Source organism: Streptomyces sp. NPDC003011, from assembly GCF_053591515.1.
This window is the reverse complement of sequence record NZ_JBSFTY010000054.1, coordinates 1-57,413: the sequence shown is the minus strand read 5'-3', so window position 1 is coordinate 57,413 and position 57,413 is coordinate 1. Positions and strand designations below refer to the sequence as shown.

45 protein-coding genes and 5 pseudogenes (1 of these 50 running past the window's edge) are annotated in these 57,413 nt (G+C 69.7%); 26 read left to right on the top strand and 24 right to left on the bottom strand.

The window, feature by feature from the left end; genetic code table 11:
• The 3 genes in view from ACWD0J_RS26305 to ACWD0J_RS26295 are tightly spaced (at most 26 nt apart) and all read left to right on the top strand, a layout consistent with a single transcriptional unit that may run on beyond the window.
• On the top strand, nt 1-516 hold the end of the coding sequence (locus ACWD0J_RS26305; RefSeq protein ID WP_451498301.1) for a hypothetical protein. The gene continues 1,713 nt to the left of window position 1, outside the view; the window shows 516 of its 2,229 coding nt (coding positions 1,714-2,229); its start codon lies beyond the left edge, outside the window; its stop codon occupies nt 514-516.
• Nucleotides 516-4,157, top strand: coding sequence for a hypothetical protein (locus ACWD0J_RS26300; RefSeq protein WP_451498300.1), 3,642 nt, complete (start codon nt 516-518; stop codon nt 4,155-4,157). The genes ACWD0J_RS26305 and ACWD0J_RS26300 overlap by 1 nt, the downstream gene beginning before the upstream one ends.
• A gap of 26 nt (nt 4,158-4,183) precedes the next feature.
• Complete coding sequence (locus tag ACWD0J_RS26295; RefSeq protein WP_451498299.1) at nt 4,184-5,539, top strand: hypothetical protein; 1,356 nt, start codon at nt 4,184-4,186, stop codon at nt 5,537-5,539.
• Nucleotides 5,540-5,687: 148 nt separating this feature from the next.
• Here ACWD0J_RS26295 and ACWD0J_RS26290 read toward each other — a convergent pair.
• The 3 genes and pseudogenes from ACWD0J_RS26290 to ACWD0J_RS26280 all read right to left on the bottom strand — a co-directional run.
• Nucleotides 5,688-6,098 (bottom strand): annotated as a pseudogene (locus ACWD0J_RS26290) (transposase); the annotation flags it as partial.
• A gap of 26 nt (nt 6,099-6,124) precedes the next feature.
• On the bottom strand, nt 6,125-6,781 hold the full coding sequence (locus ACWD0J_RS26285; protein ID WP_451498298.1) for a response regulator: 657 nt from the start codon (nt 6,779-6,781) through the stop codon (nt 6,125-6,127).
• Complete coding sequence (locus tag ACWD0J_RS26280; protein ID WP_451498309.1) at nt 6,778-7,932, bottom strand: sensor histidine kinase; 1,155 nt, start codon at nt 7,930-7,932, stop codon at nt 6,778-6,780. Before ACWD0J_RS26280 ends, ACWD0J_RS26285 begins: the two co-directional genes overlap by 4 nt.
• 562 nt (nt 7,933-8,494) lie before the next feature.
• Between ACWD0J_RS26280 and ACWD0J_RS26275 the strand changes: the two genes are divergently transcribed.
• A complete protein-coding gene (locus ACWD0J_RS26275; RefSeq protein WP_451498297.1) occupies nt 8,495-8,929 on the top strand; it encodes a hypothetical protein in 435 nt (144 codons plus the stop codon).
• Between the two features lie 234 nt (nt 8,930-9,163).
• Here the strand turns inward: ACWD0J_RS26275 and ACWD0J_RS26270 are convergent.
• Both ACWD0J_RS26270 and ACWD0J_RS26265 read right to left on the bottom strand, forming a co-directional pair.
• Nucleotides 9,164-9,464 (bottom strand): annotated as a pseudogene (locus tag ACWD0J_RS26270) (IS481 family transposase); the annotation flags it as partial.
• A 63-nt stretch (nt 9,465-9,527) separates the two neighbouring features.
• Entirely contained in the window at nt 9,528-9,932 is a 405-nt protein-coding gene (locus ACWD0J_RS26265; protein WP_451498296.1) for a type II toxin-antitoxin system PemK/MazF family toxin, read from the bottom strand.
• Nucleotides 9,933-10,100: 168 nt separating this feature from the next.
• Here ACWD0J_RS26265 and ACWD0J_RS26260 point away from each other — a divergent pair.
• Nucleotides 10,101-11,127, top strand: a pseudogene (locus ACWD0J_RS26260) (transposase); the annotation flags it as partial.
• Nucleotides 11,128-11,251: 124 nt separating this feature from the next.
• Here the strand turns inward: ACWD0J_RS26260 and ACWD0J_RS26255 are convergent.
• Nucleotides 11,252-11,908, bottom strand: coding sequence for a TetR/AcrR family transcriptional regulator (locus tag ACWD0J_RS26255; protein WP_451498295.1), 657 nt, complete (start codon nt 11,906-11,908; stop codon nt 11,252-11,254).
• Nucleotides 11,909-12,023: 115 nt separating this feature from the next.
• On the opposite strand from ACWD0J_RS26255, the gene ACWD0J_RS26250 reads away from it, so the two are divergent.
• Nucleotides 12,024-13,034: a hypothetical protein gene (locus ACWD0J_RS26250; protein WP_451498308.1), complete on the top strand. Its 1,011-nt coding sequence runs from the start codon at nt 12,024-12,026 to the stop codon at nt 13,032-13,034.
• 548 nt (nt 13,035-13,582) lie between these two features.
• Here the strand turns inward: ACWD0J_RS26250 and ACWD0J_RS26245 are convergent.
• Nucleotides 13,583-14,206, bottom strand: coding sequence for a hypothetical protein (locus ACWD0J_RS26245; protein WP_451498294.1), 624 nt, complete (start codon nt 14,204-14,206; stop codon nt 13,583-13,585).
• Nucleotides 14,207-14,509: 303 nt separating this feature from the next.
• Between ACWD0J_RS26245 and ACWD0J_RS26240 the strand changes: the two are divergent.
• The 5 genes and pseudogenes from ACWD0J_RS26240 to ACWD0J_RS26220 all read left to right on the top strand — a co-directional run.
• Nucleotides 14,510-14,845: pseudogene (locus ACWD0J_RS26240) on the top strand (SbtR family transcriptional regulator); the annotation flags it as partial.
• A 414-nt stretch (nt 14,846-15,259) separates the two neighbouring features.
• Nucleotides 15,260-16,753, top strand: coding sequence for an ABC transporter substrate-binding protein (locus ACWD0J_RS26235; protein WP_451498293.1), 1,494 nt, complete (start codon nt 15,260-15,262; stop codon nt 16,751-16,753).
• 29 nt (nt 16,754-16,782) lie between these two features.
• Nucleotides 16,783-18,555: an ABC transporter permease subunit gene (locus tag ACWD0J_RS26230; protein WP_451498292.1), complete on the top strand. Its 1,773-nt coding sequence runs from the start codon at nt 16,783-16,785 to the stop codon at nt 18,553-18,555.
• Complete coding sequence (locus tag ACWD0J_RS26225) at nt 18,552-19,622, top strand: ABC transporter ATP-binding protein (protein WP_451498291.1); 1,071 nt, start codon at nt 18,552-18,554, stop codon at nt 19,620-19,622. Before ACWD0J_RS26230 ends, ACWD0J_RS26225 begins: the two co-directional genes overlap by 4 nt.
• Nucleotides 19,622-20,395 carry an ATP-binding cassette domain-containing protein gene (locus tag ACWD0J_RS26220; protein WP_451498290.1) on the top strand — a complete coding sequence of 258 codons (774 nt, stop codon included), beginning with the start codon at nt 19,622-19,624 and terminating at the stop codon, nt 20,393-20,395. Before ACWD0J_RS26225 ends, ACWD0J_RS26220 begins: the two co-directional genes overlap by 1 nt.
• Before the next feature lie 195 nt (nt 20,396-20,590).
• Here the strand turns inward: ACWD0J_RS26220 and ACWD0J_RS26215 are convergent, their stop codons facing one another.
• The 4 genes from ACWD0J_RS26215 to ACWD0J_RS26200 form a co-directional block, all read right to left on the bottom strand.
• Nucleotides 20,591-21,364, bottom strand: coding sequence for a class I SAM-dependent methyltransferase (locus ACWD0J_RS26215; RefSeq protein ID WP_451498289.1), 774 nt, complete (start codon nt 21,362-21,364; stop codon nt 20,591-20,593).
• A gap of 90 nt (nt 21,365-21,454) precedes the next feature.
• Nucleotides 21,455-22,654, bottom strand: a complete 1,200-nt coding sequence (locus tag ACWD0J_RS26210) for an aminotransferase class V-fold PLP-dependent enzyme (protein ID WP_451498288.1) — start codon at nt 22,652-22,654, stop codon at nt 21,455-21,457.
• Nucleotides 22,655-22,660: 6 nt separating this feature from the next.
• On the bottom strand, nt 22,661-23,998 hold the full coding sequence (locus ACWD0J_RS26205; protein WP_451498287.1) for a pyridoxal-phosphate dependent enzyme: 1,338 nt from the start codon (nt 23,996-23,998) through the stop codon (nt 22,661-22,663).
• Nucleotides 23,995-25,485, bottom strand: coding sequence for a Y4yA family PLP-dependent enzyme (locus tag ACWD0J_RS26200; RefSeq protein WP_451498286.1), 1,491 nt, complete (start codon nt 25,483-25,485; stop codon nt 23,995-23,997). The genes ACWD0J_RS26205 and ACWD0J_RS26200 overlap by 4 nt, the downstream gene beginning before the upstream one ends.
• 302 nt (nt 25,486-25,787) lie before the next feature.
• Here ACWD0J_RS26200 and ACWD0J_RS26195 point away from each other — a divergent pair, with 302 nt between their 5' ends.
• The 8 genes from ACWD0J_RS26195 (at nt 25,788) to ACWD0J_RS26160 (ending at nt 34,002) form a co-directional block, all read left to right on the top strand.
• Nucleotides 25,788-26,090 (top strand): hypothetical protein, encoded by a 303-nt coding sequence (locus tag ACWD0J_RS26195; RefSeq protein ID WP_451498285.1) that lies wholly within the window; start codon nt 25,788-25,790, stop codon nt 26,088-26,090.
• Between the two features lie 82 nt (nt 26,091-26,172).
• Nucleotides 26,173-26,484 carry an ArsR/SmtB family transcription factor gene (locus tag ACWD0J_RS26190; RefSeq protein WP_451498284.1) on the top strand — a complete coding sequence of 104 codons (312 nt, stop codon included), beginning with the start codon at nt 26,173-26,175 and terminating at the stop codon, nt 26,482-26,484.
• Nucleotides 26,485-26,702: 218 nt separating this feature from the next.
• Nucleotides 26,703-27,350, top strand: a complete 648-nt coding sequence (locus tag ACWD0J_RS26185) for a choice-of-anchor M domain-containing protein (protein WP_451498283.1) — start codon at nt 26,703-26,705, stop codon at nt 27,348-27,350.
• Between the two features lie 89 nt (nt 27,351-27,439).
• On the top strand, nt 27,440-29,125 hold the full coding sequence (locus ACWD0J_RS26180; RefSeq protein ID WP_451498282.1) for a choice-of-anchor M domain-containing protein: 1,686 nt from the start codon (nt 27,440-27,442) through the stop codon (nt 29,123-29,125).
• 83 nt (nt 29,126-29,208) lie between these two features.
• The gene (locus ACWD0J_RS26175) at nt 29,209-30,741 is read left to right on the top strand and encodes an anchored repeat ABC transporter, substrate-binding protein (protein ID WP_451498281.1); all 1,533 of its coding nucleotides are present in this window, start codon (nt 29,209-29,211) and stop codon (nt 30,739-30,741) included.
• Nucleotides 30,741-32,366: a TIGR03773 family transporter-associated surface protein gene (locus ACWD0J_RS26170; RefSeq protein ID WP_451498280.1), complete on the top strand. Its 1,626-nt coding sequence runs from the start codon at nt 30,741-30,743 to the stop codon at nt 32,364-32,366. The genes ACWD0J_RS26175 and ACWD0J_RS26170 overlap by 1 nt, the downstream gene beginning before the upstream one ends.
• Entirely contained in the window at nt 32,363-33,115 is a 753-nt protein-coding gene (locus tag ACWD0J_RS26165) for an anchored repeat-type ABC transporter ATP-binding subunit (protein WP_451498279.1), read from the top strand. Before ACWD0J_RS26170 ends, ACWD0J_RS26165 begins: the two co-directional genes overlap by 4 nt.
• Nucleotides 33,112-34,002, top strand: a complete 891-nt coding sequence (locus ACWD0J_RS26160; RefSeq protein WP_451498278.1) for an anchored repeat-type ABC transporter permease subunit — start codon at nt 33,112-33,114, stop codon at nt 34,000-34,002. Before ACWD0J_RS26165 ends, ACWD0J_RS26160 begins: the two co-directional genes overlap by 4 nt.
• Before the next feature lie 320 nt (nt 34,003-34,322).
• Here ACWD0J_RS26160 and ACWD0J_RS26155 read toward each other — a convergent pair whose 3' ends face one another.
• The 3 genes from ACWD0J_RS26155 to ACWD0J_RS26145 all read right to left on the bottom strand — a co-directional run bounded on the left by ACWD0J_RS26155 (nt 34,323) and on the right by ACWD0J_RS26145 (nt 36,065).
• Nucleotides 34,323-34,706 carry a hypothetical protein gene (locus ACWD0J_RS26155; protein WP_451498277.1) on the bottom strand — a complete coding sequence of 128 codons (384 nt, stop codon included), beginning with the start codon at nt 34,704-34,706 and terminating at the stop codon, nt 34,323-34,325.
• Complete coding sequence (locus ACWD0J_RS26150) at nt 34,703-34,909, bottom strand: hypothetical protein (RefSeq protein ID WP_451498276.1); 207 nt, start codon at nt 34,907-34,909, stop codon at nt 34,703-34,705. Before ACWD0J_RS26150 ends, ACWD0J_RS26155 begins: the two co-directional genes overlap by 4 nt.
• 175 nt (nt 34,910-35,084) lie before the next feature.
• Entirely contained in the window at nt 35,085-36,065 is a 981-nt protein-coding gene (locus tag ACWD0J_RS26145) for a GNAT family N-acetyltransferase (protein ID WP_451498275.1), read from the bottom strand.
• A 531-nt stretch (nt 36,066-36,596) separates the two neighbouring features.
• Here ACWD0J_RS26145 and ACWD0J_RS26140 point away from each other — a divergent pair.
• Both ACWD0J_RS26140 and ACWD0J_RS26135 read left to right on the top strand, forming a co-directional pair.
• Entirely contained in the window at nt 36,597-38,249 is a 1,653-nt protein-coding gene (locus tag ACWD0J_RS26140; protein ID WP_451498307.1) for an alpha/beta hydrolase, read from the top strand.
• A gap of 394 nt (nt 38,250-38,643) precedes the next feature.
• Nucleotides 38,644-39,216 carry an AMIN-like domain-containing (lipo)protein gene (locus ACWD0J_RS26135; RefSeq protein ID WP_451498274.1) on the top strand — a complete coding sequence of 191 codons (573 nt, stop codon included), beginning with the start codon at nt 38,644-38,646 and terminating at the stop codon, nt 39,214-39,216.
• 251 nt (nt 39,217-39,467) lie between these two features.
• On the opposite strand, the gene ACWD0J_RS26130 is transcribed toward ACWD0J_RS26135, so the two are convergent.
• The 3 genes from ACWD0J_RS26130 to ACWD0J_RS26120 all read right to left on the bottom strand — a co-directional run bounded on the left by ACWD0J_RS26130 (nt 39,468) and on the right by ACWD0J_RS26120 (nt 43,679).
• A complete protein-coding gene (locus ACWD0J_RS26130) occupies nt 39,468-40,532 on the bottom strand; it encodes a hypothetical protein (protein WP_451498273.1) in 1,065 nt (354 codons plus the stop codon).
• Between the two features lie 527 nt (nt 40,533-41,059).
• Nucleotides 41,060-42,892: an FG-GAP-like repeat-containing protein gene (locus tag ACWD0J_RS26125; protein WP_451498272.1), complete on the bottom strand. Its 1,833-nt coding sequence runs from the start codon at nt 42,890-42,892 to the stop codon at nt 41,060-41,062.
• 67 nt (nt 42,893-42,959) lie between these two features.
• Nucleotides 42,960-43,679 carry a hypothetical protein gene (locus ACWD0J_RS26120; RefSeq protein WP_451498271.1) on the bottom strand — a complete coding sequence of 240 codons (720 nt, stop codon included), beginning with the start codon at nt 43,677-43,679 and terminating at the stop codon, nt 42,960-42,962.
• A gap of 409 nt (nt 43,680-44,088) precedes the next feature.
• On the opposite strand from ACWD0J_RS26120, the gene ACWD0J_RS26115 reads away from it, so the two are divergent.
• Together ACWD0J_RS26115 and ACWD0J_RS26110 are read left to right on the top strand one after the other, a co-directional pair.
• The gene (locus tag ACWD0J_RS26115) at nt 44,089-45,189 is read left to right on the top strand and encodes a hypothetical protein (protein ID WP_451498270.1); all 1,101 of its coding nucleotides are present in this window, start codon (nt 44,089-44,091) and stop codon (nt 45,187-45,189) included.
• Nucleotides 45,190-45,232: 43 nt separating this feature from the next.
• Nucleotides 45,233-45,736: a hypothetical protein gene (locus ACWD0J_RS26110; protein WP_451498269.1), complete on the top strand. Its 504-nt coding sequence runs from the start codon at nt 45,233-45,235 to the stop codon at nt 45,734-45,736.
• A gap of 53 nt (nt 45,737-45,789) precedes the next feature.
• On the opposite strand, the gene ACWD0J_RS26105 is transcribed toward ACWD0J_RS26110, so the two are convergent.
• A complete protein-coding gene (locus tag ACWD0J_RS26105; RefSeq protein ID WP_451498268.1) occupies nt 45,790-47,316 on the bottom strand; it encodes an NHL domain-containing protein in 1,527 nt (508 codons plus the stop codon).
• 2 nt (nt 47,317-47,318) lie between these two features.
• Complete coding sequence (locus ACWD0J_RS26100; protein ID WP_451498267.1) at nt 47,319-47,540, bottom strand: hypothetical protein; 222 nt, start codon at nt 47,538-47,540, stop codon at nt 47,319-47,321.
• 243 nt (nt 47,541-47,783) lie between these two features.
• On the opposite strand from ACWD0J_RS26100, the gene ACWD0J_RS26095 reads away from it, so the two are divergent.
• Nucleotides 47,784-47,957 carry an integrase core domain-containing protein gene (locus ACWD0J_RS26095; RefSeq protein ID WP_451498266.1) on the top strand — a complete coding sequence of 58 codons (174 nt, stop codon included), beginning with the start codon at nt 47,784-47,786 and terminating at the stop codon, nt 47,955-47,957.
• A 47-nt stretch (nt 47,958-48,004) separates the two neighbouring features.
• Here ACWD0J_RS26095 and ACWD0J_RS26090 read toward each other — a convergent pair whose 3' ends face one another.
• From ACWD0J_RS26090 to ACWD0J_RS26070, 5 genes and pseudogenes are all read right to left on the bottom strand, one after another.
• Nucleotides 48,005-50,761 (bottom strand): hypothetical protein, encoded by a 2,757-nt coding sequence (locus ACWD0J_RS26090; RefSeq protein ID WP_451498265.1) that lies wholly within the window; start codon nt 50,759-50,761, stop codon nt 48,005-48,007.
• A 1,427-nt stretch (nt 50,762-52,188) separates the two neighbouring features.
• Nucleotides 52,189-52,713, bottom strand: a complete 525-nt coding sequence (locus ACWD0J_RS26085) for a peptidase inhibitor family I36 protein (protein ID WP_451498264.1) — start codon at nt 52,711-52,713, stop codon at nt 52,189-52,191.
• Nucleotides 52,710-53,699, bottom strand: a complete 990-nt coding sequence (locus tag ACWD0J_RS26080) for an ArsR/SmtB family transcription factor (protein ID WP_451498263.1) — start codon at nt 53,697-53,699, stop codon at nt 52,710-52,712. The genes ACWD0J_RS26085 and ACWD0J_RS26080 overlap by 4 nt, the downstream gene beginning before the upstream one ends.
• Before the next feature lie 436 nt (nt 53,700-54,135).
• Nucleotides 54,136-54,273 (bottom strand): annotated as a pseudogene (locus tag ACWD0J_RS26075) (LuxR C-terminal-related transcriptional regulator); the annotation flags it as partial.
• Nucleotides 54,274-54,463: 190 nt separating this feature from the next.
• The gene (locus ACWD0J_RS26070; protein WP_451498262.1) at nt 54,464-55,810 is read right to left on the bottom strand and encodes an aminotransferase-like domain-containing protein; all 1,347 of its coding nucleotides are present in this window, start codon (nt 55,808-55,810) and stop codon (nt 54,464-54,466) included.
• Here ACWD0J_RS26070 and ACWD0J_RS26065 point away from each other — a divergent pair.
• On the top strand, nt 55,809-56,588 hold the full coding sequence (locus ACWD0J_RS26065) for a DinB family protein (protein WP_451498261.1): 780 nt from the start codon (nt 55,809-55,811) through the stop codon (nt 56,586-56,588). The two genes, ACWD0J_RS26070 and ACWD0J_RS26065, sit on opposite strands and share 2 nt — an antisense overlap.
• On the top strand, nt 56,581-57,228 hold the full coding sequence (locus tag ACWD0J_RS26060) for a LysE family translocator (protein WP_451498260.1): 648 nt from the start codon (nt 56,581-56,583) through the stop codon (nt 57,226-57,228). Before ACWD0J_RS26065 ends, ACWD0J_RS26060 begins: the two co-directional genes overlap by 8 nt.
• The last annotated feature ends 185 nt before the right edge of the window (nt 57,229-57,413 follow it).

Here is a 57,413-nt window from a genome sequence, read left to right as displayed (position 1 = left end):
GGCAGCGCGAAGCGGGCCGCCGGCGGGCTGCTCATCCACTCCGAACTCATCCCCGCCTGGCCGGACATCAAGGTCAACGCCTACCTCAAGGACGGCACCGTCCTCACCGAACTGCGCCGCGCCAAACCGGACAGGAGGATCCTGCTCGTCCTCTGGGACGGCGTTCCCGACAAGGTCGTCATCCGCGAACCGGGACAGGGCATCCACTACGGCATCGACGCCGGGAACCGCCTCGGCCTGCGCAGCCTGGCCGCCGACCCGCCGATCGGCACCCCGCTGGAGACCTACTACCCGGCCACCGGCAGCCTCTTCGACCTCCACCTGCGCTCCAACCCGGACGCCGGACCCGCGGTGCTTCAGATGTTCGGCACCGGCGGCCTGGTGCCCGCCCTGGCCCGGGAATTCGGGCTCACCGACCTGGATCCCGGACAACTGGCCCTGGAACTCGTCAACGCCCCGCTGGAACAGGAAATCCTCAGCCCCACCGGCACCCCTGCCCGGACGGAGACCGCCTGATGAGCACCACGGACCTGATCGTCCCCGTCAAAGTGAACGCCCTTGTCGTCAACCGGCTGACCCGCACCGCCGAGACGTTCAACCGGTGGACGCCGAACTTCGACGCCATGATCGAGGAGAGCGCGGGCGCGGAGCCGCCCCCCGGCGTCGGCACCGAGACCATGGGCCCGGACAGCGAAGGCGTCTATGTCCACTGGCAACTGCCCGAGGCGCTGGCCAACGGGCACTACGACCAGACGACGGGGGAGACGACCTTCCCCTTCGTCCCCAACCGCTGGCTGGTCGTGCGCTACAGCACCACAGCGGCGGCGACGGACCGCAAGGCCGTCGGGTGGATCGTGCAGAGCGACTACCTGGAGAGCCGCCCGGTCCAGGACGCCGACGGCAACGACGTCTACGGCACCAACAAGCACCCGAACCCCGATTCGCCGGAGGGCGCTCCGCTGGAGCTGACCTTCCTCGGCCGCCGCCACGACCTCACCCAAGCGCCGTGGACCGAACCACCCGCCCAGAAGCCGCACCTGACCGCGGCCGGGCCCGGACTGCCCGGCTTCGCGGCCTACCAGCCGTACAACAAAGACGTGTTCTCCCTCCACGACACCCTTGAGGACCTCAAAGGCGACCTGGACAACTACCCGCCCGACGCGACACTGAGCTACTTCGTCGTCGGCTGGTACAGCGACGACTCACTCGACTACCTCAACCACGCCGCCTCCGTACCCGGCCTGCTCCCGCCGGACGCGAGCGGGACGGCCGACCTCCTCGAAGCACTCGGCTGGGACACCCCCGAAGGCACCGCCGCCGACGCCCTGGACCGCACCCTCTACAGCGGCTCGGCGCTGGGAGTCGACTGGCAACGCGAAGGCGCCACCTATGAGTCCGACAAACCGAGCAACATCGAACTCAGCAAGATCCTCACGCTGGGCAGCAGCAGCGCCGAAGCCCTCGGCCGGCTGGCCGCCCGCCAGACCCGGTCCGCGCGCACCGGGGACCTCGTACGCTCCCTCTTCCACGGCACCCTCGAAACACTCGACACCGCCGACGGCGAAGAGGACCTCGACACCCTCACCCATCACTCCTGGTTCTCCGGCTCCGACGGCGGCCATGCGTGGAAGGTGACCGCGCGCCCCGTCGAAGGCGACGACGAGCTGCCGCCCCCGCCGCCGGAACCCGGATGGCTGACCGAACTCAACGATGTCCAACGGCAGTACGACGACCTCACGCCCAGGCTCCGCCGCTCTCAGCAGCGCCTGTGGAACATCTGGTGGCTGCGCAACAAGCCGGTTCCCCCGTTCACCCCTGAGCACCCCGCCGGGTTCGACGCCGCAGCTGATGTCCAGCTCAACGAGAGCGATGCGACGAGTCTGGCCGGGCGGACCAAGGCTTTGCTCGACGAACAGTTCGTCCTGTTGAGGCAACTGCCCACCGGAGGCACCCCGGAGGAACTCGCGGCCGACATCCGGAAGTACGCGACCGAACGCGGACTCGACCCGCGCTACCAACTGGAGCGCACCGCCCGCGAGTCCTACTACCGCCCCGCCGACCCGGTCGTGCTCATCAAGGACACCGGCGCCAAGGAACCCCTCACCCGGGACACCCCACTGCCCTGCCGCCTTCCCGAGGCCCTGATCACCCGGATCACCGTCGGCGGCAAAACCTACGACCGGCCCACCACTCCGCCCAGTCCGGGACTGGCCGGACTCCCCGACGCCTGCACCCCGCTGCTCGCCGAGTTCGCCCTCCTGGACCAGGTGGCCCGGGTCCCCGGCGCTCTCGACGCGGCTCTCAAGGACCCCGCCGCCGTCACCGGGCCCGTCCCCGAGCACACCGCGCCATGGCGGCAGCCCTGGCTGCCCATGCACCTCGAATACGAACTGAAGTACTGCCCCACGCCCTTCCAAGCCGACGACACCACCTACTGGACCTTCAACGGCAGCCGCTACGAATGGTCCGGCCAGGGAGCCCAACCTGGCGGCGGCGAAGCCAACCTGCGGTGGCTCACCTTCAAGAACCGGGCGTTCCTCACCCCGAGCGCGCCGTTCGTCCTGCAGAAGCAGATCGACCGCTACCTCGACACCTACTCCGGCGCCCCCACCGAAGGCCTGCTCGCCCTGCGCGAGGAACTCGGCGACCCCGGAATGCTCTCCCAGCGCCTCGACGGCTTCCACGACTGGCTCGTCCAGCAGGACGGCACCGCCAGGACCACCGTGCATGTTCCCGAGGCCACCGCCAGGCTCGTCGGCGACGTCCAGAGCGTCCCGGAAGGCGGCCCGCTCGAACCGCCCGCCGACGACCCCGGAACACCGTTCCAACCGGTCCGTGCCGGCCAGTTCGCCTTTCACGACCTGCGCATCGTCGACCGCTTCGGGCGCACGTACGACATCGTCAACAGCAACAACTACGAACAGGTGTCCCTCACCCTCGCCGAGAGCGTTGCCCCTGACAGCGTCCTGCACGAGGACCTCATCGGCACGGCCCGCTTCGTCCAGCTCGGCCCGCGTCTCCTCCAGGGCGCCCGCGTCCGGCTGGAGACCGTACGCGCCGTGGACGGACAGCGGCTCTCGCCGATGGCCCGCGCGGCCACGACGGAAAACCCCCTGGCCGGCTGGCTGCTGCTCAACCATCTCGACCAGACCCTCGTCGTCCACGGACCCGACGGCGTCTCCCTCGGCGAACTCCGCGTCGTCAAGGACATCGACGGCGCGGACGACAGCGTGTGGCTACCGCTCCCCGGCTCGCCCCATCCCGACGTCGACGCCCAGGAGTTCGAGGACGCCATGCCGCACCTAGCCCGGTTCGTCCGCACACTGAAGGACAAACCCGCCGCCGCACTCACCGGTCTGCTCGACACCATCGACCAGACCCTCGACACCATCCTCGACGACGCGGCCCAGGAGGACGGCTCTCCACTGCGGCTCATCGGCCGCCCGCTCGCACTGGTGCGCGCCGATCTGGGCGTCGAGCTCGAAGGGCCGCTGCTGAGCAACCCGAGCTGGGACCAGGTCCTCGGGGAGTCGGAGGAGGAGTACGACGGCTACCGTTGGCCGGTCCGGCTCGGCAACGAAAGGCGGCTTGGCGACGGCCTCATCGGATACTTCGCCGGGGCGACCGGGCCCGACCAGGAGACCTCGTACGAGCTCTTCCACGCGGTCATGCCCCAGGGCGGCGAAGGCTATCTGGCCCCGATCGACAAAGGCCACGGCCTGGCCGTGCCCGCGCGCACCCCGGACCAGCCGGTGACGCACCACCTGACGCTGCTGATGGATCCGTACGCGGCGGTGCATGCCACCACGGACATCCTCCCGGTGACCAAGGTCCAGCTGCCCGACGACCTGGTGTCCGAGGCGATGCGGCGGATCCGGGCATCGTTCCGGCTCGGCCCACTGCTGGCGGCCGAACGGGTCGACAAGGCCGAGGAAGCTCGGCGGGCGCGGGCAGGGGAGGAGCCGACGGAGGCAGGTGTGGTGCTGCCGCAGCCCGCGTCGTGGCACGGAGCGTGGAGTTGGGCCGAGCCGCGCGGGTCGGAAACCGAGTGGGTGGAGCTGCCGATCGTTCCGGCTGATTCCGCGGCGCACTTTGGCGATCCGCAGTCGGAGGCCCGGTATGGATACCTGCTGCTCGACGCGACCGAGACTTCCTGAACCTCCGCTCACAGAAAGGCTGTTGCATGAGCGTCGTCATGGTGAACGCCACCAACCTGCTGCCGTACGAACCGTCGACCGACCCGAAGCCGTTGCGGGTGAGCTCCGCCGAGGAAACCGAATACGGCTCCGTCAACATCAATGTCGGCGGCGGGATCACCACGTCGGCCTGGTGCAACAAAATCACCGTCCGGGTGCCGGTCGGCGCGGGGGCCGAGCACCTCACCACCGAGGGCGGCGACATCAAGACCGGTGCCAGCACCGGCTGGACGCCGTCCGCCCCTACCGTTTCCGGCGGCTTCGCGGTCATCACCTTCACCCCGGCCCGCGCGGTGCAGTTCACCGGGCAGATCGTCACCCTCACCCTGTCCAACATCGCAGTCAACCGCACGGCGGGTCAGGTCTCCATCGCGATCGTCGAGAGTTCGTCAAGGACAAACGGGAGTTTCACCAACAAGGACGCCGCGGTCGAGGTGGACAAGTTCCCGGCCGGGTTCGTGTTCCGGAATTTCGCGCCCGAGAAGATCATGGTGGAGAACGGTGAGGTCGCCGTGCTCCGCTGGGAGGGCTCGGACGCGAAGTACACGATGCACTGGGGCGACACCCCCGCCGGAGTCTCCCTCGACCAGGAACGTGTCTGGTCCACCCCGCGCGGTCTGACCACCGTCACCGGTTTCATGCTGCGCGCCGAAGTCACAGCGGGCGGCGTGACCCTCACCCACACCCTGACCACGGCGGTCACCGTACGCATTCCTGACCTCGTCGTCAGGAACCTCACCGTCCAGGGCCCGGCCACATTCGCCGACAGCGTCAGCCTCAGCAACACCGCCAAGGACCTGACGGTCGCCGGATCGGTGCGGGGTGCGGGCAGCAACCCGCTGCGGGTCAGCCAGAACGCGGGCCTGAAGGTCGACGCGGTCCTGAACGTCACCGGGGCGAGCACCTTCAACGGCGACGTGACTGCCAACGGCTTTGTCGCCGCTGTCGGGGCCGGGAAGTTCGTCCGGATCGCCGAGCTCCGCGGCCCGTACGGCGAACCGCTCAAAATCAACAGTCACGTCAACGTCTTGCCCGGCAACAGCGTCACCATCACCGACAATCTCACCGCCAACGGCAATATCAAGGCCGGAGGAAATCGGGTGCTCCGGGAGGGCGACACGCTCCGCTTCGTAAGCCACATGGATAGGTACCTGCAGGAGGGTCCCGACTATGGCGGCGAGAAGGAGGTAGCCCAAACCTCTAGGACCCGCTATACAAACGCCCGTTGGAGGGCACAGCATGTCTCCTCTGCCAGCTCGTTTGGGGAGGAGCCGGAGGGAAAACAGGAGCCGGAAGACCGCGCACAGGATGAACGGACTCTCACCGCAGACCCGGAACTCTGACCCGGCCGCTGGGGTGCGCCGGCGCAGCTCACGCCTTGGCCCCGGTCACCGTCAGTTCTGCCGGCGCGGGCACCATTCTGGTCGGTGATGTATTAGAGGGTGTCCCGTAAATGCTTTGGGGCATCCTGGTCGACCTGCTCGTTTGCTGTCATCCGGTGAGGGTGAGGTTGTACAGGCGGGCGATGCCGAGCATGGCGTGGTGGACGCCGTCGCCTTTGAGGCGGCAGTCGCGGAGGATCTTCCAGCTCTTCATGCGGGCGAAGGTGTGCTCGGCGCGGGCGCGGACCTTGCGGTGGGAGGCGTTGTGTCGCTCCTTCCAGGTCGGCAGCTCGTCGTCCTTGTGCCGGCGGTAGTGCGGGATGGTCAGGCCGGTGCCACGGTAGCCGCCGTCGACGATTACTGCCGGGGTGGTGCCGACGGCGGCCTGCGCGCCGGACTCCTCCCAGGCCCGGCAGTCGTTGCGGTTGCCGGGCAGCGCCTTTCCGACGGCGACGACCAGGCGGGTGTCGGCGTCGATGACCACCTGGTGGTTGGTGGAGTAGCGGTAGTTCTTCCCTCTACGGCGCGTGCCACAGCACCCTGCCGCTATCCGCCGGGGGTGACGAGCCCCGATTCGTACGCCACCACTACCGCTTGCGCCCTGCTGCCCAGGTCCAGCTTGGTCATCGTGCGGTTGAGGTGGGTCTTGACGGTCGCCTCGCTGATGTAGAGGCGGTCCGCGATCTCCAGGTTGGACAGGCCACGTGCGATCAGTTTCAGGACCTGGAGCTCGCGGGAGGTCAAAGCACGCAGGTCCGCGGGCTGTTCGCTGGCGGTCTGGCGGGCGTACGCCTCGACCAGGCGGCGGGTGACGCTGGGTGCGAAGAGCGCGTCACCACCGGCGACCGCGGCCACCGCGGCGAGCAGCCGTTCCGGACCGGAGTCCTTGAGCAGGAACCCGCAGGCTCCGGCGCGCAGCGCCCCGTACACGTACTCGTCGAGGTCGAAGGTGGTCAGCACCAGGATCCGGGGCGGGGGCTCGGCGGCCTCGGCGAGGATGCGTTCGGTGGCCTCGATGCCGTTCATACCGGGCATCCGGACGTCCATCAGGATCACCTCGGGGGCGGTCTCGGCGGCCAGCGCCACGGCCTCCGCGCCGTCGCTGCCCTCACCGACCACCTCGATGCCGGGTGCGGCGCGCAGCAGCCCCACCAACCCGGCCCGGATCAGGAACTGGTCGTCCACGACGAGCACTGTGGTCATGTGGTGGCGTCGTCCCCCCGCCCTGCTGCCCGCGCGGAGGTCGGCAGGGTCAGCCGCACGGCGAAGCCACCTTGCTCCTGCGGGCCGATGCTGATCTGCCCGCCGTAAAGCTTGGCCCGCTCCCGCATGCCAAGCAAGCCATGCCCTCCGTCGCTCCGTACTCTGTCCGGAATCACCCCCTCTCCATCGTCCGTGACCGAAACAGCCACCTGATGCGGCTCATACCTCAGCCGTACTTCCGCACGCGCGCCGGCCGCGTGTTTCACGACGTTGGTGAGCGCCTCCTGCACCACCCGGTAGGCGCACAGTTCCACGCCGGGAGCCACGGGGCGCGGGGTGCCCTCGACGGTCACGGTGACCGGGACCCCGCCGGCGCGAACGCGTTCGGCCATCTCCCCGAGGCGGGCCAGACCCGGCATCGGGCCGACCGGGGCACCACCATCGTCGTCGGCGCGCAGCACCATGAGCATGCGGCGCAGCTCGTCGAGAGCCTCCTTGCCGCTGGCGTCGATGGTGTCGAGCGCGGTACGCGCGGTCTGGCGGTCGGTGTCGAAAACGAACCGGGCGAGACCGGTCTGCACGGAGATCACGGACATGTGGTGGGCAACCACATCGTGCAGCTCTCGGGCGATCCGGCCGCGCTCCTCGGCCACCTCGCGCCGGGCCCGCTCGGCCTGTTCCCGGCGCAGCTGCCGGGTCAGCTCGATCAAGCGGCGGGCGACGACGCCGAACCGCCACAGCACCGCCGGATAGACCACGGCCTGCCCGACGACGGACGGCCATGAGTCTGTGTGACTCACCGCGCCCGCGTAGATCCAGACCCCGCCCATCAGCGCGGCGCAGGGGACAGAGACACGCAGCGCTCGCAACGAGGCGACGGTGTAGACGGCGAGCATGGGGCCGAAGCTGCACACCACGGCCCAGTAGCCGGCGGTGACGTACACCAGCCAGGTCGCGTGCACGAGGCAGCAGACCACGACAGGGGCCCGGCCGCGGAGCACGAGCGGCAGATGGACCAGGACAACCAGCGCATAGGCGGTCGCGTCGAGCGGGTTCTGCCCCTGGCGCGCGGCCTCCGGTCCCAGCAGCAGGGCCACACTGGTCAGCGCCGCCGCGATCAGCGCGTCGACGGCGAGGGGGTGGATCCGCATCGCAGCAGCGTAAGGCCGGTTCCGGTGGATGGGCGTCAAACGTCCGCGGTACCACGGAAGTCGCAGGAACCGGACGGCTACCGCGCTGGTCTGCACGGGAGTTCAACCCCGCGTGGGACGCGGGCCGTACAGGGCGGAGCGTACGTTCTGGGATCACAAGGATCCACCAGGGACGGGCTCCACAGCCCTTCACCTTTCCTCACGGGGGAACCATGCCTGCACGAATCCCATTGCGTCTTACGACCGCGTTGACTGCCACCGCGCAGCGGTGGCGATCAGCGGCCTGACGGCCGCGCCCGCATCCGCATCCGCCGGCAACAGCTACACCGGAGCCGCCTACGCAAGCGGCGAAGACGGCTTCTGAAGCGCCCGTGACCTGTCCTGTTCCATGCCCGGGACACGGCTGCTGTGCAACAACCCCGAACCCAGTGAACTCGATCCAGGACGCCCCCAGTGGCCGCCCTGACGGAGAAACAGGTGAGTGAACCGCCACGGTTCACGTAGCCCGTGGGCACACGGCCCCAATCGCAGAACACCGCAACAATCAGAGGGGAAATCAGTCATGCCTTTCCTGCGCACCCGCACACGCTCTGCGGCACTTGGCGTCGCCATTGCCGCGACGGCAACACTGTTCGTCGGCGGCACGGTTCAGGCCGCCCCTGCACAGACCAGCCAGCCGGACGTATCCGTTCAGGGATACATTCCTGGCAAGGACGTAGTGGTCGGGCAGTGCAAGGGGTGGCTGAACAAGAGGACGTCCGACGGATACGTCCAGGCCCTCGGACAGTCGTGGAACAACCATGAATGCCTCTTCGTGTTGCAGCGCAAGCGGGTGGGATCCGGCGGTTACGACTGGAAGGCCGTCTCCAACGCGTACTGGATCCTGAATTCCAAGGACGCGACCGGATACCACTGGAACGGAACGAACGCAGGCTCTCGCGTCTGCCTGTGGAATTACACGACCGGCGGTTCCGCCTGTGGTGACGCCGCCTGGTAGAAACCGGCAGACGTACGACGACCCGGCCCGTGACCGTACGTCAGGCCCTTCAGCGATCGAACGGCTTCTGGAACGCGCCATCAACCACCTGCCCGTCCTGATCGCGGACACCCTCGCTGAGGAGCGCGCCTGACGCAGGGCCAGCACAGCAGCAACACGAAGCCCCGGGTACTGAACTCGGGGCTTCTGTGCTGAGGTTCACCGGTACCAGCGGCCGGTGCCCCAGGCCTCGAGTTCGTCGATGCGGCCGAGTTTCTTGACGTCGACGTGGATGAGTTCGCCGGGCCGGTCGCGTTCGTAGCGGCGGATGAGCTGTCCGGTGGGCCGGTCCATGTGCACAAGCCGGTCCAGGCCGTGGCGGGTCAGGATGCGGTGCATGGTCGAGGCGGGCAGACCCAGGACCGGGCCGACGGGCGGGGCCGACGGGCGGGCCGAGTTTGCGGTCCTGGCAAAGCCGGCACATGCGGGCCTGCACCACTACCGCCGTGCGGTGGGGTGTCGTCAGTGGACGGCTGGATCGGTCGTGCAGCCTCGGTGGCAGCGTCGATCATCTGGACGAGACCGACCACGCCGTCGCGGGCGTCCGTTCCTTCCCCGCCTACCCGAGTCCACCGAGACGGAGGGCGTTCCTCATCTCGCTGAGCTTCGCGGTCGTCGCCGGGGTCCACTCCTTCGCCCGCTCACCAAGACGGAGGGCGTTCTCAATCTCGCTGAGTTTCGCGGAGGACAGAACGCCCGCTCGCTCGATCAGGTCGTCCCGGGACACTGTGGTCAGCCACGTGCAAGGAGTAAAGCCCGGACGCGGGAACGCGAACCGCAGCACCCCTTCAAAGGGCAGTCCTTCCACGGCGCCTACCGCCACTTCGACGCCCAGGCCGGTGATGTCGACACCCGCGGGAGCAACGACCTGCACTACCCGGATCCCGGACGCGTCGTCTCCCGACAGCAGTACGACCGGCCGCCGCTCGTCGAACTCCACCCACCAGACTTCGCCACGTTGCACATGTCCTCCTGACACAAGAACGGCGGCCGGACGCTGCGCGACCCTGACGCGCTGTGGAGACAGGTGCGGCCCCCCGTTGATCATCAGTGTGTGAAGACAAACGATCACACGGTGGCCCCAGGTCACAGCGTAGACCCTGCCCGCTGGCAGGAGGCGTTCGAGGGCCTGATGAGCCGGACAGGTGGACGGTTCACGCGGGTCGAACCCCGGGCGCCGGGCACGGCAGTTGGTGCTCGGGCTGCTGTCGGACCGGCCGCGCAAGAACTGCTGGACCATCGCCGAATGGGCCGGGGAGAGGACCCCGGACGGCATGCAGCATCTGCTGGGGCGGGCCAAGTGGGATGCCGACCGGGTCCACGACGATGTGTGTCACTACGTGGTGGACCACCTGCACGACGACCAGGCGGTACTGGTGGTTGACGAGACCGGGGACGTGAAGAAGGGCACCGACACGGTCGGCGCCCAGCGCCAGTACACCGGCACCGCGGGCAGGATCGAAAATGCCCAGGTCGCCGACGACGAGATCTACGGCGGCAGCCTCACGCTGCGAACCGCCCTGGAGGAACGCGGCACCGGCTACGTCCTCGCGGTGGCCCGCTCGCACGAAGTCACCACCGGTGCGGGGAAGTTCCGTGCGGACATCTCAGCCCAGAAGGTGCCCAAGCGGGCCTGGCAGAAGCTCTCCGCAGGGGCCGGGGCCAAGAGCCACCGCTTCTACAACTGGGCAGTCATCGACCTCGCCGACCCCCGCCCAGGGAGTCGTCAGCTACTGATCCGCCGTAACCGCAGCACCGGCGAACTCGCCTACCACCGCTGCCACTCGCCCGCGTCCGTGCCGCTGACCGTACTGGTCCAAGTCGCTGGATCAAGATGGCGGGTGGAGGAGTTCTTCCAGTCGGGCAAGGGCCTGGCCGCACTCGACGAGCACCAGGTCCGCCGCTATACCTCCTGGTCCCCCTGGGTCACCCTCGCCATGCTCGCGCACGCCTTCCTCGCCGTCGTACGCGCAGACGAGCACACCCGCCCCGCACCCAATGCCCTTACTCCGCTCACCTGCAACGAGATCCAGCGCCTGTTCATCACCCTCGTTGTCCGACCCGTCCACGATGCCGCCCACCGGCTCGGTTGGTCCGACTGGCGGCGCCGCCACCAGGCCCGATCCCAGGCCAGCCACTACCGGCAACAAGCCACTCAGGAACAAAGATCGCGACCTGGCACGGCGTCACCTACGTTGAATGGGCTGACGCGGATGACGGCCGGATGCATGGGCATGTTCAGGATCTACGTTTTTGTTCAGCGATGCCCCAGTTGGGGAGGCTTCACGGCTGGGTGCGTCGCTCGGCGGCATGGAACGCGGGCGCGAGCGGGGTCAGCGCCGCACGGAGCTGGTCGGGCAGCGAACCGGAGGGCACGACCAGCCCTCCGGCGTCGAAGCTCCCGACGGCCTCTGCGTTCCCGGCCGGCCGGAGCCAGCCTTCCAACGCGATGCGAACCGCCGCGGCCACACTTGCCGCGAGAACGCGGGCTGTGTGCGCTCCGGCGTCACCCAGGCGTTCGGCGATCACCGCTGTGAGAGGGGGCTCGATGTCGGCGGTGGTATCGAGGAACGCGTCGCGCAGCGCGGTCCGGGTGGTGATCAGCAGCAGTGCCTCGTGTTCGCGCTCGCCGGTGTTCGTGTACTGCTCGACCACTGCTTCGGTGATGGCGTCGGCCAGGCGCACTCCTGCGGGCCGGGTCGCGACCGCCGCTGCGATCCGCGCCTCCCGGTCCGCGGTGACAGCGGAGACGATCGCCTGCTCGCGGCTGGCGAAGTAGTTGTTGTAGGTGCGCGGTGAGACCCCGGCGGCCTCGGCGATGTCCTCGACCCGCACCTGGTCCGGTCCGCGCTCCACGGCCAGGCGCAGGGCCGCCTCGCGTAGTGCCTCGCGCGTGGCCTGCTTCTTCCGCTCCCGCAGCCCTGGTGGTCGTGTCGTCATGGTGTCAGCGTTCCACACAGGATGCGTGCACGCAAACTTGCGTGCACGCATGTTTCCTGTCAGCCTCGACTCGCCCGAGACCGACAGAGAGGCCGTCAGCATGCGAGCTAGAGGAATGACCTACGACACCGGATTCGTCGTACACGGCCAGATATCCCGCGAGCACTTGGACTCCGCGGTGGTCCGGCGCGAGCTCGCCATCATCCGCGACGACCTGCACTGCAACGCGGTCCAGATCATCGGCGGTGACCCGGACCGACTGGAGCTGGCCGCCGGTGCCGCCGCCGAACTCGGCCTGGAGGTCTGGTTCTCGCCCTATCCGCTGGAGCTGGATCCGGAGCAGATCCTCACGCTCTTCCGCGACTGCGCCGAGCGAGCGGAACGACTCCGGCAGCAGGGGGCCACAGTCGTGTTCGTCGCAGGGGTCGAGCTGAGCGTGATGAACCGCGGGTTCCTGCCCGGAAGGAACCCCGAGGAGCGGGTCGAGCAGCTGATGAGCCAACCCGAGCGGCGCGCCGAAGCGATGAGCGAGCTCGGCGTGCGCTTCAACGCATTCCTCCGCGACGCCGCGACCACGGTCCGCGAGCGCTTCCAGGGCAGACTCACCTACGCATCCATCCAGTTCGAGCAGGTCGACTGGACTCCCTTCGACATTGTGACGTTCGAGCTGATCCGCTCCGCCGAGGTCGCCGACCGGTTCCGGGACGCGGTGCGCACCCTGGCTCAAGGCCCGAAGCCGCTCGCTATCACTGGGTTCGGCACCGCGGCCTACCGCGGCGCGGGAGACCGCGGTGGGCGGGTGCTGGAAGTGGTCGAGCACGACCCAGAGACCAAGGCCCCTGTACGGCTGAACGGCACATACGAGCGTGACGAGGCCGGCCAGGCCGCATATCTGAGCGAACTGCTGGAGATCTTCGAGACCGAGGGCGTGGACAGCGCGTTCGTGTTCCTGTTCGCCTTGCCTGGCTACCCGCACCGCCCGGACGGCGACCCCAGGGACGACTTGGACCGAGCCGGCCTGGGCATCGTCAAACTCCTCGAAGGGCGCCGGGGACAGACCTACCCCGACATGGATTGGGAACCCAAGGCCGCCTTCACGGCAGTGGCGCAGCGGTATCGGAGGTGACAGGCCCCGCACACGGTGACCACGGCTCGGGATCTGCACCGCGCCGCAGTGCAGATCCCGAGCAGCTGGAAGCGGTATGTGCCGAGCTCGCCGCAGACCTTGCGCCGGTCTACCGCCGCCGCGACCTGCGGGCCATCGGCGTGTTGTACCTACGCGGGTCACTGATGCCGGGCGTTGTGGGCAACTGCTGGTCGATCGCGGAGGCAGTGAGCCTGGGGCAACTGCTGGTCGATCGCGGAGGCAGTGAGCCTGGACCGGCCGTATCGCCGGCACCACCTGCTCGAACGCGCCCGCTGAGAGGAGGACACCGCGACAGACCTGGTGCGCGCGTTCCTGACCCGGCGCCTCGGCGACCCCGGCGGGAACCTGCTCACCACGCGCGTCTGCGACCTACCGCCGTCGGCGCGCCCGGCTGAGAGAAGTCTCAGCCGGGCGCTTGACTGGATACCGGCCTCTATTGACTGCCCGTCAGATCTCGGCAGTCAGGTGGTGGGATGTACCGGGCCGGTGCTTCTGCGCTGCCGCGGCGACCCGCTCATCTGAGGTGTTCAGCAGGGGAGGGTGGTCTTGCCGGCAGCGCCGGTGGCGCCGGTGATGCCGTCCGCGGTGAACGTGGCGGCGGTGCCGTTGCCGCCGGGCTTGCCGGGACACACCGGGCTCGCGGCGCCGCCGGCGCCGCCGGTTCCGCCCGTGTGGCCGCCCCCGACCGTGGAGGCGCCGCCGTTGCCGCCCTTACCGCCGGAGATGCCGGCCCCAGCGTCGCCGACGCCGCCCACACCACCCTTGCCGCCGGTGCCGCCGAGCTTGGCCGCTCCGCCGTAACCGCCGTTGCCGCCGTTGCCGTTGGCGCCCCCGGCGCCGCCGGTGCCCCCCTTGCCGCCGACACTCGCGCTGCCGTCAGCGTTGCCGCCGTTACCGCCGATACCGCCGTTGCCGTTGGCGCCGGCAGCGCCGCCGGTTCCGCCCAGTCCGCCGAGGCCGCCATTGATCCCTATTCCGTTGATTCCGTTCAGGCCGGGGAAGCCGAGGATGCCGAAGCTGCTCTGCGTCCCGATGCTGCCCACCTCAGCACGGGAGGCTGCCGAGGCGAGGGTGGGGGCGCTGAGGCTGACGACGGCGATCGCGGCGACCAGGAGGGTCCGGGGAACAGCAGGAGTGCGCGTGAAGCGCATGAGGGCGACCTCTCGATTTGCGCGACCGGAGATGCTCCCCGGCCGACACACCATCAACGTAGGCCGCAACGGCCCCGCCCCGCGTTCCACGGAATGATCCAATGGCTTCAAATGAACTAGTTGCGCAAAAATGGCTTTAATGACATTTGTTTCGTATTCATACATCCTCAAACGGCGGACCGCCGAGCGTGACCCCGGGCCGGCAACAGCAGGACAATGATTCGCGCGACCACGCAACGCTGGTGGGCCGCCTGCCGTCGGTCGGATCCTCGGTGAACCGCAGAACCGCCACCAGCGACAACGGCCGCGTCCCTCGCGGCCTTCCCGGAAAGCGCGTCGGAACACGCGCAGTCCCGGCAACGAGCCGAGCGGGACGTCGCGACCCTGGTACGCAGGGCCCAGGCGTCGGGCGCGCTGCGGGCCGATTTCCACCCTTCCGACCTCGCCGTGGTCCTGTTGGCACACTGCGGTCTGGTGGCCGCCCTACCTGATGATGGTGCAGCGTCTCGGCGCCTAGTGGCCTATCCGCTCCAGTCGTTCCACACCGACTGCGCTGATACTGCGCAGCCTCCCGATCAGCCGGAGGTCCTCCGGCTGGTGCAGACCGGCGACGAGGGTTGCTGTCGTGGTCCGGGGTGAACAAGTCGCCGTCGACCAGGGTCCGGCAGCGGCTCGGTTGGCCGTGACGCGGGCTGTTCCGGTCCCTGGCCCGGCCGGACAGGATGCTGTTGGCCGTACCCGAATCTGCGGGCAACCACGACACTCCTCTCACGCCGTCCCGGACGTCGCGATCGGTGGGTTCAAGGATTCCGAGCGCATCGTCTGCGACGCCCTGGACGCCCACGTCGGGACCGGCACGCTCTTACCGGCTGACCGAGGACTGTGGGCCTGGCCCGCTGGCACCGGCTCCGGGACCAGGACCAGGACCAGGACACGAACCTGCTGTGGCGAGCGAGTGGTGTCGACATCCGGACACCATTACTGAAAACGATTGTCATCATGTTACGGTCGGCGCACCGTCTCCATTGACCACCCCTTTACCCGGAGTGCTCCGTGCGCCTGTCCGCCCGTCCCCTCCCCCTGTCCGCGGTCGCCGCGGCTTCCGCCCTGCTGCTCACCGGCTGCTTCTCGGAATCCGCTGCGGAGGACTCCACGAGCGGCGGCGGCAAGCGCATCCGCGTGGCGATGCTCCAGCCGCCCCGTACCGGCCTCTCGCCGCTCTCCGACGACGCGTTCAAGCTGGCGCGCTGGTCGACCGCCGAGACGCTGGTGAAGCTCGACGACGACGGGGACGCCCAACCCGCCCTCGCCACCAAGTGGCAGCAGAGCGGCAGGACCTGGACCTTCGAGATACGCAGCGGGGTCACCTTCCACGACGGTACGAAGCTCACCGCCGAGTCCGTCGAACGGTCCCTCACCGAGGCCGCCACCGCTTCCCCCAAGCCGCGCATCCTCGACGGCGTGGACCTGACGGTGAAGGCCGACGGAGACTCGGTCGCCGTCACCACCGCCACCGATGACCCACTGCTCCCGCTGCGGCTCAGCTCGCCGCAGCTGTCGATCCTGGCGGCGAAGGCGTACCGGGGGAAGGTCGTCAGCCCGGTCGGCGCCGGCACCGGTGCCTTCGAGCTGACGAAGGTGAACGGCACTTCGTCCGCGACCCTCGACCGCTACGAGGACTACTGGGGCGACAAGGCCAAGGCCCCCGGAATCGACGTGAGGTTCGTGCCGGACGGCACCGCCCGCGCGGCCGCCCTGCGCAGCGGCGAGGCCGACGTCGTCGAGGCGGTGCCGGTGTCACAGGCCTCGCTCCTCGACGACGACCTGATCACCGAGGTTCCGATGCCGCGCACCAACACGCTCTACCTGAACACCGAGAGCGGCCCCTTCACGGACGCCTCACTGCGGGCCGCCGCCCGCGAGGCCATCGACGCCGAGTCGATCGTCAAGGGCGTGTACGAGGGCCGCGCGGACGTCGCCGAGGGCCTGCTGGGACCCGCCCTCCCGTGGGCCGCTGACCTGCGGAAGACGGTCGAGCGAGTCAAGGCCGGTGACCCGGACGGGAAGACCATCACCATCGGCACGTACACCGACCGCACCGAGCTTCCCGAGGTGGCCCAGACGCTCCAACAGCAGCTCCAGAAGGCCGGTTTCAAGGTGAAGCTGGACATCCGCGAGTACGCGAACATCGAATCGGACACGCTGGCCGGCGAGTTCGACGCGTTCATCCTGTCCCGGGCGACCGTCCTCGACTCTGGCGACCCGGCCGCGTACCTCTACAGCGACTTCGCCTCCAAGGGGTCCTTCAACATCTCCCAGCTGTCCGACAAGAAGGTCGACGCGGCGCTGGAGAAGGCCGCCTCGACGAAGATCGGTGACCCGCGCCGCAAAGCCCTCATCGAGGCGGAGGCCGCGGTGCTGGCCACCGACGCCGCGATCCCGATGCTGCACGAGCGCGTGATCCAGGGCGACGCGGCCGGTGTCGTGGACGTCGAGCACGACCCGCGCGAGGTCGCGCTGATCACCGCGGACACGTACGTCAAGTGATGTTCGTGAAACGCTTGTCGGCTACCTCTGTGACTCCTGGCAGCCGGGCCGCTCTCACCCGGCTCGGCTGCCTCGCCGCGCTCCTCGCCACCGTCGGACTGCTCCCCTGGCTCTCCGGCCGCGACCCCGCGCTCACAGTCCTGCGCGCCCGTTCCGCCGAACAGGAGGGCACACCGGAGGCACTGGCCGCGATCCGCGCCGACCTCGGCCTGGACGCGGGACCCCTCGCCCTGCTGGGGAATTGGGCGTCCGGTGTGCCACGCGGCGACTTGGGCACGTCCTGGGTGTCGGGCACCGATGTCCTGCCGTCGGTCGTCTCCGGACTCCAGGTGTCCCTCGCGCTGATGGGCGCGGCACTCGGTGTCGCGCTCCTGGTGACCTGCGTCTTGGTCGCTCCGGTTCTCGTACGAGGCCGGGGGTCGGCCGGCGGGTTCGCCGCGATGCTCGCCGCACTGCCCGAATTCCTGCTCGCCACCGCCGCGTTGCTGGTCTTCGGCGTGTGGCTCGGCTGGCTGCCGACCTCCGGCTGGCAGGGACCGCAGTACATGGTGCTGCCCGCCGTCGCCCTCGGCATACCCGCCGGCGGACTGCTCGGCCGCCTGGTCGCGGACGCGCTGCCCGCCGTCCTGGAGGAGCGGTGGGTGGAGCTGTGGCGCGGGGCGGGCGTCAGCGGCCTCCGGATCTCGGCGGCGGCCATGCGTCGCGCACTGCCGCCACTGGTACCGCAATTCGGGATGGCCGCCGTCGGACTGACCGGCGGCGCGGTCGCCGTGGAACTCGTGTTCGCCGTCCCTGGCATCGGGCGTACGGCGCTGGGGGCAGCCAGATCGCAGGACCTGCCGCTGCTCCAGGGTGCCGTTCTGGCACTGCTCGCGCTGGGCCTGGTCACGGGTGCGGTGGCGGCCCTCGTACGGCGTCGGCTGCTGGGGCCGGCCCTGCGCGACGCGGGACTGACCCTGCCGGCGGCCCGCCCGGTCCGCGCGCACCCGGCCGTTCCCGTGACGCTCGGGGTGGTGCTCCTGACCTGCGTCGGCTGGGGACTGCTGCGCGACCCGTACACGGTGGACACGACCGCCCGCCTGCAAGCCCCGTCCTGGGCGTACCCCCTCGGCACGGACGGGCTCGGCCGTGACGTGCTGGCCCGGCTGGGGCACGGCGCGGCGTCGACGATCGGCACGGCGGCCGCGGTCGGCCTGGTCGGCCTGGTCCTCGCACTCGCCCTCGGTTTCCTGCCGGCCGTGACCTCCGGGGCCTCGGACATCGCCAACGCGCTGCCGCCGGTGATCGCCGGCATCCTGGTCGCGGCCGTGGTCGGCCCCGGCACGGGTGGAGCCGCGCTCGCCGTCGCCCTTCTCTCCTGGCCCGCGTTGGCCGCCCACGCCGCCGCGCTGGTCCAAGAGGTCCGCGCCTCGACGTTCTTGTCTGCTCAACGGGCCATCGGCGCAAGCCCGTGGTGGATCCTCACCCGCCATGTCCTGCCCTCCGTGGCGGCTCCGGTCACCCGTCACGCGCTCCTGCGCCTGCCCGGCATCGCCCTGGCCCTCGCCTCCCTCGGCTTCCTCGGCCTCGGCGCGCAGCCGCCCGCGCCGGAGTGGGGCCTGCTCCTGGACGAGTCCCGCGCATATGTGGAACGCGCCCCGTGGGCGGCCCTGTCGCCGGCGGTCGCGCTGGCGCTGCTGGCGGGGCTCGCCGTGTCGTCGGCGGCGTACGCGGAGGGCGGGGCCAGGGCCGGCTCGCCCTTGCGCAGCCGTTTCACCTTCGCCTTCCCCGCTCTGCGTCCGCGTGAGGAGTCCCCCCGTTGAACCCCGACGTCCTCCTTACGGTCCGGGACTTGCGCGTCTCCTTCGGCGCCGTCGAAGCCGTACGGGGCCTCTCCTTCGACGTCCGCGAGGGTGAAGTCCTCGCAGTTGTCGGCGAGTCGGGCGCGGGCAAGTCCCTGACGGCCCGCGCCCTGCTGGGCATGCCACCGCGGGAGGCCACGGTGACGGGCAGTGTGCGGATGGGTTCGCACGAACTGGTCGGCGCTCCTCGTTCCGTACGCGCCGCGCTCTGGGGACGTCGCGTCGCCCTCGTGCCGCAGGACGCGCTCTCGGCGCTCTCGCCCGTGCATCCGGTCGTCGACCAACTCGCCGCCTCCCTACGCTCCGTGCACCGCGTCTCCCGCAAGGCGGCGCGCGCCAGGGCCGTGACCGCGCTGGAGGAGGTCGGCATTCCGGCCGACCAGACCCGGGCCTACCCGCACGAGTTCTCGGGCGGCATGCGCCAACGGGCCGTCATCGCCATGGCGATGCTCCACTCCCCCGCCCTCGTGATCGCCGACGAACCGACCACGGCTCAGGACCCGCAGACCCAGCGCCAGATCCTGGACCTCCTCGCCCGCAAGAGCGAGGCCACGGGCACGACCCTGGTCCTGGTCACCCACGACCTTCCCACCGTCCGCGAACACGCCGACCGGGTGCTGGTCATGTACGCGGGCCGGCTGGTCGAAGAGGGCCCGGTGGACGAGGTGTTCGCACGTCCCCGGGCTCCGTACACGGCGGGTCTGCTGGCTTCGGTTCCGGTGGACGAGGAAGCAGCCATGAGCGAGGAGGGGTCTACGGCCCCGCCTGGTGTGCCGTCACATGGCGTATCCGGGCCGGACCGCCCCCTCGCCCGGCGACGGCGTCTCCCCTCGATAGCCGGCGCACCTCCCGCTCCCACCGAGATCCCGCCCGGCTGTCCCTTCGCCCCGCGCTGTCCGCTGGCCGACGCGGACCGCTGCCGTACGGAGCGGCCCGAGCCGGAGGTCCACGACGGCCGTACCGTCGCCTGCCACCGCTGGCGTGAACTCCCCGACCACCCAGCCGACTTGTTCTTGGAGTCCGCGTGATGCCCCTTCTGGACGTACGCGATCTGGTCGTCCGCCACGGCCCCCGCACCACCGTGGACCACGTCTCCTTCGACATCGCCCCCGGCGAGACCCTCGGGCTCATCGGCCCCTCGGGCTGCGGCAAGTCATCCACAGCCCTGGCCGTGCTCCAGCTGCGTCGCCCCGACGAGGGTGAAGTGTGGTTCGACGGACAGGAACTGACCTCGCTGAACGAACGGCGGCTGCGGCCGCTCAGGTCGGCGATGCAGCCGGTGTTCCAGGACCCCTACGGATCGCTCAGCCCCCGCCACCGCATCCGCGACGCGATCGCAGAGCCCCTGCGTGTGCAGGGCAGTTGGAACCCGACAAGCGGCCCTGAGCGCGTGGCGGAGCTGCTGGAGCAGGTCGGCCTCGATCCCGCCCACGGCGACCGGCGCCCGCACGAGCTCTCCGGCGGACAGTGCCAGCGTGCCGGAATCGCCCGCGCGTTGGCCGGAGAGCCGAAGCTCCTGGTGCTCGACGAACCAGTCTCCGCGCTCGACCCGTCCCTGCGCGCGGGGATCCTCAACCTGCTGGCCGAACTCCAGGAGCGCCTCGGCCTCGGGTATCTGTTCATCTGCCACGACATGGCGCTCGTACGCCACTTCTGCGACCGCGTCGCGGAGATGCGCGACGGCCGGATCGTCAGGACCGCTTCGGTGCCGTCCCCGCGAGCGTCGCCCGGCAACGCACCCGCTCCCCCTCCAGTGGCGCGGCCCGCAGGCGCGTGGCCGCCGTCTCGCCCGGGCAGGTGAGGGGTGTGGCCGACCAACCGGGCGGAGTCGGCGACGACGGCGATGCTGCTGGTGTTGTGCGGCAGCTCGGCGAGCACCGGGGTAACCGATCCGCCGAACGTCGGCCAGCAGTCCGACGAGGTTGACGACCCATGCACCCACGGCTCCCCGAGCGCCAGGCGTATTGCCGGTCACCGCGCTCACCAGGCTCTTGGGTCAGTCCTTGACGGCGACGAGGACGTGGCTGTCGCCGAACTGCCAGACCGGGGTGATGTGATGAAAGCCCACCTGTCGCAGCAGTTCGGTGTGGCGGGTGAGGGTCAGGGCGTTGTCACTGCCGCCGTGGTTGCCGTGCGCGGCGGCTTGTCGCTGCTCACGTTCGGTGAACAGGTCGGCCAGTTCAGGGTCCTGGGCCGCCGCGGTCCACCAGGAATGCCAGTCCTCGTGGGCGTGTGTGCGGGAGCGCTCGGCCCGGCGGCGTCCGATGTGCGCGGTGAGGTCCGAGCAGGGCGGCCCCTCCTGGGCGAAGTGGTCGCCGTTGACGAGAACTCCGCCGGGGCGCAGCAGGGCCGCGAGCTGCTGGTAGACGCGCAGCAGGACCGGTTCGCGGAGATAGTGCAGGGCGGTGGTCGAGACGGCAGCGTCCAGGGGTCGGTTCAGACCGAGAGCGTCGGTCCATCCGTCGCCCCCGATGGCGATCTCCTCGTAACGGGCGACGGACGCGTGGTGGGTGCGGGCGAGTTCCAGGAGCAGCGGGTCCATGTCCACGGCGACGATCTCGGCGTCCGGCATGCGTGCGGCGAGCCGGGCGGCCAGGGATCCGGGTCCGCAGCCCAGGTCGAGGAGCAGGGGTTGGGGCCGGCCGGCCGTGACGTGCTCGACGACATCCGCGATCACCGTGAAGCGCTCTTCCCGGTCGATGGCGTACCGCTGCTGCTGACGCTCCCAGCGCTCCACCCACAGTTTGGCCGTCGCCATGCTCACGCCCATTTGGTCGTGCCACCTCTGCCGTCTCGACGTTCCTGGATCACGGCCGACTCTACAGGTGAAAACGATTCCCATTCGCTTTGTCGACCCGATTCAGCACAGCGAGGCGAGGACGGACAGCAAACGGTCGATTTCCTCCATCGTGGTGTACGCGTGGACGCTGACCCGTACCGAGGCGGCCGTCTCGTCCGCGCCCGCCTGGCAGAGGCTGTCGGCCCGGACCATGAAGCCCTGGCTGAAGAGGATGAAGCCGAGGTCGTCGGAGGGGATGTCGTGGTGCCGGAAGGAGACGATGCCGTGGCGGCGCTGTACGGCGGAGCCGGCGGCCAGACTGGCCTGGCAGCCGCGGATCTCGTACGGGGCGAGGCGGCGCAGGCCGTCGGTCAGCCGGGCCGCGAGCGCGGTGGTCCAGCGCGCGATCCGGTCCGTGCCGGCCGCGTCCAGCCAGTCGAGTGCGGCTTCGAGGGAGGCGATCCCCACGGTGTTGGGGGTGCCCTGCCAGCCCCCGGGGCGGAACTCCGCTCCGCGGGCGGGTGAGTTGCGGGCCCAGACGGCCCCGGTGCCGGGCAGGGCGAGCGCCTTGTGGCCGGAGAAGACCACGAAGTCCACGTCGAGTTCGGCCACGGACACCGGCAGATGGCCGATGCTCTGGGCGGCGTCGAGACAGATCGGCACGTCCGGGCCGACGGCCTCGCGGAGGCGGTGCACGTTCATGTCGCCGCCGTAGACGTGATGGATGTGCGTGACGGCGACGAAGCGGGTGCGCGGGCCGATGATCCGGGGCAGCGCGCGATGGTCGTAGTCGCCGGACTCCGCCTGGTACGGCAGCCCGCGCACCCGTATGCCGATGCCCCGCTCGGCCAGTAACCGCTGGGCCTCCAGCCAAGGGGTCAGGTTCGCCTCGTGATCGGCATACGGGACGAGGATCTCGTCGCCGTCCGTGAGGCGCGAACTCAGCCAGTCGCGGGCCACGGCCCGAAGCCCTTGCGTGGTGCCGCTGACGAAATGCACGCCGGATCGCTCCGGGGCGGGGTCGCCGAGGAACTCCCTGACGCGTCGCCTCGTCCGTTCCACCAGCTCCGTCGTCCGGTTGGCCCACGGATAGGTGCCCCGGCCGGCATTGGCGTTCGATGTCGTGAGATACGAGTGGACGGCGTCGAGCACGGCCTGCGGCTTTTGCGCGGTGGCGGCACTGTCGAGGTAGGCCAGCTCCGGATGCCCGGTGATGATCGGGAACTGGCTCCGTACCTCCTGCTGCCAGGGCGCCAGATCCTTCAGTTCGTCGTCGAGCATGGCCGGTCAGTCCCGGACCAGGGGCGCGCCCGCGTCCCGCCAGGCGACGATGCCTCCGGACAGGCTGCGCACGTCCGGGTGGCCCATGCGGGTCAGCAGCGCGGCGTAGCGGGCGGACTTCTCGCCGACCGGGCAGGCCAGCAGCACCGGTCGCCGCTTGCTGAAGGGCAGTCGGCCGCGCAGCAGTTCGTCGAAGAGCTCGTCGGCGATGTTGAGCGACCCGTCGATGTGCAGGGCCGCGTACGCGTGCGGCCCGCGCAGGTCGATGACGAGCGGCTCCGGCTCGCCGTCCGTGATCCACCGTCGGGCGGCTTCGGTGTCGATGACCTTGGCCTGCGCCCGCACCTCGGCGTCGGTGAGGGCCGCCGCCGAGTTCCTGAGAGGCGGCCGGCCGAGCAGGTCCGGGCGGCGCTGCCGTACGTAGCTGAGGTAGCTCTCGGCGCGGTCGCAGACGATGAAGACCGCTGTACGACGCTCCGTCAACGTCTCGTCCAGCGTGCGCAGATGACGTATCGCTCCCTGGTATGCGGCACCGCCGGTGGGGCCCGACAGCAGCCCGCAGCGCCGGATCAGCGTGACCATCCCGTCAATGGCCTCGGCAGAGGTCACCGACTCGATGGTGTCGTACGTCACCGGGTCGAAGAGGCCGACCTGCTGCACCTCGTCGATGGTGCGGATGCCGGGGATGAAGTCCGACTTGTGGGCGACCAGGCCGAGGACCCGTACGTCCGGGTCGTGTTCGCGCAGCACTCTGGCCACCCCGGTCGACGAGCCGGCGGTGCCGACACAGGCGATGAACCAGTCGGGTGCCCGTCCGTCCAGGTCCTTGATGATCTCCGGGCCAGTGCCCGCCGCGTGGGCCTCGGTGTTGCGCGGGTTGAAGTACTGGTCGGTGTGCAGACAGGTGCTGCCGGGCTCGGCGAGCGCCTGGTGGAAACGGGTCAGGGGGTCGTCGGTGTCGGTGGGGTCGAGGCACTCGCTCTGACCGGGGAGCTCCTCGATCTCCGCGCCGAGCAGCAGGAGGAGTTCCTTGATCTCCGGTACCCGCATGCGGTTGGTGACGCTCTTGAAGCGCAGTCCGTGCATGCCCGCGAGCAGCGCGAGCGCCTTCGCCGTGTTCCCGCTCGACAGTTCCACGAGCGTCTCGCCGGTCTCGTCGTGTTCGCCCGCGGCGGCGAGGAGCGGACGTGCCATGTTCCAGGCGGGCCGGTCCTTGACCGAGCCGAAGGGGTTGAGCATCTCCAGCTTCGCGTAGAGGTCGATGTGGCGCAGGCCGTGCACGGCCGGGTCGATGCGTACCAGCGGGGTGTTGCCGATGGCGTCGGTGATGCTGTCGTACCTCATGCCTGGTCTCCCGGTCGCGTGATCGGCCAGTACTCGTCGTCCAGGCACCAGCGCCAGGAACCGCCGTCCTGTACGACGGCGACCGTGCGGGCGATGGGCTGCCGTTGGGCGGAGTGGGCGTGGAAGTCCATCGCGTAGCCTGCGGTGTTGGCGAACGTGAGCAGGTCGCCGGCGCGGGGCAGCCGCGGCAGGAACACCATCCGTCGTGTGATCAGGTCGGCCTCCAGGCAGAGATTTCCCGCGAGGTACACACCCACGGGCCCGTCGTCCCGGTCTGTTTCGCCGGGTGTACGAGGGAGGAGGACGGGATCGACGAGGACCCCGTGTTCCTCCAGGCTCACGTCTGCGGCGTTCATGGCGAGGCGCACCAGGTGGTCTCCCGAGCCGGTGGGGCGGACGTCGAGAACACGGGCCAGCGAGAGGCCGCACTGGTCCACGAGCGCTCGCCCCGGCTGGGTGGACAGCTCGTAGAGGTGCTCCAGGAGGAGGGTGGCGAGCGGGCGGCCCAGCGACGGTGCGGGGAGGCGGAGGAGTTCGTCGAGGTAGCCGGGGCCGGCGGTCGGGCGGTGGGCGGGGTACAGCGCCTGCGCGCCGCGCAGGGTGCCGCCCTCGTTGCGCAGGCCGTAACCGTGGTTGCGCCAGGTCAGGGCGGGTCGTGTGCCCAGTACGGCGTTGGCCAGCTCGGTGGTGTAGTGCCCCCACTGGGCGGCGTCGGCGACGTAGCCGACGCCGAAGCCACCGCCGATGTCGACGACCCGCGGGGCCAGCCCCCGGGCCCGGCACTCGTCCATGACCATGACGCAGCGCTCCAGAGCGAGGGCCTTCTCCGCGAGCCCGGTCGTGTCCAGGTGGTACGCGACGCCGACCAGCTCGACGGCGTCCCGATGCCGTTCGACCGCGTCCAGCAGCAGGTCCACCTCCCGCAGCGGCGTGCCGAATCGGCTGCGCCGGGACAGCACCCGCACACCGGACAGCCCGGAGCCGGTGGCCGAGTCGAACTCGGAGAGCCGTGGCAGGACGTCGACGCGGGGAAGCGTGTACTTCCGTACCAGCTCGGCCAGTTGGTGCAGCTCGGCCGTCGAGTCGGTGTGCACGCTCACGCCGGTGCGGGCGGCCAGCCACAGGAACTCCGGGCTTTTGGGGCCGGTGGCCGTGATCCGGTCCGGGGTGAACCCGCAGCCCAGGGCGTGCCGCAGCTCGCCGAGCGAGGCGACGTCGATGCCGACCCGGGCCGGGTCGGCCGCCGCCAGCCGTCGCACCAGCGCGCTGGACTGGTTCGCCTTGTGCGCGAAGGACACCCGACCGGTGAGGTGATGACGGCGGTAGACAGCGTGGAAGCGCTCGGCGTTCTCGGCGATCCGGTCGGGCACCAGCACGTTGAGCGGCGAACCGAGCGCGTCGACGAGCGAGTGCAGAAAGGGGGCGGCATCCAGCAGTGAGCCGAGCGGCGGTTCCAGCCGTGGCTGGAGAAACAACGGCACACCCACGACAGGCCCCTCCCGCGCGCCGGCCGACTGTGGCTCCCGGCGATGGAGAGTCGCCGCCCGTCCAGCATGGGCGGCGACTCAGACGACCGTTCGGGGTCATCATGTCCGGCTACATGCATCTTTAAGCCCAGCCCGCATGACGGCTGGAGCCGGATCTTGGAGCCTTGGCGAAGTCTTGATGCCCCCTTGACCACCGACCACCTCAACACATGCATAGATCGCTATATGTTAATGTCGCAATGAAACGTGCGCCGCGACAGTCGCCGGCGGCGCACGGCACGGCCACACACAGGGAGCCCCCCATGACCACTGCCACCGAACACCGCACCCACGAGGACCACACCCACGCCCACGGCGAAGGGTGCGGTCACGTCACCTTCCCCCACGGCGACCACGTCGACTTCGTGCACGACGGACACATCCACCGGACGCACGGCGACCACGTCGACGAGTGCGTCGAGGCCGGGCACGCCGCACACGAAGGCCACGACCACCAGCACGGCGAGAACTGCGGTCACGTCGCGGTGCCGCACGGCGACCACACCGACTACGTGCACGACGGCCACCGCCACGCCGCCCACGAGGGACACTGGGACGATCACTGACGGTTCAGCCGCGACTGACGCATGCCAGGCGGATCACGGGCCCGCCGAACCGGGAATCATTCCCATATGCTAATGTCTGCATATGACGACGCCTCCCGCCCGATCCGCGGACGAGCCGCCACAGGACCTGCAGGCCGCCAGTGACCTGCTGCGCGCCCTGGCGTCGCCCGTCCGCGTCGGCATCGTGCGCGAACTGTCCGCCGGCGGGAAGTACGTCCACGAACTGGTGAGCGCACTCGGAGTGAGCCAGCCGCTGGTCTCCCAGCACTTGAGGGTGCTGCGCACCTCCCGGATCGTGACCGCACGGCGCCAGGCCCGCGAGACGCGGTACAGCCTGACCGACGACCATGTCGCCCACATCGTGCTGGACGCCATCCGGCACGCGCAGGAGTGACCCCGCACCCGCACACGGCGCCCTCCCGACGGCCGCCCGGCTTTTCGCCGGGCGGCCGTCGGCGTCCCCCTCCGACACCTGCTCCCCACGTTCCCCCTCCCCGGCTTCACGCGCATCACACAGAACCCATTGCCATCTCTTGATGAAAATGATTATCGTGTGACTTGTTCGTGCCCGCTCCTTTGCGTTGGCACCTTCTGATCCAGGGGGGATCTCCTTTGCGTGCTCACAACCGCACTCTGACCGTCGCCGGCTCTCTCGCCGCAGCCCTCGCCCTCGCCGGCCTCGCCGCCACTCCGGCGGCCGCCGCGACAACGCTCAGCAGCGGACACGTCGACGTGTTCGACGCCGACTGGGACGGCAGCGAGCTGAGCCTGCACGTCCACGACGAAGCGACCGACACCGAATACGAGCCCGCCGACGCGACCCTGTCGGTACCGGCCGCGGCGAAGACCGCCAACCCGGGCTACGGCTTCCTCGGCAGCGGCAGCCAGGTGTGGCTGCTGCCCGAGGACGAGGCCCTGGCGAACAGCAGAGGCGTGCTGTTCGCCGGCATCTCCACCGAGCACCTCGCCACGGGCGTCTTCGCGAACAACACCGTGGCCTACACCCTCGTCCGCGCCACCCGCAACGGCGCCACCACGGAGGACTTCAGCATCTACAAGGGCAGCGGCACCCGCTGGTTCGACAGCAACACCGCCACCACCAGCTTCAAGTCCAGGACCTTCGGCGTCGGTATCCACAGCCACGCCAGCTGGGCCTTCGAGGAGGCCGGCACCTACCAGCTGACGTTCCGCGTGCAGGGCACGGTGAACGGTGCCACCGAGTCGGACACCGAGGTCTTCACCGTCGTCGTCTCCAACTGACCCCGCCCGGTGTGGCCCGCCGTTCCCGCTCGCGAGGACGGCGGGCCACGCCCGTGAAAGAAAGGCCGGGCCATGAAGGAGACCGGACCATGAAGATCCTGGCGCGCGGCAAAGGCGCCTTCACCGCCGCGGTGTTCACCACCGCGGCAGCCGTACTGATGGGCGCGGCGGGCCTGGCCGCGGGCAGCGGCCCCACCGCCCGGGCCGCCACGCAGGCCGTCGTGCTCAGCGAGGGAGAGGTCGATCTGCCCCCCCGACTCGTCGACGGCAGGCCCCAGTTGCAGATCGACGACCGGACCGGAGACCGGACGGTCGTCCGCGAGCCCTCCGAAGTCGTCTGGCACGTGGTGCCCGATGCCATGGCCGACAGCGTCAGCCCCGTCTATCCGCTCATCGGTGAGGGCGTGTACGCCTGGTTCCTCAACCATCTGTGGACCAGCGACATATTCGCACTGGAGCCCGGCTGGAACGGCACCGAGGCGGGCGGCGACACGGAGGTGCGCCTGGCGGGGTTCGAAGGACCCGGCACCTTCGCCCTCTACACGTACACGCGGGAGATGGACGGCAACGACGAGAACCCCGTCCCGCACCTCAGCAGCTCCGCCCCCGCACACGCGTCCTTCACCTTGGCCAAGGACGCCCAACGGACCGAGCCGACCTGGGCGTTCACCGCCGAAGGCGTCTACCGGCTGACCTTCGCCGTCACCAGCGGCGGCGTCACCGACACCGAGACGCTGGCCGTCGTGGTCGGTGACGACGTCGATCCGGCGACCGTCCTGCCCGGTGACGGGACCGCGCCCACCGCCTCACCCACGGACAGCGGTCCGGCCACGCCGACCGGCAGCCCCACGAGCACCGGCCCGGGCGCGCACGTCATCGACGACGGGCACGTGGACCTCGCGGCACGGAAGGCCGACGGCACCCTCTCCTTCCAGCTCAAGGAAGGCAGCGAGCTCGACCACACCTGGCACGAGCCCGACGAGGTCGTCATGCACGTCGTGCCTGCGGCGCGGCGGAAGATCACCAGCAGTACCTCCTTCCTCGGCGAGGAAGGCGATCCCGTCTGGTGGCTGCCCAGCAGCTACATCAGCGGCATCGTCTGGCCCGGCTGGAACACCCAGGAATGGAAGGAATCCGAACTCGACGGCAGGGTCACCTACCGGCTCGACTCCCTCCAGGGTCCGGGCAACCTGTTCGTGTTCAACAACGGCGGCCTGGGATCGCACACCATGTGGTTCAACAGCGCTGACGGCCTCCCCGACCCGCACGAGCACAGCGTGGGCTCGCACTCCCACACCGAGTGGGTCTTCACTGAGGAGGGCGTCTACCGCACGGAGTTCACGGTGAGTGCCACGCGCGCCGACGGCACGAAGGTCAGCGACACGGCGACCCTCGCCTGGGTGGTCGGAGACGACGTGGACCCGTCGACGGTCACGCCGGGCGCGGGTGACGAGCCCACGGCGTCGCCCACGGCCACCGACTCCGGCTCCGGCTCCGCTTCACCATCCGCATCGGCATCGGCATCGGCCCCTGCGCCGACGGCCCCGACCCCGACCACGTCCGGCTCGGAGACGGCGACCGCGACAGCGTCCGTTCCGCCGGTCGACACCTCGGACGGCAGTGGAGGTTCGTCCACCGCCGGAGGCACGACCACCACCGGCGGGCTCGCCTCCACCGGCGCTGGCGTCGCCATGATCGCGGTCATCGCCGCGCTCGCGCTGCTCGCGGGCGGCGGTGCGGTGTTCGCCGTACGACGACGTCGTACCGCCCAGTGAAAGCTCCGCGTACGGCGGACCGGGCCAGGCAGCCCCGAGCCCGCCGTACGCGGCTCAGCCATGTCCAGCAAAGGAGGAGCCCCATGCGGGGCCACCCCAGACGCACCACCACCGGCGCGCTCACCGCGGCCTGCGCCGCTCTGCTCGCCGGGTGCAGCGGGCTCGAACCCGCCTCGTCCGACGCGAAGTTGACCGTGTCGACGACCACCGCGATCATCGCCGACCTGGTCGAGCAGGTCGGCGGCGACCGCGTGGACGTCACATCGATCGTGCCGCGCAACGGCGACCCGCACTCCTACGAACCGAGCCCCGGCGACGCGGCCCAGGTCACCGAGGCCGACGTCGTGTTCAGCAACGGCCTGCTCCTCGAAGAGCCCGGCATCACGAAGATGATCCACAACAATGCCCCGAAGTCCGCGCCGAAAATCGAGATCGCCGACAAGCTGGAGCAGTACGGCGGCACGGTCATGAAGCTGGAGGAGGACCTGGGCCTCGACGTGCTCTGGCTCGGCTGGGCCGTCGAGGGCGAGGTCGCTGGAGACGGTTCCCACGTACGCACGACCGCCACGAAGGTGGAGGGCCCGGGCGACCTGCGCGTGTACCTCACGGACACGCTCGGCAGACCCAAGGTCTACGTGGACTCGGCCGACGGCTTCGACGAGAGGGACTCCTTCACCCTGCCGCCCGAAGCCCACACCCACGTCAACTGGGCGTTCAGCGAACCGGGCACGTACAGGCTGACCGTCGAGGGCCGGACCGAGACGCTCGACGGAAAGGCCGAGAAGTTCAGCAGCGGCACCTTCACCTTCACCGTCGGCGACGCGACCGCACCCCCGAAGGGGACGACCGTGCTCGACGGCGGGCACGCCGACGTCGCGCTCAACGCCGAGACCGGCAAGGTGTACGTCCGCGCCGACGCGGAGAAGAGCGGCGAGCGCACCCGCCATCCCACCGAGGCCGTCGTACTCCACGTGCCCGACCGGGCGAAGGAGTCGGTGCCCAAGGAGAAGCCGTACGGCTTCCTCGGCGCGGCGGGCGACGAACTGTGGGTACTCCCCCAGGCCGTCATCGGCAAGCACGTGCACGGTGACCTCGACCCGCACGCCTGGGAGGACGTTGCCAACGCGGAGGCGTACGTCCGGCGCATCGAGGCCGAGCTGGTCAAGGCCGACCCGGACGGGAAGGCGACGTACGAGAAGAACGCCGAGGCGTACCTCAAGACGCTCGGCGCGCTCGACGAGGAGGTCGCCAGGAAACTCGCGACCGTCCCGGAGCGCAACCGCAGGCTGATCACCACCCACGACGCCTTCGGCTATCTGGCGAAGGCGTACGGCATGGAGATCGCGGGCTTCGTCGTACCGGTGCCCAACCAGGAGCCGAGCGCCGCCGAGGTGGAGGACCTCGGCGACACCATCCGCGAGAAGCAGGTCCCGTCCGTGTTCCTGGAACCGAATCTCGCGGCGAGAGCGGACGTACTGAAGCGGGTCGCCCAGGACCAGGGGGTCGGGATCTGCACGATCTACGGCGACTCGTTCGGCGACAAGGTCCACGACTACGTATCGATGATGCGGCACAACGCGAACGAGCTCACGAAGTGCCTTGGGGAGGACGCCTGATGAAGGCCATGCGCATGCTGGGCGGGGAGCGGATCGCGGCCGCGGCGGTGCTCGCGGCCGCACTGTCGGGGGGCGGGGTCGCCGTCGCGGACAACGCCGGGACGGAGCGGGCCGAGCTGGGCCGGATCGCCTACGCAGACGGTGAGCTGAGCCTGGACGGTGCGGATGGTGCTGACGATGCGGACGCGCACGTCGTCACGATCGACGACGCCGATCTGGCGGACGCCCGGGCGCCCGGGTGGGACACCACCGCGGTCCCGGAGGGGGCCGTGGCCGGTGAGAGTGTGCGGTGGTCGCTGAGCGGGGTCGACGGGCCGGGCGATCTGAGGGTGTACGCGGAGGCGGACCGCGACGGCGGCGAGGAGACGCTGCTGTTCGACAGTGCGGACGGGCTGCCCGACGCCTACGAGCTGCCGGTGGGCGAGACGGGCGCCACACGGTGGGCGTTCACCGCCGAGGGGACCTACCAGGTCATCTTCACCGCCGAGGCCACCACGCCCGACGGACGGTCCCTGTTCACCGGCACCGCCTACACGGTGCTCGTCGGGGACGAGGCGATCGCCCGGGCGACCGAAGCCGCCCAGGCTGGAGGTACGGGCACGGGCGGGACGCCGGTGGATGAGGCCGAGGCAACCGGCGACGAGGCCGTTCCCGCGAGCGGAGACGGTGAGGCGGAGTCCGTGGCAGGGCCGGCCCGCCCGCTCACCGCGGCCGCGGGGGCAGCCGCCACGGCCACCTCGCCCGCCACCTCGTCCGCCGCCGCGGCTTCGGACGTCGTCTCCAGCACGAAGGTTCTCGACGAAGGGCACATCGACTTCGCCGCCCGGGTCGTGGACGGCAAACTGCAGATCCATGTCAAGGACGGCACGGTCTCCGGTAAGACCACCTGGCGCGAGCCCTCATCCGTGGTCCTGCACGTCAAGCCCGCCGCCAAGAACGCCCTGCCGGACGGCGACGAGTTCGCCTTCCTCGGCAAGGGCGGCGACCCCGTGTGGCTCCTCGACCAGGTGCAGCAGGAGGGGCTGCTGTGGCCCGGCTGGTCCACCGACAACATCACGGCGGGTGCCACCAAGGCAGGGGTGAAGTTCTCGCTCTCCCGCGTCGAGGGCCCCGGCGCGTACGCGCTGTACACCTACGACGCCATGTCGGGCGCGAACGTGCTGTTCAACAGCAAGGACGGCGTCCCCGACTCCTTCGACGTGGCAGCGAACACGCATGCGCACGGCGGCTGGGCCTTCACCAAGGAGGGCACCTACCGGCTGACGTTCACGATGAGCGGCAAGCTCGCCGACGGCACGGCGACCAGTGACACGGAGACCGTGACGTTCGTGGTCGGCGACCAGGATCCCGGCGCGGTCGAGCCCGGTGACGGGTCGGGCGGCGGCTCGTCCGGTGCGGACGGCGGAACGCCGGACTCCGGCACGGGCGCGGAAGCGGGGGCGGGAACGGGAACGGGATCCGGTGATGACCAGCCGAAGTCCGACGGCGAGGGCTCCATGGCCTCCACCGGTGCCGGAAACCCGGCTCTGCTGGGCGGGACCGCGGCAGCCCTCGCGGCGCTCGGGACCGGCGCCGTCGTGATCACCCGCCGCAGAAGCCGCACTGCCGGGAGGAACGTCGCGTGAAGGAGTCCCCCACGCCCGGAGCAGCCCTGCTCCGAGTCGACGAGGTGACGGTCGCGCTCGGTGGCCGACCGGCCGTCCAGAAGGTGCAGCTGTCCTTGCACCAGGGCGAGTTGCTGGGCCTGCTCGGCCCGAACGGGGCGGGCAAGACCACGCTGCTGCGTGCCGTACTCGGCCTGGTCCCGCTCACCGGCGGCCACGTCCTCATCGAGGAGGTGCCGCCGGCCCGGGCCCGGCACCTGATCGGATACGTGCCGCAGCGCCACGAGTTCGCCTGGGACTTCCCCATCGACGTCGCCGGAGCCGTGCTGTCCGGCCGCACCCGCTCCATGGGCTGGCTGCGCCGGCCCCGGCCCGCCGACCGGGCCGCCGTCGCGGAGGCACTGCAACTGGTCGGCCTCGCCGACCTGCGCCGCCGCCCGATCGGCGAACTCTCCGGCGGTCAGCGCCAGCGGGTCCTGGTGGCCCGAGCGCTGGCGAGCAAACCCCGGCTCCTGCTCCTGGACGAGCCGTTCACCGGCGTCGACGTCCCCACCCAGGAACTCCTCAACGAGCTCTTCGCGCACCTGGCCGCCGACGGCCGAGCCCTGCTGATGACCACCCACGACCTCGCGGCCGCCGCCCGCACCTGTTCACGCGTCGCCCTGCTCAACCGCACGATCGTCGCCGAGGGCGGGCCCGAACTGCTGGCCGATCCCGAGCAGATGCTGCGGGCCTTCGGCCTCCACACCGCGATCGGAGCCGCCGCGTGACCTTCGCGGAGTTCCTCACGGATCCCTGGCAACTCCCCTTCATGCAACGCGCGTTCGCCGTCGCCATCATCACCGGACTGGTCTGCGGGGTGGTGGGCGTGTATGTCGTACTGCGGGGCATGGCCTTCATCGGCGAGGCCGTCTCCCACTCCGCGTTCCCGGGAGTCGCACTCGCCTACGCCTTCCACGGCAACCTGCTCCTCGGCGGCGCGCTCGCCGGGCTCACCACGTCGCTGTTGATCGCGCTGGTGTCGCAGAACCGCCGGCTGAAGGAGGACACCGTCATCGGCGTCTTCTTCTCCTGCGCCTTCGGACTCGGCATCGTCCTGGTGTCCACGCAGGACAGCTGGTCCACGGACCTGTCGTCGTTCCTGTTCGGGCAGGTCCTCGCGGTCGGCCCGGAGGACGTGTGGACGGCGGCGGGCGTCGGCGCGGTCCTGGTGGCGGTCGTTCTGCTGCTGAGCAAGGAACTCGTCGCGGTCAGCCTCGACCGCGAGACCGCACGGGCGGCGGGAGTGCCGGTGATGCGCCTCGACCTGATCCTCTACACCGTCGTGACCGCCACGATCGTGATGTCCCTGGAGGCGGTCGGCAACATCCTCGTCCTGTCACTGCTCATCACGCCCGCCGCCACGGCCCGGATGCTCACCGAACGACTGTGGGCGATGACCCTCCTGGCGTCGGCCTTCGGCGGCACGGGCGCGCTCATCGGCCTGTACGTGTCATACGCCTACGACCTCGCCGCGGGCGGCTCCATCGTCTGCGTCCTGACCGCCCTGTTCGCCGCAACTTGGTGCCTGGCCCCCAGCCACGGGCTGCTGGCCCGCGCACTGCGACGGGGCCGGCAGGGGCGGCGGACGGCCGAGGAGCAGATGGCCCCGGCATGACAGCCTCCTCCCCGTTCCGCACGGCCTGCCGAGCGGAACGGGGAGCGCCTCACCAGCGGTCCCTGACACCCCGCGCTCTGGCGAGTGCGGAGGGGCGCCCCAGGCGCGTGCCGGTTCGGCCAGGTCAGTGGTCGGCGTGGACGATCGCATGGCCCTTGCCTCGGCCGATCGTCCAATCGCTGACCGCGGTGGTGATCAGGGACACGCCCGGGACACGGTTCCTGGTCAGCCTGCCTGCAGACAGTGCGGTGGCCGCGAGCCACAACGCAGACCCTGCCCGCTGACAGGAGGCGTTCTAGGCAGCCCTGAGGCGGGCGCTGTCACGTGGTGCGCCAGGACTCCAGGCGTTGTGCGACGGTGCGCAGGTCGGCCTCTTGGCCGCGGATGGCCTGGGCGAGTTCGTACAGGTCCTCGTCCTTGGCTTGGAGGGGCCGGCCGGAGACGTGCATGTACTGGCTGGCGCAGGCCCAGCCGATGACCAGGTTGTAGTCGGCGAACGGGCGCAGCAGCAGCGCGGTGTGCAGGAACGTGGCCGCCCGGGAAGCGGTCTCCTCGTAGTACAGGACGCCGCGTTCCCGTTCGAACTGGTGCCGGTCGGCCATGAACCCCAGGGCGCCCCAGTCCGCGATGGGCACGTTGAGCGGGGAGATCGCCGACTGGATCTGCAGGACCCAGCCGACGTCGACACGGATGATCTCGCTCAACGCTGTCCCTCGGGGAAGCGGGCCTGCACGCCGGGCAGGACACGGGCGGCTTCGGCGACCGCCCCCTCCACGAACGCCAGCCGGTCGGCTTCCTCCACCGTCACATCGTGCACGTGCTGCTTCAGGCTCCGGCCCGCCAGGGTTGCCCGAGCACGCAGCCGCGCCATCTCTTCCTCGCTGAATTCCACATTGAGTGCAGGCATAGGACTACGGTACCGCTGTTGGTACCTGTAGCGGTACCTCCTGAGACGGCTCTGTCCATGAGCAGCGACAGCACCCCGACAGCGGTCCGGGAGGTGTCTGGCCGTCGGCGCCGACGCGAATGTTCACGGTTCGGGCAGCACCGGGCCTTCCTCGGGGGCCGAGTCTGGCGGAGTCTCAGCGCCAGTCGTCGATCACGTAGGCGTCGGGGTGGCTGTAGCCGGGTTCGTTGGGCCTGTGCATGGTGACTCCCTGCAACCAGGTGCGGAAACCGCGGTCGACCATGCGCCGGTAGGCATCCGAGCGGCCCAGGTTCATCCCGGCGTCCAGTTGACCCAGTCCGCGCTCGGCGGCCAGCTGCTCGCACGCGCCAAGCAGTCGTTCGAACCGGTTGGCGGCCTCCGGGCCAGGGCGTACGGCTCCGAACTTGACGAAGCACACGTCCTCGCCGGCCTCCGACCCGGCTCCGCAGTGGCAGACGGCCAGGCCATCGAGCTCGGAGCCGGCGCCCTGGAGCAGGATGGTGTCACCGAGCCCCTGCGCGTGCGTGGCCACGATCTCGCGTTCCAGGCTCAGGCCCTCGTACACGGCCCCGGTCAGTGCGCGACAGAGGCTCAGCGCGTCGGGCTGCTCGGCGGCGGGCAGCTGGCCGTACAGCACTCGGCCGGGGACCGCGGCACTGCCTGACACCTGCTTCTTCATGATGGCTGTGAGGAATCGAGGCCAGAAACCGTACCGGCGGTAGAGCTCAAGATGCTTCGGACTGTGCGAGAAGGTGAACAGGCCCAGGTGGCGATTCCCCCAGGCGTCGAAGCAGTCCATGACCGGCCCCATGAGGCGCCTGCCGACGCCCTGGTCCCACAGGTCCGGACGCACGGTCAGCGGTCCGAAGAACCCGACGCTGCCCCAGTTGGCGGCGAAGTTCGATCCGACCACTTCGCCCTCGACCGTCGCCGCGAAGGCCGCCTGTGGATCGGCCGCCCAGCGGGTGCGGACGTAGTCGGCGGTCCCGAAGAACGTCCTCGGCTCGGGAGCCCCGAGGAACGTCCCAAAGGCGATCCTGAAGATCTCGTCGGCCCGATCAAGGTCCGCCTCACTCAGCGGGCGAACCGACAACGGGGCCGTGCCACTCTTGCGCTCCCCTGCCGGTGAGGTCATCGCTCTCTCCTTTCCGACCCCCTGTTTCATCGCACCACGGGCGTGCGCCGCAGGCGAGGCGAAAGGCCCACCGACACCCGGAGACCGAGGAGCCGGCCGGTCTGCCTTGCCTGTCCGCCGGAAACCGCAGCAGTCCTGTCCTGACTGTTCAGCCGGGGCGCCGGGTGTCGGCGAGGGCGAGCGTGGTGTAGGCGAAGAGCCCCAGCCCGAGCCATTCCCGGAGGTAGGCGGCACCGGACAGTCCAGGGCGTCACCACCGTCGGCCCCTCTCAGGCCACCGAGGCCCGCACTGCCCCCGGGCAGCGGTGACGCTTGTACCAGGTCGTTTCGGAGCCAGGGACGTTCCCGAGATGACGACCGGGGGGTCGAAGACCGGAATCACGGCCAGGTAGTGGAGAGATCTCGTGAAATGTCGGCCGCGATGGCACCTCCGTGGCCATTTTCCCCTCTCTTGAGCTAGACAGTCTCCGACCCCACTCGACCAGTGGATGCTCGGGGACCCAACAGCCCAGGGGGAGAAATACCTTGACCATGCATCACCACATACCAAGACGTGTCCCGCGTCTCAGACTCGTCGGGGCCGCGCTGACCGCGCTCGTCCTCGCCGCGACCGGGACGGCGACGCAGGCGATGGCCGCGCAGGACACGACGCGGAAGCAGCAGTCGTCGAAGACACCGCCGCCGCCCGTCCCGACCCTCACCTGGTCGGACTGCCAGGGCGGCTTCGAGTGCGCCGACGCCGATGTGCCGCTGGACTACCGGGAGCCGCAGGGCCGCACGATCACGCTCGCGGTGGTCCGCAAGAAGGCCGCCGACCAGACCAAGCGCAAGGGCACGCTCTTCCTGCAGCCCGGCGGACCCGGCAACTCCGGGGTGGACTTCGTCCGCAACAACTACGCGGACCTCCCGGCCGCCCTGCGCGACTCCTTCGACGTCTTCGGCTACGACGTACGCGGTGTCGGGCGCAGCTCGGCGCTGACCTGCTTCGACGACGCCCGCTACACCAAGGCCGTCACCGACGCCAAGGGCGTCCCGGGCCCGGACGCCTTCGGCCCGGCGCTGCGCGAGGCTGCCGAGTTCGACCAGGCCTGCGTGGACAACGCCGGCGGGCTGCTGCCGTACGTCGGCACGGAGTACGTGGCCCGCGACATCGACCTGCTGCGCCAAGCCCTCGGCGAGGAACAACTGACGTACTACGGCCGGTCGTTCGGCGCGTACATCGGAACCGTCTACGCCGCCATGTTCCCCAAGCGGGTGCGGGCCGTGACGCTCGACGGGGCGTACGACCCCGAGCGCTACGCCAACCACCCCTACGCCTACGACCGGACCCAGTACCTCGCGCTGGACGGCGCGATGAGCCGCTTCCTCGACTGGTGCGCCGCCGACCAGGCAACCTGCGGCTTCGGCGACGGGGACCCACGCGGGGCGTTCGAGAAGCTGAAGGGCGACCTCGACGCGAACCCCGTCACCACCGCGAGCGGCGGGAAGGCCAACGGCTACACCCTGGTCTACCGGCTGATGTTCAACATCAACGAGGGCAAGGTCATCTGGCCCTCGCTCGGCGCGGCGCTGAAGAAGGCGCAGCTGCGGGACAACACCTCCTTCCTGCTGCGGCCGCCGTCCCCGGCCAGCTTCGACTTCCTCGGTCCGAACGTGGTCGTCGAGTGCGTCGACAAGGACTACCCGAAGAGCGTGCGCAAGCTGCAGCGGAACGTCACGGCCAACGCCAAGGCGGCGCCGCTGCTGGGCCCGGCCATGGCGTTCGGCCCGCCGACGTACGACCACCAGCACGCCACCGCGTGCGTCCAGTGGCCCGCCGAGAAGGTCAGCCGCTATGACGGCTCCTTCCGGGCCAGCGGCTCGGCGCCGATTCTGGTCCTCGGCACCACCGGTGACCCGGACACCCCCTACCGGGACGCGGTCGCTCTGTCCCGGCAGCTCGACAACGCCTCGCTGCTGACGTTCGACGCCGAGGGCCACACGGCGTTCGGCCGCAGCGCCTGCGCCACGGACGCGGTCGTCGACTACCTCGTCGACCTGTTGGTCCCGCCCTCCGGCACGACCTGCGCGGACGAGACCCAGCCGCCGTCCTCCACCCCGAAGACGGCTCCGCCCGGCACGACCCTGGGCGAACTCCGCAACGGCGTGCACGAGCGCGTGGAGCGCATCGGCTCCGTGGACTGACCGGTCATGAGCTGACCGGCTCCGTGCGCTGATCACCCTGCCCCGGACCCCGGAGTGCCCGCCCCGCCACGGCCGGCACCCCGGGGTCGCGTGTGTCCACCACCGGTCCCTCTCGTGGTCCAGGTCCCCGAAGTCCTTCTCGTGGTCCAGGGGTCCCGAAGGAGAGCGCGTCCAGGTCCCAGTCGACACCCTCCGGGATCAGGAACATCAGCTCCAGCGGGTCGGCTGGCGGGTCCGCGCGCTCCTGCTCACCACACCGTGTTCTTCTTGGCGGGACCGGCCCGCTGCTACCTCCTGGGACGTTCCCCGCCCCCGGCGTACAACCTTCTGCCATACCAGGCCGTCTCCTCCGATAACAGCGCTACAGCAGCGTTGCATCATCAAGGGGGACGACATGCGACGAATCGGATCCGCGTTGGCGGCACTCGTGCTCGCCGGGACCGCGCTCGGGACGGCGGGGGCCACCGCGAGCGCCGCGCCGTTCGATGCGATGCGGGCGGCCGCGGCCTGTCCGACGGGCTGGGGCAGTGGCACCAAGGGCAGCCCCGACAGCGGTGCCGTGCCGCTGGCGGACATCAGGACCGGTCGGCACGACTGCTTCGACCGCATCGTGTTCGACGTTCCCGGCGGGGGCGGCCACATCGGCTACTTCGTCCGGTACGTCGACCGGCTCCACCAGGCCGGCTCGGGCGACCCCATCCCGGTGAGCGGCGGGGCAGTCCTCGAAGTCCGGGTCGCCGCGCCGAGCTACGACCCGGAGACCGGCGGGGTCGCGTACCCCGGCGACGTGGGCGGACCCCTGCCCGGCGTGAACCTCTCCGGCTACCGCACCTTCCGTGACACCCGGTTCGCCGGCAGTTTCGAGGGCGAGACCCAGATCGGCGTCGGCGTCCGCGCCCGGCTCCCGTTCCGGGTGATCCAGCTGCCCGACCGGCTGGTGGTCGACGTGGCCCACAGCTGGAACTGATTGCTGGATCGCTGGATGCCGCTTTCGCTGGGTATGTGTCCTGGCGGCGGGGTGGCGGGATGGCGCGGGTGCTCGGGGGGCGGGTGCTGGAAGCACGGCCGGGCTGTGACAAGGGCCGAGCCCAAGCGGTGTCCACCGTCTGGCGGCTGCCAGGAAGGCGCCGAAGGTTCTGGTGAAACGGTGCCGGATGGTGCGGCTGAGCCGGGACGGCTGGCTGGTCCCGCGCAGATCGCCGATGAGCTGAGGTGCGGTCAGAAGACCCCTGCGCTGCTGGTCGCGTATCCCGCTGCCGGCTGGCCGAACATCTGGGCGATGTGCCAGACGGCGTGGTCGGTGCCGTGGAAGAACACGTCCAGGCGCCCGTGGCCATCGGCCTCGACGACGGGCTCGCCGCCGATGTTCTGCGCGATCTGCTCGTAGGCGCTCCAGTCGGTGCCGTTGACGATGGTCTGCTCGTTGACCCACAGGTGACCGCTGCCCCAGTGGAAGACGGCCAGCCGGGCGTCGGCGGCCCGGGCGACGGCCGGATTTCCGGTCAGAGTGCCGCCGAGGCTGCTCAGTGTGGCCCACCCGTTGTAGTCGTCTGTCTGCGGGAGGTGCCACAGGGCGTTGTCGGTGCCCCGGAAGAACACTTCCAGGCGCCCGTCGGCGTGGGTGCCGATGACAGGGTCGCCGCCGATGTTCCGCACGATGCTCCGGGGACTTTCCCAGCCGTTGTGGTTGGCGTCCCGCTGGCGGACGACCCACAGGTGACCGTCGGTGCCGCGGAAGAACGCCTGCAGTCGGCCGCGGGCGTCGGTCGCCACCGCCGGGTCGCCCGACAGGGTGCCGCCCAGGGCGGCAGGGCCGGTCCAGTTGCCGTAGCCGGCTTTGGTGGTCTCCCACACATGCCACAGGGCGTCGTCGGTGCCCCGGAAGAAAGCCTCCGGGCGGCCGTCGGCGTTCAACCCGGGGACCGGGTCACCCCCGATGTTGTCGGCCAGCACCTTCCCTGGACCGTAGGTGCCGTTGATGACCGTCTGCCAGGGATGTTCGAGGTTGCCCTGCCCGCTCCGGAAGAACACCCCGATGCGCCGCGCGGCCGTCCGCAGGGCGGAGGGATCACCGGACAACGTGCCGGCGCCGATGTTCTCCCACTCGGACCAGCCGCCCCAGGTCTGCTGATGGCAGGTCGACAGGGCGTTGTCCGCCCGGCCCCTGAGGAACACCTCCAGGCGGCCGTCCGAAGAGGGCGCCACCGCCGGATCACCCGTCAGCTGTCCGCCGAGCGAGGCCGCCGGGCCCCAGGACATACCCGGCGTCGAAGGAACCGTCATGTTCTTCCCCTCCTGCTTTCACCCCCCAGAATTCCAACCAGGGGAATCACTTCTTGCACCTGATCAACTGCTCGTAGCGGCCACGGGCAGATCCGCCGCCTGCGGTTCCATGGCGCAGCGACAGAAGTCGCCGGGAGCCGGCCTGTCGTTCAACGCGCCTCTGTACAGCACCCCCTGACCACCCCATGTGAACCAGCGAGCCGGGGCGGTGAGGCGCTGGCAGCGATTACGAGGTCCGCGACGAGCGAGGCGATCGACGGGCGCGGTCACCGGCTCCCCGGCCGCTCGCCGACCGCTCTCCGACTGCTCTCCGACGCGCTGCTGCTCGGCAGGTACGACACCGAAGGCCGCCTTCACATCTGCCGCACCACGGCCGCACCACGGCCGCACCACGGCCCTCTGCCGAGCGGCACAGGCTACGGTCGCCGGCCTGCCCGCCACCGGGCGGCGCGGTCGTCCGTGGACAGGCTGGTCGTTCAGCGCCGGGGCAGCAGGGCCGTGATGCGGCGGTGGAGGCCCTTCGAGGGTTATCGCGTGCGGAAGCGGCGGAAGAGGTTTCGGGCCACGTACACGCCCGGGCCGCCGAAGCCGACGATGTCGACGCGTCCGTCACCGGTGATGTCGGCGAGGAAGCGGGGGTGGAGGTCGACCCGCCAGGCGCCCGCGTCCTCGTCGTACCCGAAGCCGCGGCACACCAGCTGGGCCTGGTCGAACCGGCCGTCGCCGCGGTTGTGCGACACCCAGACCCCCTCGTCGCCGAAGCCGACGATGTCCGGATTGCCGTCGCCGGTGACGTCGGCGAGGAACCGGAGGTGCTTCTTGCCCGTCCACCCCTGGGCGAGCCCGAAGTCGTTCAGGATGAGCGTGGAGGGCTCGAACCTGCCGTCGCCGCGCCCGCGTGCGACGACGACGCCCTGCGGGCCGAACCCGACGATGCTCACCGCTGCGCCGCTGGTGGTGCTGATGAGGAACCGGGGGTGCTCCTCGACCGAGCTCCACCCCTGGTCGACCCCGAAGTCGTCGAGGACGTACAGGGGGTCTGCGAACGTCCTGTCCTCGTCCTGGAGTGACACCCAGACGCCGTCGTCGTGGCAGCCGACGATGTCGGCGCGTCCGTCACCGGTGGTGTCGGCGAGGAAGCGGGGATGCTTGTCGGCAAGCCAGCCACCCGCCTTCTCGTCGTGGCCGAACGCCCGCAGAGCCGGTTCGTCGGCGAGTGGTGTGAACTTTCCTTCCTCGTCCTGGAGTGATACCCAGACGCCGTCGTCGTGGCAGCCGACGATGTCGGCGCGTCCGTCACCGGTGGTGTCGGCGAGGAAGCGGGGATGCCTGTCGGTGAACCACCCGCCGGCCTGCTGGCTGTGTCCGAACGCCTTGAGAACCGGCTCGGCGCTCGCGGGCCCGAACGCCCCGCCCTTGTCCTGGAGCGACACCCGGACACCGTCGGCGCAGAGCATGACGGCGTCGGGCCTGCCGTTGCCTGTCGTGTCCGCGAGGGTCCACAGGTCCTTGGGGCTCGGGGATGGTGCGGGCTGGTGCAGGACGCGCTCGTCGTCGTCGAACGTGCCGTCGCCTTGGGTGGAGGCCGTCACAGCCCCCTTCGCGGGTTTGAGCCCCACGACGTCCGCTCGGCCTGCTCCCGTGGTGTCGGCGAGGAACCGGTCACCGAGCCCGGCCCACCAGCCCGGTTGCCCGCTGGGAGAGCGGCCTGCTCCGACGCTCTTCCACCCGCCGGCGTCCTGGTCACTCCCGAACCGCTTGAGGACCAGCAGCATGTCGCTGAGGGAGGGCGTCGCGTCGGGTGCCGGCCGCAGCGCGGCCGAGCCGGCGAGCCGCCAGGACCGGCGGCCGTTCCAGTGACTCAGGGGCGCCCAGCGCAGCACGGGGTCGCTGGTGCGCTCGGGCTCGGCCGGGACGAACCGCCACCGCTGGCTCTCCGCGCTGTCGTCGTACTCGCGCAGGACGACCCGGATGTCGTCCGCTCCGGGGTCGGCGAGGTCGAGAACGGCGCCGTCGGATGCGCCCTCGATGAAGTAGAGGCCCGCTTCGCCCTCCACGGAGATGACGTGCCACTGCTGGCCCTTCTTGCCGGCGGCGGCGTCCCACTGGCGGACGCTGCGGTCCGCCGCGGCGGGGTTGTCGAGCACCTTGCCGCCGACCACGTTGCGGATCACATAGGCCTGCGCGTCCTGTGCGGGCTGTACGGGGGTGAGCTGCCACTGCTCCGGGCTCGGGCCGCCATCGGGGAAGTCGCGGACGACGAGCGCCCCGTCCGCGCCCGGCGCGGCCTTGGCGCCGAGCGTCTTCCCCGTGGCGGCGTTGACGATCTGAAGCTTCAGTTCTTGCGTGGGCACGGGCATCGTGATGCCTCTTCCAGGCGATGCGGGCGTTGACCCGGGACGGGTTGGGTACGGCGGTGGCCGCCGGTCACGTGAAGACGTGGTGGTAGGGGACGTTCCACTCGCTGGGCAGCCGCGGGTAGAACGTGTTGATGACCGTCCCGGTGAAGTCCCCGCCCCAGTTGTAGGTGAGACGCACCTCGCTGTCGGCCGCCACCGCGTGGTCCTTGAACCCGAGGATGGCGTCGGGGTGGGTGATCGGCACGAAGGTGATCCCGCCCCACGGCGTCACCGTGACGACCCAGAGCTGGGTGTCCTCGGGCGCGCCGTTCTTTCCGCGCCACAGGGCGTCCACCTTGTCGGGGAGGCCGACCTGGACGGTGTCCGCCGTGCTCTTGGGGGCCTCCTGGTGGACGGTGATGCGCCGGCGCTGCGGTTTGGGCACGCCGTCGTCGCCGCGCCCGGCGGCGGCTGTGCCTGCACCGGAGGGTTTGAGCGGCACCTGGCCCGCGGCGCTCTCGATGAAGTACAGCGGCCGCTGCCCGAAGAAGCCGGCGGGGGTGACGTACCAGAGGTGGCCCTGTGCGTCCTTGGTGGCCGGGTCGAGCGCGGTGGCCAGCTTGACCCCCTTGGTGTGACTGTCCTCCTTCAGCTCGGCGGGCCGCAGGTAGCCGCCGTTGAAGGCGTGGACGAGCATGACCGGCCGGTTTTCGAGCAGCGCTGCCACGATGGCGTTGTCGTAGCTGTTCACCGCTACCGGGCCGCCGACCACCAGATTCGCCATCGCCGTGCGTTCTTGGGTGTACATCGCGGAAACCTCACCTGTTCTTGATGTGGAGAACAATGCGCCGGCCGCTCAGTGCAGTGGTTTGTCACGCGGCATTACCGCAGGCCCTGATCGCCCCGGGTCGAATGAACTCCGAAATTGAATGGACGACCGCATGGAATACCCTCACCCGCGGTGACAGTCGCGGCCACAACATGCGCAGGCAGGACTCTTGGGAAGCCATCGACCGAACGATCGGCAGCGCTTCAACTTACTTCCCAATCACGGGAGTTGGGACCGGCTGGAGAACCTTTTTCACTCGAATGGGCGTGATGCGAAAAGACACCTTCCCAGGCAATGGGGCCCCTGCTAGCTTCGATTTTGGAATGCGCGCAGATCACTGTCTCCATTTCACCAAGTGCGGTTCTGCCGGATCAGTCAAGGATGGGGAATGCCTTCCAACGCGTACAACCTGGAACGGGTCAAGCGCCAGCCGCTGACGAAGAAGAACCTGCGGGAACTCGACATCGATCAGACCTGGCGGTCGGTCCTGAATCATCCGAACTTGGTCTACACCGACAACAACGGCGTGCAGCACAAGCCCGTCGGGTTCTCCATCAACAAGGTGAGCTTCGGCGCCTTCCCCGGATCCGCGTTCGATCTGGGCTGGCTCGCCTACATGACCCTCGGGGAGCCGCTGATCGAGGAGCGGGGCAACATCAGCCAGCCCCCGCCCGACACGTTCTCCTCACGCGCCTACGTCAACCGCAGTCAGACGTCTTCGATGACATTCACCGACTCGGTCGATTTCACCGTGTCGAACGGGGTCACGTGGTCGCTCCACGGGGATGCCAAGCTCACCTTCGGCGGCAGTGTCGGCGCGCAGTTGCAGCTGCAGCTGCAGAACCAGCTCAAGCTGGATCTCCAGGCGCAGCTCCAGACGCAGCTCCGGAACGACATGGCGAACAAGAACGCGAACACCGTGACCAACAAGAACAGCAAGGACAGCGTCGGGGTGGACAACGCCAACGCGACCGAAACGGCCGCGACGAACTCCGTGGGAAACTCCGCGGCGAACTCGATGACGAACTCGGTGGCGTTCACGACCCAGGGCAGCGCCACCGGCAGCGCGTCGCTCAACGCGCAGTTGGCGCTGGGCATCGCGGCCTCCGTCGGCGGCTCCCTGACCACCAGCTGGACCTCGAAATCGCAGATCTCCGGCCAGGTCCCGCCGAGCTCCCGCGTGGAGACCATCGCCACGCAGCGGCGTACCCACAAGCACTACACGTACGAGATCCCGGTGACCTTCAGCGGGTTCATCGCGGTGAAGTACGCGGTGCCGGTGGCGGTGCTGTCTCCCCCGCAGTCCGGGAACCTCCCCGGCCTCGACCAGGTGGTCGCCCGCGACATCGGCGACATCGACCTGGCGGGCGGCGCCGGCTTCCGCATGAAGGGACTGGCCGAGGTCGTCTCCGCCCTGGAGGTCCACCACACAGTGTTCGACGACGAGAGCCTGACCTACAGCCAACGAGCGCTGTACAAGGGGCCTTGACCGGGCGGCGGCGCCGCCACGACGACGACCAGGGGTGATGACCATGGTGTTCGACAACATCTTCACATTCGCGAACCACAGCGCAGGGCTCTTCTCCGTGAACACCGACGACGTCAAGTCGCAGCCGGGTGCGGACGTCGACTTCGAGGACGCCGAGGACGGCACATACGACGACAAGAGCACGAGCCTGTTCAGCAACACGATCCACGGGGCTTCCTCCCGGGCGACAGTCGTACAGGAGCAGTCACCCGAAGCACGGGCCGTCCTTGGCTTCCTCGGCTCCTTCATCCAGACCACCCAGGCATCAGCCGGTGCACAGGCCCAGCACGCCCATGCCGGTTCGGTGTCCGAGGCAGCATCCGCCGGCATGAAGGCGTCGAGTCCGACAGTGACGGAGCACAGCGGCCTCAAGAAGAACGAGGACCTGGAGAACAGGCCGAAGAAGGACGAGTACACCAAGCCCCCCAAGACCCCGGAAGCGCCCAAGAGCCCAGAAGCCCCCAAGGCGCCCAAGGCGACCGCCGAGAACCCGCCCAAATCCCAGTAGCGCCCCGGGCACGAAGGGGGCAGGGGCGAGACCGCCCCTGCCCCCTTCGTGTGTCACACGGGAAGCAGCTGCCACTGCCGGTCCCGGTGATCACCCTCCGCCCTGTCCTGCTTGATCACCGCGCGGGCGTTGGTGTCGACCCGCAGAAGCAATCCGCTGTTGCGGTTCGCGATCTCGTACACCCGCGGGGTGTCGTTCGCCGAGCCCACCGGGATCAGCCTCCACTGCTGGTGGCGCGCGTCCGCCCCCTCGTAGGCGCGCTGCGCCACCACCGCCCCGGCCGCCTCCTGCGCTCCGACGACCTCCAGGACCTTGCCGCTGCGCACGTTCTCGAACCGGTACAGGACGTCGCCGTCGTGCTGGCCCGCCGCGACCAGCCGCCATCGCTGGTGGTCCCGGGAAGCGGCGAGCAACTGGTGGATCTCGGCCCCGTCCTTGGTGGACTCGCGCAGGACCGCCATCCGCAAGGTGCTCCGGACGTTGCCCCAGCAGACCACCGTGCCCGACTCGGGCAGCCCGGCCATCCTCGCCGACGCGATCTTCCGCACCCGGTGGTTGACATGGTCGGCGATGTAGAGGGCGTCGACGCAGTCCACGGCGAGCCCGAACGGGTTGCGGAGCTGGGCGGAAGCCGCTGGGCCGCCGTCACCGCCGAAGCCCGCGGCGCCCGTACCGGCCACCGTGCTGATCTTCCCGTCGGCCGCGATCTTCCGGACCCGGTGGTTGGAGTGGTCGGCGATGTAGAGAGTGCCGGAGCTGTCGGCCACCACCCCCACGGGGATGTTCAGCTGGGCCGAGATCGCCGGGCCGCCGTCACCGCCGAAGCCCGCGGCGCCCGTACCGGCCACCGTGCTGATCTTGCCGTCGGCCGTGACCTTCCGGATCCGGTGGTTGCTGGCATCGGCGATGTAGAGGTCGCCCGCGGCGTCCACCTCCACTTCGTGCGGGCCGTTCAGCTGGGCCGAGGCGGCAGGCCCGTTGTCCCCGCTGAATCCGGCGGCCCCGGTCCCCGCGACCGTGCTGATCTTCCCGTCAGTCGCGATCTTCCGGACCCGGTGGTTGCTGTACTCGGCCACGTAGAGGACGCCGGCGCTGTCCACCGCCACCCCCAAGGGGAGGTTCAACCGGGCGGCGGTGGCGGGGCCGCCGTCACCACCGAAGCCCGCGGCGCCCGTGCCGACGACCGTGCTGATCTTTCCGTCGGTCGTGATCTTCCGGATCCGGTGGTTGCTGGCATCGGTGATGTAGACGGCGCCTGCGCTGTCCACCGCCACTGCGCGCGGGCAGTTCAACTGGGCCGAGAGGGCAGGCCCGTTGTCCCCGCTGAATCCGGCGACCCCGGTCCCCGCGACCGTGCTGATCTTCCCGTCGGTCGCGATCTTCCGGACCCGGTGGTTGCTGTAGTCGGAGAAGTAGACGGTGCCCGCGCTGTCCACCGCAACCCCGTACGGGCCGTTCAACTGCGCTGTAGCAGCAGGCTCGTTGTGCCCTTTGAACCCCGCGACCCCGGTCCCCGCGACCGTGCTGATCCAAGGGGCGGATCGCCCGTCACCTGTTGCTCCCGCGTGGTCAGTGCTCATCGTCATCCCTTCACCGTCCCGACCGCCGACTGCGGGAGGTTTCCGATTGATTCCCGGTCGCCGCCCCGAATGTCGGCGCCGGCCCCGGGCATCACGACCCAGGAACTGGCGTCGTTGCTGGTGCAGCGGTAGATCTCACCGCTCGCGTTCACACCCCACACGTTCGTCCGCGCCCCCGTCGCGATGGCCACCAGAACACCGGACACCTGCGTCCGCACAGCCATGCACTGCCCCTCTCGTCGTCTCGGCACTGCTCTGCGATAGTGACGCCGACAACGGACAACAAGGGACGAAAACCAGGACGCCAGATCACGCAACCGTCTGGAAAAGGCATGTTTGCCCACGGGCGGCCCCGGGACGTCTTCCTGGCCGGGTGAGGCCCTCACCAGGATGCGACCGAAAGGCCGGTCACCCTCAAGAGGTAACGGCACACAGGGCGTTGACGACGCTGCGGTCCTTGCCGCCGTATGATCGAGATGCAAGGGCCGTGGCGGGACGTCGACCAGGTCGAGCGGGCGTTCTTCCAGTGGGTCACGTGGTGCAACGAAGAACGCCTGCACTCCGCACTCGACTACGCACCGCCCGCCGAGTACGAACGCGACTTCTGGCGACAACAGGGAGCCACCCCGCAGTCCGCCTGAAACAAGACCGCCGGACTCCACGAAACCCGGAGCGGCTCAGTCAGGAGTCAGGAGTGTCCTGCTTCCGAGGGCGGGCACCACGCCGCTCCGTCATCGCTGCCTCGGAGACCGCAGAAACCCATCTGTCGCGGCCGTTGGGCGCCTTCCACCCGCTGGACGGAGATGAGCTTGTCGAGCGGTACCTGTCGGTCCACCACACCGCCGAAGTCGATGCGGCCGCTTTCCCCGTCGAGCGAGGCGGCGCCGTGGATTCCGCTCAGGGCATGCCAGACGGCGGTTGGGGTCAGCGGCACGCTGGGGGCGGTGTCCCTCAAGCGGGCGATGGCCTTCAGATAGAGGTTCACCGCGTCGAAGGCGAGGGCCGCGTGCCCGTCCAGCGAGGTGTCTCCGACGCGTCGGCACTCTTCGTGGAACAGGTCTTTCATCGTGCTGTACAGGTCGCTGGGACCGTCGCAGGAGGCCGAGCCGACGGTGAAGTCGAGAAACTCGTAGGGGACTCGCGGGAACGCCTTGCGCCGGTCCGGGTCCGCGCCGAGGCGGGCTACGTCGTCACCGCCGAGGAACCTGGGAGGAGCCGAGCCGCAGGTGTCGTTGGTAGCGCCCAGGATCGTCTCGAAGTCCTCGGTGCGGCCCGCGAAGAAGGTCAACCCCGCGTATCCGCATGCCTGTTCACCGATAGCGCGTGCCCCTGGTCCCGCAGGCGTGTGAGGGGATGCCGGCGAGGGGACGTAGCCCTGCTGCTCCACCTCGAAGCCGGCCGCCTTGAAACTTTTCGCGGCGTCCTGGCGTAAGTTCGCGCTGTATTCGTCGCTCGGGTCGAGGGAGTACACGACGCGCACCGTGCGCTGCTTCAGTTTTCGTTCGTCGGCGAGATGGTCTGCGTAGGCGGCGGCGACCGCGGCTTCGCGCCGGTTCTGCGGCGAGACCTGGTAGTAGAGCGAGGAGTGCTCGGGGAGAATGTCCGCCGACAGGGTCGTGGCGACCATGGGAAGTCCGACCCGGGTGAGTTCGTCGATCGTCGTGATCGTAGCCTTGCGGCTCTGGTCGAGGCCGGTGACGCCGACGATGCTCGGATCGGTCCGCATCATCTCCTCGATCTCGCGGGCGACGTCGGGCCCGAACCGCATGCCGGTGCCGGCGCTCGCCGGGAAGATCCGCAGGATGGGTTCCTTGTCGCCGGGCTTGTCGAGCTGCCGGCGCTGAGCACTGGCCGCGCCCTGCAACTGCTCGCGGGCGTACGACAGCGCACTGTTCGTCTCGCCGGTGGGGGCGCTGAGGAGGGCGGACAGATGGACGAGCGTGACGAGCGGCCGGGAGGAATCGGAAGCATGGAGGCGTTCCGCTTCCTTGTTCTGGGCTGCGATGGTGCCCAGGGTCTTGCGTACGCGCTCGTCGGTGGAACCGAAGGCAAAACCGTTCGGCGCGACGCCGATGCACTCGCCGGTCTCCTCGCGCCACAAGGTCTGCGCATCTGGGGTGCTGCGGCCAAGCCCGCAGTGCTGCCGCTGCCATTCCCGCTCGTCATCCCGGTGGTTGACCATGATGTGCCCGGCAACCGTGCTGAGCACGACGAGACCCACCGTGCCGGCCGTGACCGCCGCGGCTCGCCCTGTCCACGCGGGTGGACGCGGCACACTCAACCGGCGGGCTATGGCGGCGCTGTCGCGCTGTAGCTCGTAGCGTTCGTCACTGGTCGGGGCCGTCGCCGGAATCCGCACCGGCATGTACCAGAACCCAGCAGGCCGACCACCTGCGGCGGTCCTCAACCGCTCGCACCAGGCACTGTACGGGGCCGGGTCGTCCGTGAGGGCCCGGACCCTCACGGGTTCATCCGGCTCCTCCGAGCGGCTTGTCACGAGCAACAGCGGGTCGAAGGCACCGATGTCATTACGCACTTCCGCGAACAGCCGCACGAGCTCCAGGCCGCCGTTGCTCTCACTGACCCCTTGCAGGAACGCCACGCAGTAGGCCGTACGGCGGTGAGCTCGCCGACGCCACGGTCGGCGCCGATAAGCGACCCGCAAGTCCTCCAGGAATGCATCGATCATCAACTTGCTGATCTGCTGCGGGTCTTCTCGTCCCCACCGGGGCTGGGTCAGACGCACCGCGAACCCGATGAAGGTCCCCGGGTCCGCCGGCGCCATGTATGGCTGATGCATCAGCCACCGGTATTCACGCCCCAGACCACGCCAGACCCGGAACCAGATGACCGGCAGCAGGTGCAGTCCAAAGAGATACGCCCACCAGGGCACCTGGCCCTGCAGCGAAACCTCGGTACTCGGGCTGCGCATGAACCCGAAAAACCGTCTGCGCTCAAGCTCACGGTCACGCAGACGCCGCAGCACGATCTGGCCGTGCCGGCTGTCCGGCTCATGAGCCGTATCCGTCATCTCCAGCAGCCAGTTGACCAGCCCCAGACGCCGGAAACGAACACGCCTGTCGTGTCCGTATCGGTCTGACGAGTACTCGTTGGCCAGCTCAACGAGGATGCCACGGCACAGTTCAGCCCGCTGCCAGACGGGAGGCAGGTAGTTCTCCGCACCTTCGCCGCCGCGGTCATCGACAACCTTCTGCCACTTCTTGTCCATGTCGACTCGCTGATGCGGAACGGACCGTGGCTGAGCCTCGCTCAAAGCCTGATCGATCTGCTGCGCGAGCGCTTCGTGCTGGTCACCGAGCAAACTGAGGATCGGGATTCCATCCCGCTCCGGCACTTCGCTGGGCACCTCGCCCTTCGCCGGCCGGCACACCAGCTTTCTCAGCAGCTCGAACAGCAGAGTGGCATGCTCGAAGACGGGCTCCACTGGTCCCCCGTACCCCTGGTGATCCAACGACGCAGTACTGGAACGTCCGCACTTTAGTGTGCAGGCGCCTCGGCGACCAGGGCCGCGTCACTTGTCGAGCCACCAAGCCGGCGCTTCCGTGCTCTCCTTGACGCCCGTTCGGACTTCCCGTGTGCTGCTCGGCGTGTTCGCGCGCCAGCCCCGCTTCTGTGGACGCACGAGCGCGTGGTCGAGGAGAGGCCCGGCCCGGCCTTTCCTGGGCGAGGCGGTCCCGGAAGGCGGGAAGCACGCTGTGGCGGAAGCCGGGGTCGGGCGGATGTCCCCAGTCCGACCTGGTTGCGGTCGACCAGTCAGATACGAAGTGGTGCTGAAGCGCCGGCGACCGGAGCGGGGGTGGCGTCACATCGGCCGAGCACCGGCGCCGCCGCATCATGGCGCATGCCGCATCCGGGTTCGCGCTCACGTTCCGGCCGCTCCTACAGCGTGTCCGAATAGTGTGCGAGGACGCTCGGTGTAAGACAAGTCGCTCGGATACGGTCTTCGCTCCATGCCCGCATCCCGGCATCCCGGCATCCCGGCATGAGCATGGTGAAAAGCTGGCCTGTACGGCGATCAGTACCATGAACGAGCGATCAGGAACCGAGGAAGATCGGACGCAACGCCCTCTCAGTCGGCGGACGAATACTTCCGCTGGAGGCGATCTAAGTAATCGATCCGCTTCCGGACCTGTTCGGGCGTCTCCACTTGCCTTCTCTGCTCACGTTGTCGCGCGGTGAGAGGGGGGCCTGCTGAGGGCGTGTTCCCATCCCGGTCTGTCACTGTGAACTGACCGCCATGCCCTTCGCCTTCGTTCACATCGGTCTGAGCAGTCGAGAGGGCGGAAGCGCACACAAGTCCAACCCCCGCGAGCACGCCGATGAGCACAGTCCTTCGGTGCATGGCCACCTCAGTCCACCTGGCTACGTATGAGCCAGAAGCGTACGGCCTTTCGAGAGCCTGTCGCCCGCAAAAACAAGCCCTTCAGTTACGCCGAGTAGCGCGCAAGACAACACTTTAAGTTCCCAAACACTCACTCAAGGGCCCGGGTGCGGCGTAGAGATCGACGAGGGTCACGCCGTTGGCGACCACGCCGGGACGCACCTCTGCCCCCTAACAGTGAGGAGACGTTTCCGCCCATGTCCGGAGTCGGTCCTTCCGCCCGGTCCAGGGCCGCGGAGTGGCGCCCACACGAAGACATGCCCCAGATTCACGTCACCCTCCTGACAGGTGACCGTTGTCCGGGACCGTGGATACGCGGGTCCACCAGAGTCGGAGCCGGCAGGCGCCGGTGTGAGTGGCCACGGTGCCGGCGAGTGGCCGGTATTCAGCCGACCACGCGCGGAGCACGGCGCCGTGCAGCGACCTGGCCTCCGGCAGGGTGGCGTGGCGCGCATCCCCTGCCGGTGCGGTCACGGTGACAGTTCGATGCCGTCCACCTGGTCGTTGGCACTCACCAATCCCTCGTAGGTACCGCCGGGGCCTCCCCAGACCCACTCCCAGGCACCGACCCAGTTCTTGCCCACCACCCAGGCGCCGCCGGTCTGATGGTTGTAGTAGGAGCTGATCTGGTCGCGCCAGTTGGTGCCGTCGGGCATGTTGTAGTAAGTCAAGTCGTAGAAGCCGTAGTTGTAGAACTCCAGCCGGTAGCCCGTGGCGTCCCGGTGCTGCCACATGCAGGCCCAGCCGCTGCGGCAGTCACCGGTTCCGTCCGCGGCCCGCCTCGCGGGCACCACCGTCATGGTGACGCCGCGGTCGAAGCGCACCTGGTCGGTGCCGACCTGCACCGCGCCCGGGTTGTTGCGCAGCAGCGCGGTGACCTGGCTCTTCACCCAGGCGGATTCCTGGGCGGCGGCAGCGGACGGCGCCGTGAGCAGGCCGCCGGCAACGGCCGCCACGGCTGCCGCCGCGGCGAACAGTGTTCTGTGCAGTCTCATACGGTCCCCCTGTGGCGCGGTGCCCCATTGGGCGCACCGGATTGGTCCGGGCGATCATCCTCGTTGCCCGCACCGGCTCTCGCCATGCCTTTCGACGGTGCTCCAAACCCGCCGGTCGACACGTCGCCGGAAGAGCAGCCTCCGGTTGACAGCCCGCCGGACGAGCAGCCGTGGAGGAGATCGAGGCCCATCGGTGTGGGCGTATGCAGGACCGCTCCGCCGTTGCGCCGGGTGGCGATCAGCCCCGCCTCGCGCAGCACGGAGGTGTGATGGCTGGCGGTGGCCGGGCTGATCCCGGCGCGCACCGCCACTTCACTCGTCGTCAACCCGTCCGCAACGGCTCCGAGTGCGTCCAGCACTGCCGCGCGGGCCCGCCCCAGCAGCGCCGACAGAGTGTGCCGGCCGGCGGTCGCCGGTCCGTCCGGCGCGGCGAGCCAACGCGGGTCGTGCGCGACCGGGTACACCAGCACGGGAGTCAGCGTCTGGTCCTTGATCACGGTCGGTGCGGGCCAGCAGAAGAACGAGGGGATGATGCGTATGCCCCGCCCCGACAAGTGCAGATCGCCGTCGACATGGGCGCCCGTGACGTGCAGGACGGGCGACGCCCAGCGGAGTGACGGGTGGAGCCGGGAGAACAGGCCCTCGGACCCCGAACTCAGCACGGTACGTGCAGCCGCAGAGCGTTCGAGGTTGAACTGCTGGCGGATGTGCGGCCAGTACGGCGCGACGAGGTGTTCGTGGTGCCATCGCACGAGCCGGACCAGCTCGTGCAGGGGCCCGGAGGCGCCCTCGGCCAACTGCTTCGCCCAGCCGGGCAGGGCACCGGAGTGGGAGAGTTCCCTGACGTCGGCACGCAGGCGCCGCTTCGGCGTCGACAGCAGTGCCTGCAGGCCCGCCTCCAGACCGAGCACGCCTTCGGCGGGGGTGAGGAAGTCCGCCGAGTAACCGCGGGCCGGGGCCAGCACCCGCCAGGCGGGCAGCACCACCGCGGCCCGTGTCGCGGCCTATGGCGGCGCTGGCGCCGGTGATGCCCGGCTCTCACCGGTGCCGCTGGACATATCCAGCGCGGTGAACATGCTGGTGGTGCGTGCCGGGCGCAGTCGCGTCCGGCGGTTCGTAGACAGGAACGCGACTGCTGAGCCACCCGCGCTTCATCCCCCAGCTCGTCGCGGATCAATCTGGTCGCGCTGTGGTTCGTCGAGTTGACGACCCGCAGGCTCAGTAGTGCCATAGGCGGCATTTGGCGAGGCTCGAGGATTTCGTCGGCGGCCCCGTCCACACGAAGGGCGTCCCGCCACCGCAGCGTCGCCGCACTGGAGAAGGACGTCCGCGCCTGGACCAAGCAGTGAACCGCGGTCTCGAAGTCGCAAGTCGCGCCTGGCTCCTGCCGTAGGAGCGCTCTCGGGAACCTACCGGTTCCTCCTCCGTTTCGAGCAAGCGACGTTGGGCGATGAGGTAGCCGAGCTCGGCGCGGCTGCGGCTGCCCAGGACGTCGGCGACCTTTTTGATGTGTGCAGAGACCGTGCGGGAGCTCACGCCCAGCCGGTGGGCGATCGTTTCGCCAGGCTCGCGGCCGGCGCTCCCGATGGGTTCCTACGCGGAACTACGGAGGCAGGGGCGGCCTTCGCGGAGTCCGAGCGGCGACAGCGGGAGGCGTACGACGACGTCCTGCACATCGAGGTCCCGCACAACGGCAGCCCCAACTCCCACTGTCGAGTCTCTCCTCCGTGTCCTGTCCGCCAGGCCGACGTCAGTCGGTGACGAGGTCTTCCGGGGCGGACCGGGCGAGTTCGGCGAGCGTGCCGAGCGCCTGGGACAGGACGTCCGGCTGTGGAGAGGCGAGGCCCAGGCGAACGGCGTTGCGGACGTGGTTGCCACCGATGGTGAACGCGGCGGCGGGCACCACCCCGATGCCGTGCCGCGCGGCGGCGGCGACGAACGTGTCCGCGCGCCATGGGCGGGGCAGTTGCCACCAGCAGTGATAGGAGCGCGGGTGGCTCTGCACCGCGAAACCGGCGAGGTGCCGGGCCGCGATCTCCTGCCGTACCGCCGCTTCCCGCTGCTTGGCGGCCACCAGCTTCTTCACGGCGCCGTCCTGCTGCCAGCGGTGGGCGGCCTCCAGGGCGAAGCGCATGGGGGCCCAGCCGCCCGACCGCAGGGAGGCGGCGATCTCGCTCGACAGGGTGGGGGGTGCCACCGCGAAGCCGAGGGTCAGGCCGGGAGCGATGCGCTTGGACAGGCTGTCGATGAGGACGGTCCGCTCGGGAGCGTAGGCGGCGAGCGGCGGCAGTTCGTCGCGCAGGAACGCCCAGATGGCGTCCTCGACCGCGGGAAGCCCAAGTCTCAGCAGGGTTTCGGCCAGCCGCTCGACGCGCTGCTCGGGCATCGTGAGCGAGAGCGGATTGTGCAGTCTCGGCTGCACGTAGACGGCGTGCAGGGGGGCCGCGGCGTGGGCATCCGCCAGGGCCTCCGGGATGAGTCCGGCATCGTCCATGGCCAGCGGGACGAGGGTGATGCCGATCCTGGCGGCCACCGCCTTGATGACGGGGTACGTCAGCTCCTCGACACCAAGACGCCCGCCCGGTGGCACCAGGGCGGTGATGACAGCGGCGATGGCCTGCCGTCCATTGCCCGCGAACAGGATCCGCGCGGGGTCGGGGCGCCAGTCGCCGCAGGCGAGGATGTCGGCGGCTGCCTCCTGGACGGCCGGAAGGCCGGACGCGCCGACCGGCCGCAGGGCGTGCCCGAGGGCGTCGGGGCGCAGCAGCCCCGCGAGCCCTTCGGCGAGGAGCGCGCTCTGCTCGGGTACGGCCGGATAGTTGAGCTCCAGGTCGATCCGGCCGACCGCCGGTTCCGTGAGCGCGGGCAGGGAGACACGAGACGTCGCGGCCGTCGCGCGCACAAACGTGCCGCGTCCCACCTCACCCACCGTCAGGCCGCGGCGGGCCAGTTCCTGGTACACGCGCGTGGCCGTGGAGTTGGCGATGCCGTGCTGCCGCGCGAACTCACGCTGCGTGGGAAGGCGGTTGCCCGGCCGGAGGGAACCGGACCTGATCTCCTCGGCCACCGCGTCGGCAACGGTCTGATAGTCCTTCATGGGCGCGCACTCCCCTCGTTCCGTCCGCACGACGTCCATCCAACCACAGCATTGCACTCAGTGCAATACAGCAGTTGCATCGAGCTATCTCCCTACAATACGCTCCGGGCGTTGCCCCGAGGTCGTGAAGGGAGTCCCGGGCTCAGTGAATACGACGACACAAACCCGTTCACCGCTCGGCCGCACTCCCGCAGCCCTGCCCGACTGCCGTCAGTGCGGCTTCAGATCGCACCTGATCAGGTCGGATGCGATCGCCGACGCGCTGCGGGAGTACACGGCGCGCTGGCAGCGGCTGCTGCGGGACCCGGGGCTCAGCAGCCGACGCGCGGGAGTACCCACGTGGTCGCCCCTGGAATGCGGTTGCCACATCCGGGACATGTGCCTGCTGTTCCATATTCGACTCGATGCAATTCTGGGAAAATCGCCGATTGCACCGAGAGGAGTGGTCGGTACGGAGGTCGGCTCATCAGCGTATTGCCCCGATGCCGACCCTTACTACCGGGACGAGGAGCCGCAGCACGTGGCGGAGGAGCTGGGGCGGGCCGCCGAGGCCCTGGCCCACCGTCTGGCCATGCTCACCGCCGACGACTGGAGCCGCGACGATCCGCGCCTGGCCGACTCGCGGCTCACCGTCGACTTCTTCACCCGCCACCTCCTGCACGACATCGCCCACAACCTCGCCCACGACCTCGCCGAGGCCGGGCACGACGCCAGCGTCGACGAGGCGCGAAGAGAACGGCGGAGCAACGCATCTGAGATGAGGGGTTTTCATGGTTGAACTGAGCGGGATCCTCGGCGTGACGGTGGTAGCACTCGGCATGGTGCTCACCCCCGGGCCGAACATGATCTATCTCGTCTCCCGCAGCATCACCCAGGGCAGGCGCGCCGGGATGATCTCCCTCGGCGGTGTGGCACTGGGCTTCGTGCTGTATCTGGTCGCCACTAACGTGGGCATGTCTGTCGTCTTCATCGCCGTGCCCGAGCTGTACGTCGCGGTGAAACTGGCCGGCGCCGCCTACCTCGCCTATCTGGCCTGGAACGCCCTGAAGCCGGGCGGCATCTCCGTCTTCGACCCGCAGGACGTGCCGCACGACTCGCCGCGCAAGCTGTTCACCATGGGCCTGATGACGAACCTGCTCAACCCGAAGATCGCCATCATGTACCTCTCCCTCATCCCCCAGTTCATCGACCTCGACAAGGGCCACGTCCTCCTTCAGGGCCTCCTCCTCGGCTCGATCCAGATCGTGGTCAGCGTCGCGGTCAACCTGACCATCGTGCTCGCCGCCGGCGCGATCGCCGTCTTCCTCTCCCGCCGTCCCTCCTGGCTGAAGGCGCAGCGCTACATGATGGGCACGGTGCTCGGCGCCCTCGCCGTCTCCCTGGCCATCGACACGTCGGGCCCGGCCAACCCAAGCTAACGGAACGGCAGAACAGCAGCCGGAGAGCCGGTCGCGACATTCCGCGACCGGCCCTCCGGCGTTGTCCGATGCGCTGCGGCTGCCAGTCGTGGGCTGCGGTCAGGTGTTGTGCGTGTTCCTGGAGTGAGCGCACGCCCACGTCGCCGTGGGTGAGGGCGTCGATGCCCTGGACGGCGGCGGCGAGC

Bases quoted from the DNA above. Each gene is read 5' to 3' on its own strand.
- ACWD0J_RS26100 (WP_451498267.1), bottom strand. From the start codon at position 47,540: ATGGCTGTGCGGACGCAGGTGTCCGGTGTTCTGGTGGCCATCGCGACG.
- ACWD0J_RS26205 (WP_451498287.1), bottom strand. From the start codon at position 23,998: ATGAGGTACGACAGCATCACCGACGCCATCGGCAACACCCCGCTGGTA.
- ACWD0J_RS26105 (WP_451498268.1), bottom strand. From the start codon at position 47,316: ATGAGCACTGACCACGCGGGAGCAACAGGTGACGGGCGATCCGCCCCT.
- ACWD0J_RS26145 (WP_451498275.1), bottom strand. From the start codon at position 36,065: ATGACCTCACCGGCAGGGGAGCGCAAGAGTGGCACGGCCCCGTTGTCG.
- ACWD0J_RS26120 (WP_451498271.1), bottom strand. From the start codon at position 43,679: ATGTACACCCAAGAACGCACGGCGATGGCGAATCTGGTGGTCGGCGGC.
- ACWD0J_RS26085 (WP_451498264.1), bottom strand. From the start codon at position 52,713: ATGAGACTGCACAGAACACTGTTCGCCGCGGCGGCAGCCGTGGCGGCC.
- ACWD0J_RS26180 (WP_451498282.1), top strand. From the start codon at position 27,440: ATGAAGATCCTGGCGCGCGGCAAAGGCGCCTTCACCGCCGCGGTGTTC.
- ACWD0J_RS26110 (WP_451498269.1), top strand. From the start codon at position 45,233: ATGGTGTTCGACAACATCTTCACATTCGCGAACCACAGCGCAGGGCTC.
- ACWD0J_RS26125 (WP_451498272.1), bottom strand. From the start codon at position 42,892: ATGCCCGTGCCCACGCAAGAACTGAAGCTTCAGATCGTCAACGCCGCC.
- ACWD0J_RS26140 (WP_451498307.1), top strand. From the start codon at position 36,597: ATGCATCACCACATACCAAGACGTGTCCCGCGTCTCAGACTCGTCGGG.
- ACWD0J_RS26070 (WP_451498262.1), bottom strand. From the start codon at position 55,810: ATGAAGGACTATCAGACCGTTGCCGACGCGGTGGCCGAGGAGATCAGG.
- ACWD0J_RS26115 (WP_451498270.1), top strand. From the start codon at position 44,089: ATGCCTTCCAACGCGTACAACCTGGAACGGGTCAAGCGCCAGCCGCTG.
- ACWD0J_RS26300 (WP_451498300.1), top strand. From the start codon at position 516: ATGAGCACCACGGACCTGATCGTCCCCGTCAAAGTGAACGCCCTTGTC.
- ACWD0J_RS26170 (WP_451498280.1), top strand. From the start codon at position 30,741: ATGAAGGCCATGCGCATGCTGGGCGGGGAGCGGATCGCGGCCGCGGCG.
- ACWD0J_RS26175 (WP_451498281.1), top strand. From the start codon at position 29,209: ATGCGGGGCCACCCCAGACGCACCACCACCGGCGCGCTCACCGCGGCC.
- ACWD0J_RS26215 (WP_451498289.1), bottom strand. From the start codon at position 21,364: ATGGGCGTGAGCATGGCGACGGCCAAACTGTGGGTGGAGCGCTGGGAG.
- ACWD0J_RS26220 (WP_451498290.1), top strand. From the start codon at position 19,622: ATGCCCCTTCTGGACGTACGCGATCTGGTCGTCCGCCACGGCCCCCGC.
- ACWD0J_RS26280 (WP_451498309.1), bottom strand. From the start codon at position 7,932: ATGCGGATCCACCCCCTCGCCGTCGACGCGCTGATCGCGGCGGCGCTG.
- ACWD0J_RS26285 (WP_451498298.1), bottom strand. From the start codon at position 6,781: ATGACCACAGTGCTCGTCGTGGACGACCAGTTCCTGATCCGGGCCGGG.
- ACWD0J_RS26295 (WP_451498299.1), top strand. From the start codon at position 4,184: ATGAGCGTCGTCATGGTGAACGCCACCAACCTGCTGCCGTACGAACCG.
- ACWD0J_RS26060 (WP_451498260.1), top strand. From the start codon at position 56,581: ATGGTTGAACTGAGCGGGATCCTCGGCGTGACGGTGGTAGCACTCGGC.
- ACWD0J_RS26190 (WP_451498284.1), top strand. From the start codon at position 26,173: ATGACGACGCCTCCCGCCCGATCCGCGGACGAGCCGCCACAGGACCTG.
- ACWD0J_RS26095 (WP_451498266.1), top strand. From the start codon at position 47,784: ATGATCGAGATGCAAGGGCCGTGGCGGGACGTCGACCAGGTCGAGCGG.
- ACWD0J_RS26245 (WP_451498294.1), bottom strand. From the start codon at position 14,206: ATGCGCTTCACGCGCACTCCTGCTGTTCCCCGGACCCTCCTGGTCGCC.
- ACWD0J_RS26255 (WP_451498295.1), bottom strand. From the start codon at position 11,908: ATGACGACACGACCACCAGGGCTGCGGGAGCGGAAGAAGCAGGCCACG.
- ACWD0J_RS26065 (WP_451498261.1), top strand. From the start codon at position 55,809: ATGGGCGCGCACTCCCCTCGTTCCGTCCGCACGACGTCCATCCAACCA.
- ACWD0J_RS26135 (WP_451498274.1), top strand. From the start codon at position 38,644: ATGCGACGAATCGGATCCGCGTTGGCGGCACTCGTGCTCGCCGGGACC.
- ACWD0J_RS26130 (WP_451498273.1), bottom strand. From the start codon at position 40,532: ATGACGGTTCCTTCGACGCCGGGTATGTCCTGGGGCCCGGCGGCCTCG.
- ACWD0J_RS26210 (WP_451498288.1), bottom strand. From the start codon at position 22,654: ATGCTCGACGACGAACTGAAGGATCTGGCGCCCTGGCAGCAGGAGGTA.
- ACWD0J_RS26195 (WP_451498285.1), top strand. From the start codon at position 25,788: ATGACCACTGCCACCGAACACCGCACCCACGAGGACCACACCCACGCC.
- ACWD0J_RS26250 (WP_451498308.1), top strand. From the start codon at position 12,024: ATGACCTACGACACCGGATTCGTCGTACACGGCCAGATATCCCGCGAG.
- ACWD0J_RS26150 (WP_451498276.1), bottom strand. From the start codon at position 34,909: ATGCCTGCACTCAATGTGGAATTCAGCGAGGAAGAGATGGCGCGGCTG.
- ACWD0J_RS26275 (WP_451498297.1), top strand. From the start codon at position 8,495: ATGCCTTTCCTGCGCACCCGCACACGCTCTGCGGCACTTGGCGTCGCC.